57 protein-coding genes and 3 tRNA genes (2 of these 60 cut by a window edge) are annotated in these 57,211 nt (G+C 54.0%); 30 read left to right on the top strand and 30 right to left on the bottom strand.

The window, feature by feature from the left end:
• Positions 1-263: the 5' end (the start) of an RSP_2647 family RNA methyltransferase gene (locus V7775_RS09960; protein ID WP_335751732.1), read on the bottom strand. Its footprint begins 949 nt before the window's first position; only the first 263 of its 1,212 coding nucleotides appear in the window; it begins with the start codon at positions 261-263; its stop codon lies off the left edge, out of view.
• 39 nt (positions 264-302) lie between these two features.
• Positions 303-1,049 carry a DUF6778 family protein gene (locus tag V7775_RS09955; protein ID WP_335751731.1) on the bottom strand — a complete coding sequence of 249 codons (747 nt, stop codon included), beginning with the start codon at positions 1,047-1,049 and terminating at the stop codon, positions 303-305.
• 494 nt (positions 1,050-1,543) lie between these two features.
• Here V7775_RS09955 and V7775_RS09950 point away from each other — a divergent pair, with 494 nt between their 5' ends.
• Complete coding sequence (locus V7775_RS09950) at positions 1,544-2,041, top strand: hypothetical protein (protein WP_335751730.1); 498 nt, start codon at positions 1,544-1,546, stop codon at positions 2,039-2,041.
• Positions 2,042-2,152: 111 nt separating this feature from the next.
• On the opposite strand, the gene V7775_RS09945 is transcribed toward V7775_RS09950, so the two are convergent.
• Both V7775_RS09945 and V7775_RS09940 read right to left on the bottom strand, forming a co-directional pair.
• Positions 2,153-2,422, bottom strand: coding sequence for a hypothetical protein (locus V7775_RS09945; RefSeq protein ID WP_335751729.1), 270 nt, complete (start codon positions 2,420-2,422; stop codon positions 2,153-2,155).
• On the bottom strand, positions 2,422-5,223 hold the full coding sequence (locus V7775_RS09940) for a glutamine-synthetase adenylyltransferase (protein ID WP_335751728.1): 2,802 nt from the start codon (positions 5,221-5,223) through the stop codon (positions 2,422-2,424). Before V7775_RS09940 ends, V7775_RS09945 begins: the two co-directional genes overlap by 1 nt.
• A 241-nt stretch (positions 5,224-5,464) precedes the next feature.
• Here V7775_RS09940 and V7775_RS09935 point away from each other — a divergent pair, with 241 nt between their 5' ends.
• The 3 genes from V7775_RS09935 to V7775_RS09925 all read left to right on the top strand — a co-directional run bounded on the left by V7775_RS09935 (position 5,465) and on the right by V7775_RS09925 (position 7,316).
• Positions 5,465-5,887 carry a DUF2852 domain-containing protein gene (locus V7775_RS09935; RefSeq protein ID WP_335751727.1) on the top strand — a complete coding sequence of 141 codons (423 nt, stop codon included), beginning with the start codon at positions 5,465-5,467 and terminating at the stop codon, positions 5,885-5,887.
• A 77-nt stretch (positions 5,888-5,964) separates the two neighbouring features.
• Positions 5,965-6,390: an RDD family protein gene (locus tag V7775_RS09930; RefSeq protein WP_335751726.1), complete on the top strand. Its 426-nt coding sequence runs from the start codon at positions 5,965-5,967 to the stop codon at positions 6,388-6,390.
• Between the two features lie 104 nt (positions 6,391-6,494).
• Positions 6,495-7,316 (top strand): arginyltransferase, encoded by an 822-nt coding sequence (locus V7775_RS09925; protein WP_335751725.1) that lies wholly within the window; start codon positions 6,495-6,497, stop codon positions 7,314-7,316.
• A gap of 10 nt (positions 7,317-7,326) precedes the next feature.
• Here the strand turns inward: V7775_RS09925 and V7775_RS09920 are convergent, their stop codons facing one another.
• The 4 genes from V7775_RS09920 to V7775_RS09905 all read right to left on the bottom strand — a co-directional run bounded on the left by V7775_RS09920 (position 7,327) and on the right by V7775_RS09905 (position 12,160).
• Complete coding sequence (locus tag V7775_RS09920) at positions 7,327-7,545, bottom strand: DUF6500 family protein (protein ID WP_335751724.1); 219 nt, start codon at positions 7,543-7,545, stop codon at positions 7,327-7,329.
• 81 nt (positions 7,546-7,626) lie between these two features.
• Positions 7,627-9,978: a TRAP transporter large permease gene (locus tag V7775_RS09915; protein ID WP_335751723.1), complete on the bottom strand. Its 2,352-nt coding sequence runs from the start codon at positions 9,976-9,978 to the stop codon at positions 7,627-7,629.
• Entirely contained in the window at positions 9,978-10,946 is a 969-nt protein-coding gene (locus V7775_RS09910) for a TRAP transporter small permease subunit (RefSeq protein ID WP_335751722.1), read from the bottom strand. Before V7775_RS09910 ends, V7775_RS09915 begins: the two co-directional genes overlap by 1 nt.
• Positions 10,947-11,071: 125 nt before the next feature.
• Positions 11,072-12,160 (bottom strand): TRAP transporter substrate-binding protein, encoded by a 1,089-nt coding sequence (locus V7775_RS09905; RefSeq protein ID WP_335751721.1) that lies wholly within the window; start codon positions 12,158-12,160, stop codon positions 11,072-11,074.
• Between the two features lie 265 nt (positions 12,161-12,425).
• On the opposite strand from V7775_RS09905, the gene V7775_RS09900 reads away from it, so the two are divergent.
• Together V7775_RS09900 and V7775_RS09895 are read left to right on the top strand one after the other, a co-directional pair.
• Positions 12,426-13,856 (top strand): cache domain-containing protein, encoded by a 1,431-nt coding sequence (locus tag V7775_RS09900; RefSeq protein WP_335751720.1) that lies wholly within the window; start codon positions 12,426-12,428, stop codon positions 13,854-13,856.
• Positions 13,853-14,497, top strand: coding sequence for a response regulator transcription factor (locus V7775_RS09895; protein ID WP_335751719.1), 645 nt, complete (start codon positions 13,853-13,855; stop codon positions 14,495-14,497). The genes V7775_RS09900 and V7775_RS09895 overlap by 4 nt, the downstream gene beginning before the upstream one ends.
• Positions 14,498-14,962: 465 nt before the next feature.
• Here V7775_RS09895 and V7775_RS09890 read toward each other — a convergent pair whose 3' ends face one another.
• On the bottom strand, positions 14,963-15,700 hold the full coding sequence (locus V7775_RS09890) for an MgtC/SapB family protein (RefSeq protein WP_335751718.1): 738 nt from the start codon (positions 15,698-15,700) through the stop codon (positions 14,963-14,965).
• Between the two features lie 562 nt (positions 15,701-16,262).
• On the opposite strand from V7775_RS09890, the gene V7775_RS09885 reads away from it, so the two are divergent.
• The 4 genes from V7775_RS09885 to V7775_RS09870 all read left to right on the top strand — a co-directional run bounded on the left by V7775_RS09885 (position 16,263) and on the right by V7775_RS09870 (position 20,146).
• The gene (locus V7775_RS09885) at positions 16,263-18,014 is read left to right on the top strand and encodes an acetolactate synthase 3 large subunit (RefSeq protein ID WP_335751717.1); all 1,752 of its coding nucleotides are present in this window, start codon (positions 16,263-16,265) and stop codon (positions 18,012-18,014) included.
• 74 nt (positions 18,015-18,088) lie between these two features.
• A complete protein-coding gene (gene ilvN, locus V7775_RS09880) occupies positions 18,089-18,649 on the top strand; it encodes an acetolactate synthase small subunit (protein ID WP_335751716.1) in 561 nt (186 codons plus the stop codon).
• Between the two features lie 130 nt (positions 18,650-18,779).
• Positions 18,780-19,931 (top strand): aromatic ring-hydroxylating oxygenase subunit alpha, encoded by a 1,152-nt coding sequence (locus V7775_RS09875; RefSeq protein ID WP_335751715.1) that lies wholly within the window; start codon positions 18,780-18,782, stop codon positions 19,929-19,931.
• Complete coding sequence (locus V7775_RS09870) at positions 19,928-20,146, top strand: hypothetical protein (protein WP_335751714.1); 219 nt, start codon at positions 19,928-19,930, stop codon at positions 20,144-20,146. The genes V7775_RS09875 and V7775_RS09870 overlap by 4 nt, the downstream gene beginning before the upstream one ends.
• Here the strand turns inward: V7775_RS09870 and V7775_RS09865 are convergent.
• From V7775_RS09865 to V7775_RS09835, 7 genes are all read right to left on the bottom strand, one after another.
• Positions 20,143-20,919, bottom strand: coding sequence for a DUF2189 domain-containing protein (locus V7775_RS09865; RefSeq protein WP_335751713.1), 777 nt, complete (start codon positions 20,917-20,919; stop codon positions 20,143-20,145). The two genes, V7775_RS09870 and V7775_RS09865, sit on opposite strands and share 4 nt — an antisense overlap.
• A gap of 8 nt (positions 20,920-20,927) precedes the next feature.
• Positions 20,928-22,337, bottom strand: coding sequence for an amidase (locus tag V7775_RS09860; RefSeq protein WP_335751712.1), 1,410 nt, complete (start codon positions 22,335-22,337; stop codon positions 20,928-20,930).
• Positions 22,338-22,642: 305 nt separating this feature from the next.
• Positions 22,643-23,272, bottom strand: coding sequence for a hypothetical protein (locus V7775_RS09855; RefSeq protein WP_335751711.1), 630 nt, complete (start codon positions 23,270-23,272; stop codon positions 22,643-22,645).
• 334 nt (positions 23,273-23,606) lie between these two features.
• The gene (gene prfB, locus V7775_RS09850; protein ID WP_335751710.1) at positions 23,607-24,731 is read right to left on the bottom strand and encodes a peptide chain release factor 2; all 1,125 of its coding nucleotides are present in this window, start codon (positions 24,729-24,731) and stop codon (positions 23,607-23,609) included.
• A gap of 119 nt (positions 24,732-24,850) precedes the next feature.
• Positions 24,851-27,394 carry a penicillin-binding protein 1A gene (locus V7775_RS09845; protein ID WP_335751709.1) on the bottom strand — a complete coding sequence of 848 codons (2,544 nt, stop codon included), beginning with the start codon at positions 27,392-27,394 and terminating at the stop codon, positions 24,851-24,853.
• A 151-nt stretch (positions 27,395-27,545) separates the two neighbouring features.
• On the bottom strand, positions 27,546-28,760 hold the full coding sequence (locus V7775_RS09840) for an N-acetylmuramoyl-L-alanine amidase (protein ID WP_335751708.1): 1,215 nt from the start codon (positions 28,758-28,760) through the stop codon (positions 27,546-27,548).
• Between the two features lie 75 nt (positions 28,761-28,835).
• The gene (locus V7775_RS09835; protein ID WP_335751707.1) at positions 28,836-29,978 is read right to left on the bottom strand and encodes a pyridoxal phosphate-dependent aminotransferase; all 1,143 of its coding nucleotides are present in this window, start codon (positions 29,976-29,978) and stop codon (positions 28,836-28,838) included.
• Positions 29,979-30,002: 24 nt separating this feature from the next.
• Here V7775_RS09835 and V7775_RS09830 point away from each other — a divergent pair, with 24 nt between their 5' ends.
• Together V7775_RS09830 and V7775_RS09825 are read left to right on the top strand one after the other, a co-directional pair.
• Complete coding sequence (locus tag V7775_RS09830) at positions 30,003-31,334, top strand: M48 family metalloprotease (protein WP_335751706.1); 1,332 nt, start codon at positions 30,003-30,005, stop codon at positions 31,332-31,334.
• Positions 31,335-31,341: 7 nt separating this feature from the next.
• Positions 31,342-32,085, top strand: coding sequence for a DsbA family protein (locus V7775_RS09825; protein ID WP_335751705.1), 744 nt, complete (start codon positions 31,342-31,344; stop codon positions 32,083-32,085).
• A 62-nt stretch (positions 32,086-32,147) separates the two neighbouring features.
• Here V7775_RS09825 and V7775_RS09820 read toward each other — a convergent pair whose 3' ends face one another.
• Positions 32,148-33,020, bottom strand: coding sequence for a glycosyltransferase family 2 protein (locus V7775_RS09820; RefSeq protein WP_335751704.1), 873 nt, complete (start codon positions 33,018-33,020; stop codon positions 32,148-32,150).
• Positions 33,021-33,098: 78 nt separating this feature from the next.
• Between V7775_RS09820 and V7775_RS09815 the strand changes: the two genes are divergently transcribed.
• Positions 33,099-33,920: a hypothetical protein gene (locus V7775_RS09815; RefSeq protein ID WP_335751703.1), complete on the top strand. Its 822-nt coding sequence runs from the start codon at positions 33,099-33,101 to the stop codon at positions 33,918-33,920.
• 56 nt (positions 33,921-33,976) lie between these two features.
• Here the strand turns inward: V7775_RS09815 and V7775_RS09810 are convergent.
• Both V7775_RS09810 and V7775_RS09805 read right to left on the bottom strand, forming a co-directional pair.
• Positions 33,977-34,053, bottom strand: a tRNA-Asp gene (locus tag V7775_RS09810).
• 278 nt (positions 34,054-34,331) lie between these two features.
• Positions 34,332-34,613 (bottom strand): DUF1330 domain-containing protein, encoded by a 282-nt coding sequence (locus V7775_RS09805; RefSeq protein WP_335751702.1) that lies wholly within the window; start codon positions 34,611-34,613, stop codon positions 34,332-34,334.
• A 96-nt stretch (positions 34,614-34,709) separates the two neighbouring features.
• Between V7775_RS09805 and V7775_RS09800 the strand changes: the two genes are divergently transcribed.
• A complete protein-coding gene (locus tag V7775_RS09800) occupies positions 34,710-35,582 on the top strand; it encodes a LysR family transcriptional regulator (protein WP_335751701.1) in 873 nt (290 codons plus the stop codon).
• Positions 35,583-35,762: 180 nt separating this feature from the next.
• The gene (locus V7775_RS09795; RefSeq protein ID WP_335751700.1) at positions 35,763-36,347 is read left to right on the top strand and encodes a leucine-rich repeat domain-containing protein; all 585 of its coding nucleotides are present in this window, start codon (positions 35,763-35,765) and stop codon (positions 36,345-36,347) included.
• Positions 36,348-36,473: 126 nt separating this feature from the next.
• On the opposite strand, the gene V7775_RS09790 is transcribed toward V7775_RS09795, so the two are convergent.
• The 4 genes from V7775_RS09790 to V7775_RS09775 form a co-directional block, all read right to left on the bottom strand.
• Positions 36,474-36,550: transfer RNA gene (locus tag V7775_RS09790), tRNA-Asp, on the bottom strand.
• 52 nt (positions 36,551-36,602) lie between these two features.
• A tRNA-Val gene (locus V7775_RS09785) sits at positions 36,603-36,678 on the bottom strand.
• A gap of 42 nt (positions 36,679-36,720) precedes the next feature.
• Entirely contained in the window at positions 36,721-37,296 is a 576-nt protein-coding gene (locus V7775_RS09780; RefSeq protein WP_335751699.1) for a histidine phosphatase family protein, read from the bottom strand.
• A gap of 148 nt (positions 37,297-37,444) precedes the next feature.
• A complete protein-coding gene (locus V7775_RS09775) occupies positions 37,445-37,897 on the bottom strand; it encodes an HU family DNA-binding protein (RefSeq protein WP_335751698.1) in 453 nt (150 codons plus the stop codon).
• Between V7775_RS09775 and V7775_RS09770 the strand changes: the two genes are divergently transcribed.
• Positions 37,896-38,216: a hypothetical protein gene (locus V7775_RS09770; protein ID WP_335751697.1), complete on the top strand. Its 321-nt coding sequence runs from the start codon at positions 37,896-37,898 to the stop codon at positions 38,214-38,216. The genes V7775_RS09775 and V7775_RS09770 overlap by 2 nt on opposite strands.
• A 145-nt stretch (positions 38,217-38,361) precedes the next feature.
• On the opposite strand, the gene lon is transcribed toward V7775_RS09770, so the two are convergent.
• Complete coding sequence (lon, locus tag V7775_RS09765; RefSeq protein WP_335751696.1) at positions 38,362-40,776, bottom strand: endopeptidase La; 2,415 nt, start codon at positions 40,774-40,776, stop codon at positions 38,362-38,364.
• Positions 40,777-41,107: 331 nt separating this feature from the next.
• Between lon and pcaF the strand changes: the two genes are divergently transcribed.
• Genes pcaF through V7775_RS09720 form a run of 9 tightly spaced genes read left to right on the top strand, consistent with a single transcriptional unit; the run spans position 41,108 to position 49,419 of the window.
• Positions 41,108-42,316: a 3-oxoadipyl-CoA thiolase gene (gene pcaF / locus V7775_RS09760; protein WP_335751695.1), complete on the top strand. Its 1,209-nt coding sequence runs from the start codon at positions 41,108-41,110 to the stop codon at positions 42,314-42,316.
• Positions 42,317-42,348: 32 nt separating this feature from the next.
• A complete protein-coding gene (gene paaA, locus V7775_RS09755) occupies positions 42,349-43,341 on the top strand; it encodes a 1,2-phenylacetyl-CoA epoxidase subunit PaaA (RefSeq protein ID WP_335751694.1) in 993 nt (330 codons plus the stop codon).
• Positions 43,341-43,817 (top strand): DUF3291 domain-containing protein, encoded by a 477-nt coding sequence (locus tag V7775_RS09750; RefSeq protein ID WP_335751693.1) that lies wholly within the window; start codon positions 43,341-43,343, stop codon positions 43,815-43,817. The genes paaA and V7775_RS09750 overlap by 1 nt, the downstream gene beginning before the upstream one ends.
• 4 nt (positions 43,818-43,821) lie before the next feature.
• Positions 43,822-44,136 (top strand): 1,2-phenylacetyl-CoA epoxidase subunit PaaB, encoded by a 315-nt coding sequence (gene paaB / locus V7775_RS09745; RefSeq protein WP_335751692.1) that lies wholly within the window; start codon positions 43,822-43,824, stop codon positions 44,134-44,136.
• A complete protein-coding gene (gene paaC / locus V7775_RS09740) occupies positions 44,136-44,894 on the top strand; it encodes a 1,2-phenylacetyl-CoA epoxidase subunit PaaC (RefSeq protein ID WP_335751691.1) in 759 nt (252 codons plus the stop codon). The genes paaB and paaC overlap by 1 nt, the downstream gene beginning before the upstream one ends.
• Positions 44,891-45,349, top strand: coding sequence for a 1,2-phenylacetyl-CoA epoxidase subunit PaaD (paaD, locus tag V7775_RS09735; RefSeq protein WP_443070103.1), 459 nt, complete (start codon positions 44,891-44,893; stop codon positions 45,347-45,349). The genes paaC and paaD overlap by 4 nt, the downstream gene beginning before the upstream one ends.
• Positions 45,350-45,356: 7 nt before the next feature.
• On the top strand, positions 45,357-46,424 hold the full coding sequence (locus V7775_RS09730) for a 2Fe-2S iron-sulfur cluster-binding protein (RefSeq protein ID WP_335751690.1): 1,068 nt from the start codon (positions 45,357-45,359) through the stop codon (positions 46,422-46,424).
• Positions 46,425-46,434: 10 nt separating this feature from the next.
• Positions 46,435-48,468: a phenylacetic acid degradation bifunctional protein PaaZ gene (gene paaZ / locus V7775_RS09725; protein ID WP_335751689.1), complete on the top strand. Its 2,034-nt coding sequence runs from the start codon at positions 46,435-46,437 to the stop codon at positions 48,466-48,468.
• A gap of 54 nt (positions 48,469-48,522) precedes the next feature.
• A complete protein-coding gene (locus V7775_RS09720) occupies positions 48,523-49,419 on the top strand; it encodes an aldose 1-epimerase family protein (RefSeq protein ID WP_335751688.1) in 897 nt (298 codons plus the stop codon).
• Between the two features lie 21 nt (positions 49,420-49,440).
• On the opposite strand, the gene V7775_RS09715 is transcribed toward V7775_RS09720, so the two are convergent.
• From V7775_RS09715 to V7775_RS09695, 5 genes are all read right to left on the bottom strand, one after another.
• Positions 49,441-50,049, bottom strand: a complete 609-nt coding sequence (locus V7775_RS09715) for a hypothetical protein (RefSeq protein ID WP_335751687.1) — start codon at positions 50,047-50,049, stop codon at positions 49,441-49,443.
• 271 nt (positions 50,050-50,320) lie between these two features.
• Positions 50,321-50,737 carry a surface lipoprotein assembly modifier gene (locus V7775_RS09710; protein WP_335751686.1) on the bottom strand — a complete coding sequence of 139 codons (417 nt, stop codon included), beginning with the start codon at positions 50,735-50,737 and terminating at the stop codon, positions 50,321-50,323.
• A gap of 15 nt (positions 50,738-50,752) precedes the next feature.
• Complete coding sequence (locus V7775_RS09705; RefSeq protein ID WP_335751685.1) at positions 50,753-51,502, bottom strand: tetratricopeptide repeat protein; 750 nt, start codon at positions 51,500-51,502, stop codon at positions 50,753-50,755.
• A gap of 11 nt (positions 51,503-51,513) precedes the next feature.
• Positions 51,514-51,723: a hypothetical protein gene (locus V7775_RS09700; protein WP_335751684.1), complete on the bottom strand. Its 210-nt coding sequence runs from the start codon at positions 51,721-51,723 to the stop codon at positions 51,514-51,516.
• A 27-nt stretch (positions 51,724-51,750) separates the two neighbouring features.
• Entirely contained in the window at positions 51,751-52,098 is a 348-nt protein-coding gene (locus tag V7775_RS09695) for a hypothetical protein (protein WP_335751683.1), read from the bottom strand.
• Between the two features lie 763 nt (positions 52,099-52,861).
• On the opposite strand from V7775_RS09695, the gene V7775_RS09690 reads away from it, so the two are divergent.
• On the top strand, positions 52,862-53,347 hold the full coding sequence (locus V7775_RS09690; RefSeq protein ID WP_335751682.1) for an outer membrane protein: 486 nt from the start codon (positions 52,862-52,864) through the stop codon (positions 53,345-53,347).
• Positions 53,348-53,504: 157 nt separating this feature from the next.
• Here V7775_RS09690 and tgt read toward each other — a convergent pair whose 3' ends face one another.
• Complete coding sequence (gene tgt, locus V7775_RS09685; protein ID WP_335751681.1) at positions 53,505-54,632, bottom strand: tRNA guanosine(34) transglycosylase Tgt; 1,128 nt, start codon at positions 54,630-54,632, stop codon at positions 53,505-53,507.
• A 141-nt stretch (positions 54,633-54,773) separates the two neighbouring features.
• On the opposite strand from tgt, the gene V7775_RS09680 reads away from it, so the two are divergent.
• The 4 genes from V7775_RS09680 to V7775_RS09665 form a co-directional block, all read left to right on the top strand.
• Complete coding sequence (locus tag V7775_RS09680) at positions 54,774-55,640, top strand: SPFH domain-containing protein (protein WP_443070108.1); 867 nt, start codon at positions 54,774-54,776, stop codon at positions 55,638-55,640.
• Positions 55,640-55,915, top strand: a complete 276-nt coding sequence (locus tag V7775_RS09675) for a hypothetical protein (RefSeq protein ID WP_335751679.1) — start codon at positions 55,640-55,642, stop codon at positions 55,913-55,915. Before V7775_RS09680 ends, V7775_RS09675 begins: the two co-directional genes overlap by 1 nt.
• 154 nt (positions 55,916-56,069) lie before the next feature.
• The gene (locus V7775_RS09670) at positions 56,070-56,774 is read left to right on the top strand and encodes an MIP family channel protein (protein ID WP_335751678.1); all 705 of its coding nucleotides are present in this window, start codon (positions 56,070-56,072) and stop codon (positions 56,772-56,774) included.
• Between the two features lie 127 nt (positions 56,775-56,901).
• Positions 56,902-57,211 carry the 5' end (the start) of a DNA cytosine methyltransferase gene (locus tag V7775_RS09665; protein ID WP_335751763.1) on the top strand. It continues 416 nt past the right edge of the window, so only the first 310 of its 726 coding nucleotides appear in the window; the start codon lies at positions 56,902-56,904; its stop codon lies beyond the right edge, outside the window.

Genomic DNA, 57,211 nt, shown 5'->3' with positions numbered 1-57,211 from the left:
TGATCAATGGACGCTTCAAGATCGCGGTCCATCATCCGGCCAATAATTTTGGAATTGTTGTTGACCGTCACCACCCCCAAAGGCTGGCGGAGGCTGTCTTCCAGTATCGCCATGGCACCGGGCGCTAGGCCTTTGGTGCGGCGGTCTGTGACCAACTCGTTTGCATAAACCCAAGGCGCACCATGTCGAATGGTACGCGCGTTGGCCTTTGGCATAAGGCGAACGACGGGAAGCGGGGCGGATGTGGGAAAGGGCGCTGTCATAGCGCCCTTCCCTAGTCGGTTCCCATCATAAGGGAAAGCCTAGATTCTGTTCACAAGCTGGAAGAAGCCGAATGAGGCGTTCTTATATCCTGCTGGCTCGGTCATCTCTTGGCGAATTACTTCGGCCAAGTGACCGGAAATGCGTACCTTTTGCGTCAAACCGCGTGCCTCGGCGCTGATTGCCTGCTGGCCACCAAATGCGTCGAGATTGGTGTTGATTTGACGTGGTTCTGACAGCAACTCACCTGTTTGCGCATCTCGCAGGACCATTTTGAATATGATGTTGTGATCGCCGCCCACTGTGTAACGTGCTTTTTCGCTCAACGCGTGGAACCGAACAACTTCGATATCCAAGATCACGGGCACCGAACTTGAGAATGTTGAAGTACCTGCAGTCATGGCGTCATGTACGATCTTGGAAACCTGTGCATGGCGGTTGCCCATGGGGTCTTCGCGCCAAACGATATCACCTTTAGGGTAATAGCGGTTTGCCTCGGATACCTTAAGGGATGTTGGCACGCTCACGTTGACGCGGGCCACGTTGATTTGGCGCAAGATCGCGGCTGGCAGAATGGTGCGCGGCTGCTGCTTTTGCTGTGAAATCGTGCGAACGATACGTTTGGTGTTCGCTTCCTTCACCGAAGCGACATCGCTTTGCACAAAGGAAACGTTCGACTGAAAGGGTTGTGTTTCAAATGGCGCATCTCGGGAAACAATGTCAGAGCCGCCACAAGCGCTCAGAACGGCGCCAACACTCAATGCACATGCTAATTTGATCATCTTCATCTCTGTCTCCTCAAGTCTACAAGTTCAAAACTATTCACTCAGTACTGTTTGAAGGTTGATTGAGGCAGGTTTGAGACAAATTAACGCCAGACTTAGCACAAGTTTGAGGTAATTGCAGGTTGGTACCCCTCATCAAATCCACGTCGATCTGATGCAAATCCAGATATAAGAACATCACGAGCGGGCCATTGCCCCGCCGGAAACGTAAAGCGACATGTGGGCAAGATGCGAACTTCAGCATTGATCACAGTGCACATATGTCCTGTCTTTCTCAAACCGAAGCTCTGAGGCCGCGCGGGGAGATGATCAAGCATAGAAATATTTGCTATACGCCAAATGTCAGCTCTGCGGGACTCTGCAGCCATTGACATCGAAAGGTCGAAAGTCCGCTTTTACCGTTTCTGGGTAACTGATATCAAAGCTAAAATGCCGTCACATAGGAGGACCCAATGAAACTATATCTTCCCCTATTTCTTTTGTTGGCCTCCCAAGGGATGGCAGACAGCAAAGACGATCTCATCCAAGAAATGGAAAGCTCTGGAAAACACCAATTTGAAGATGAGCGCCGTGAAATCCAAATAGACGGTTGTCAAATGACAACCGTCAGGTGGCGCGAGTTTCCAGAACACGGATGGGTTCTTTGGACGTCTTTCCAGTTTGATATGGTTGATGCACAACTTGATGAAGATAAACGGTTTCCCGGCAAGAAATACGCATATGGCAAACTTGAAAATGGACCTCCCGAAGTCGGCTTCGCGTTATATGCATTCACAATGCGCGAAGGCACATTTACGAGACAAGAGAGGTCGGTATTGAGAGAGCACTCAGGTGACATGAAGCCCTCGCCACGAGGCGACGGAACCACACATTATTATCAATGGCGAAACACTATGTTGGTCTCAATGAAGGGGCCAAGGGTAGAAGAAAAAGCCATCGCGTTTACAACAAACTATGACAAATACGTACAAGAGCACTGCACATTTTCAAGCTGACAAGTTTTAATGCAGTCATTGGGTCAAAACGCAGCATCGGTAACACTGGGCTCTAAGCGGTCATCGACATTTGTAAGGGGTTCAGCCTGTGACGGCTACAAACGGTGGCAACTAGTCCCGCTTGCGGCTTCGCCATCCGCCGCGACGGCGCGGTGTAGCAATAGTGTGCAACCCCTCATTCAGGACTTCTGACATGGGGTGCGCGGGGTCTGTGCCATATGTTTCCAGCAATCTGCGCATCGCGGGATGGGTATCGCTATCAACACCAAGGCTCAGCGCCCAATCCAAAAAGATCGACCGACATTCTGATTTTGTGATCCCCTCAATGCGGTACGCTTCAAAGATCAGGCCTTTTGGGTCATCTGGTGTCACTATTTTCATCACGGGTCTCCGGTGGCATGTGCGCTTAGGGCTGCGCTGATAATCGCATCCGCGGTGCGATAGGTATGTGCCAGTTGCGCCTCCAGACCTGTTGCCGTGTCGTTTTCCGCTGATGTCCCCACGGCATGGATCAAAAAACGGCGCGTTGCGGCGCGCAATGCCTCAAGGTGTAGGGGACGCGATGATAACAGTCGCGTGGCCGATTGCAGCGCCCATAGCTGGGCGTAGGCATCGTTCAGGATTTCCTCATCCTGCGTGGTCAGGATTCCCACAGCTTGCGCCGCAGCAAGCCCTGCGGGGATGTCACGCGCCACTGTTCCACCAATCAAAGCGCCTGCTTGGGCAAACAGCTCGATATCCTGCAAACGACCCGCACCGATTTTTGCATCTAATACACCATCAGGTGTTTTGGCCGCTGCAATGCGCGCCCGCATCTCTTGGGTCTCTTTGCAAACATGCCCTGCATCGCGTTTTGTCTTTAGAACTTCTGTTCGCAAAGCCTCAACTGTCTGGGATAATTCTGTGGGTCCTGCGATCACCTCTGCGCGGGTCAGCGCAAGATGCTCCCACACCCATGCCTCATTACGTTGATAGCTGGAGAACGATTCAAGCGACGTAGCAACCGGGCCTTTGTTGCCAGAGGGGCGCAAGCGCAGATCCAACTCATAAAGACGCCCCTGCGCCATTGGGGCGCTCATTGCAGTGATCATCGCTTGGGTCAGGCGGGCATAATACTGGCGCGCATGCAGGGGGCGTGGCCCGTCTGAGGCCTCAACACCGTCCGCATCATAGATCACAATCATATCCAGATCAGATTGCGCGGTCAGCCGCCCTGCTCCTAGGGAGCCCATCCCGACAATGACCGCACCCTTACCGGGCGGTGGACCATGACGGCGCGACACCTCATTGATGACAACAGGCCACAGCGCGCGCAGCACGGCGCGGGCCAGATCGCTGTATTGCTCTGCCGCTTGCGCGCCGTTCGTCAGGCCACGCAGATGGTGCACGCCAATGCGGAAATGCCACTCGCGCGCCCATGCACGTGTACCGTCTAGCTGCGTCTCATAGTCATCCAGCTCGGTCAATCGTTGGGCCAACGCAACCGCCAGTGCATCCTCACCTGGCCAATCAGCAAAGAAATCCCCGCCGATCACCGCATCCAGCACCCCTGCGTTATGCGACAGGTGATCCGCCAACATCGGTGATACAGAAACGATTGTGACCAGCAGGTCAGCCAACTGCGGATTCGCCTTGAGCAGCGAAAACAACTGTACACCCGCAGGCAACCCCGCCAGAAAACCGTCGAACGCCAATAGTGCCTCATCGGGTTTGTCTGCTTGGGCCAATAGGGCCAGCAATTCGGGCTTGAGCTGTTCAAACAATTCCGCGCCACGACTTGAGCGGAGTGCCGGATAATTCGGCCAAGCATCCATCACGGTGGCGTCAAAGCTGTGGGTCATTTCGGGAACTGGTGCGGTATTGGCCTCCGCAAAGAACCCTTCAGTTATTTCATGCACCTCACTCAGGCGATCCGTCAGTTGGCTTTCCAATGCTGACACATCCATATCCATCAACGCAGCAATCCGCGCCATGCCTTCAGGTGTTTTGGGCAACGTATGGGTTTGCGCGTCTTGCACCATCTGCAAGCGGTGCTCGACCGTGCGGTGGAATGTATAATGATCCGTCAGCGTATCTGCGGCCTCTTGCGGAATCCAGTCTTTGGAGGCCAACACCGCAAGCCCCTCTTTTGTGCCGCGCACCCGCAATTCAGGATCACGCCCGCCCGCAATGAGCTGGCGCGTTTGGGTGAAAAATTCGATCTCGCGAATGCCACCACGGCCCAGCTTCATGTTATGGGCAGGCAGCGTAATTGGTCCACCAAGGCCTTTGTGTTCGCGAATGGCCAGCCGCATATCGTGGGCATCCTGAATGGCGGCAAAATCCAGATGCCTGCGCCACACAAACGGGCGCATGGTATTTAGAAAGGCATCCCCTACCCCGATATCACCCGCGCAAGGCCGTGCTTTGATATAGGCCGCACGCTCCCATGTGCGGCCGAGGCTTTCATAATACCGTTCAGCCGCCAGCAGACCAACACAGACAGGCGTGACCGCAGGATCAGGGCGCAGGCGCAGGTCAGTGCGAAAGACATAACCGTCATCCGTGATCTCGCTGAGGCTGGCAGCCATTGCGCGGGTTGCTTTGATTAACCCTGCGCGCGCGTCTTGAAAATCATCGGGATCATAGCGGCTTTCGTCAAACAGGCAGATCAGATCGATGTCAGAGGAATAGTTCAACTCTCCCGCGCCCATCTTACCCATGGCAAGAACGGTCATGCCGCCCCCGGTTTCCGCGTCTTCTTCAGTTAACCCCGGCAGCTTGCCGCGCCGGATTTGCGCGGCCACTGCGACGCGCAGTGCAGCCTGTGTTGCTGCCCCCGCATAATCCGTGAGCGCGCCTGTCACGTCTTCTAAGGACCACGCGCCACCCAGATCAGCCAGCGCGCTAAGCAGCGCCACGCGCCGTTTTCCCTGCCGCAATCCAGCGTTCAGCGTGCCTGCTTGCAACAGCTTGGGCGCTGCGATGATTTCAGCCAGTGCCGTTTTGGGGGCCTCAACAGCTTCAACAAGCCAATCCGCCTCTTTTGCGATAAGACGCCCCAGATACGGCGCAAGCACAGCTGTCCCCGCCAACAAGGGCCGCAACCCCGCATCAAAGCGGTCTAGAGGCAGATCATCATCTGCAGATGCATCAGCCCGAGGGCAACGAGAGAGCAGTTTTGAGAGAGAAATATCATTCATGGGCCCACAATTGCGTTTGTACGGGGGGTGGTCAATGACTTAGAGCAAGAAAATTGCACATCTCAATACATTGATCCAAAACGATAATTCAACTTAATGTAAATAACATTCACATAAACCCTTGCAAATTCACCTAGCGTAGCCAAATTGAGTGATGTGAAGGGCATTTACATTACAGTCCTTTCTCCGGTTAAGCGCCCCACACACGGTGGCAGCACACCGCCATTTTGAGGGGACTATAATGACCACGATGACCGAACCTTTCACATCCCGCACCTCGCAGCGCGATAACTTCTTTTCGCGTTCCGAACGCTGGCTTGACGAGCGCGGCAAAGGCGCTTGGATTGCCGCGATGGTACTTGGGTTCATCTTTTTCTGGCCTGTTGGCCTTGCCCTACTGGCCTATATGATCTGGAGCAAACGCATGTTTTCATCTTCTTCCCGCAGCTGTAGCCGCAAAATGCACCGTAGCATGACTATGGGGCGCCCAACTGGCAACTCGGCCTTTGACGCCTATAAGGCTGACACATTGCGCCGCCTTGAAGACGAGCAGGACAGCTTTGAAACCTTCCTTGAGCGTCTGCGCGCTGCCAAAGACAAATCCGAGTTCGACTCGTTTATGGACGAACGTGCGGCACGTAACGAAGACGCCGCCGAGGCCTAATCCCCCCGCTGCTTTACCGCAGCCCCGCGCCTTCCCACATCGGGGGGGCGCATCATTAATGAAACTTGAGGACCCCAATGACACCTGATCCAGACATGCAGCCACAATTTTATGATGCAATTCCTACCAAACGTTTGCTGGCGTGGGTTGTAGACACAATCATTATCGCGGTGCTGACGTTGGTTGCGATCCCGTTCACAGCGTTCATTGGTTTGTTCTTTTTACCATTCCTGTATCTGGTGCTAGGCTTTGCCTACCGTGTTGTAACCTTATCGCGCAGTTCTGCGACGTGGGGAATGCAACTGATGGCGATTGAGCTGCGCACCAGCAACGATGCCCGCTTTGATCCGTCGATCGCGTTTATGCACACGCTGGGTTACACGCTTTCTATTGCAATGTTTCCCGCGCAGCTGGTTTCGATGGTCTTGATGCTCAGCACGGAACGCCGTCAGGGGCTCAGCGATATGATCTTGGGGACCGTGGCCTTAAACCGCCGCGCGTAACCCTTAGCTCGCAAGATATGAGCAATTTTAAGCAAGATTGAATTTAGGGTTTGCCCCCGTCAGAGCACACGCTATCTTAGCTGTTGAATTATCCGGACATTCCTATGCGTCACTCTCTTCCTATTGCTCCGCAGTTTTATGTAACTGCCCCGCAACCCTGCCCCTATCTAGAGGGCCGGATGGAGAGAAAGCTGTTTACCGCGCTTCAGGGTGACAACGCAGCTAAGCTGAACGATAGCTTATCCGCCCAAGGGTTTCGCCGCAGCCAGAACGTGTTGTATCGTCCCTCTTGCGCAGAATGTTCCTCGTGTCTGTCTGCGCGCATTGATGTGTCGCGGTTTCAGCCCACAAAAAGCCAGAAGCGCACGATAAAGCGCAATGTAGGGCTGGTGCGGCGCGCAACATCTCCTTGGGCCACCGAAGACCAATACGACCTGTTCCGCTATTATCTGGACAGCCGCCATGCTGATGGTGGCATGGCGGATATGGATGTTTTCGAATTTGCGGCCATGATCGAGGAAACCCCGATCCGAACTCGAGTGATCGAATACACTGACGCGGAAACGTCCGAATTAATCGGCGTGTGCCTGACGGATGTGTTGGGCGACGGGCTGAGCATGGTGTATTCGTTTTACACCCCCGACAGGCCCCGTGATGGCCTGGGCAATTATATCATCCTTGACCACATTGAAATCGCACGCGGTGCGGGCCTGCCTTATGTTTATCTAGGCTATTGGGTGCCCGGCAGTCAAAAGATGGACTATAAATCCAAGTTCTCAGGCTTGGAGGTGTTTATGGGGGGCAAGTGGAACCCTATGAACGATCCCAAGGTTTTCTCGCCAGAAGCACACCCGCTGAACAGTGATCCCATAGCCGAACAGGTTGCCAATATCTCATTGCCCGATCTGGCCCCCAAGGGCAGCTAGACCACAGCGGCTATTTCCCCGATGCAATCATGTCGCGGATTTTCACAGCTTTCTCAAAATGATCTAACGCGTGGGTTTCGATCCACCATGTCGCCGCCTCCATGAGCAGCGCTGGATCATCGTTTTTATTGGCAAAAAATGCGTAAAACGACAGGCCAACCCCCTCACCCTTTTGGGCAATCTTTTTATCACAAATCGCAATCGCTTTGGTTCTAAGTGTTTGGCGCATCGAGTGTCCTGTTCTGGGAAGTAGTACAAAAGCAAAGGGCGCCCAAAGGCGCCCTTGTTCGTTAGATCACTGTAGGATCAATCAGGGGATCAAATCCGGTATGATTGTCACAATCGCTGGGAAGAACCACAGGATCGCAAGTCCACCGACCTGAATGAGCACAAACGGAACGATACCGCGATAGATGTGCCGTGTTGTCACGCTCGCCGGAGCCACACCGCGCAGATAGAACAGCGCAAAGCCAAAGGGCGGCGTGAGGAACGAGGTCTGCAAGTTTACCGCGATCATGATCGTCACCCACTTGGGATCAAACGTACCGCCGTAAATCACCGGACCAACAATCGGCACAACGATGTAGATGATCTCGAGGAAGTCGAGAACAAAGCCCAGAACAAACAGCACCACCATCACAATCAAGAAGACCGTAATCTCATTGTCAAACGATTTGAGGAACTGCTGGATGTAATGCTCTCCTCCAAAGCTGATGACCACAAGGTTCAACAACTGAGAACCAATGAGGATGGTGAACACCATCGATGTCACCTTAGCTGTTTCACGCACAACAGGTGTGAGAATGCCGTTGGTGAACAGAATCCAGCAGCTGAACAACAGCCCAAATACCGCGTAAAGGTACGCACCATAAGAGACAAAGAACGCTACCCAGTTTTCGAAACCCACATCGTCTTGGTTGATGCGCAGATCAAAGTTCACACCCACAAGGATACAGATCACAATCGCCAGTGTTGACCAGATGATCACCTTTGGTGAACGGTCCAGGTCCTTAAGCTTACGGTAGGCCGCCAGCATGATCGCACCACCTGCACCAAGTGCCGCTGCCGGCGTTGGGTTTGTGATACCACCAAGGATCGAACCAAGCACAGCAACGATTAGAACCAGCGGCGGGAATACCACCCGGATCAGCTCGTTTTTGGCACAAAGTCCAGTTGCGTAGACAACACCGTACATCACCGCAGCAAACGGAAGCGCCATCAGCACAACCATAGTTCCCGGAGACGTAGTTGGTGCGACCAATACGATATCAACCAACAGCAGCAAAACCACGCCGATACCACCAATGATCAGTGGCTTGGTATCTGAAGAAGGTGAAACACCGCGCGCAGTTGTCAAGAACAAGGTCAGCAGGATCATGATGATCGCAATCCCAGTCCCGATCGGGGCTGCATCTGCGATCTTGGCCGCTTGAGCTGCTGCGAACTCGTCATCCGTCAGCTTTTCACTTGCCGCAAGTCCGCCTGCATCCTCAATCACTTGTTGCTCTGCGACCGCAATATCCCAAAGATCCTGACCATGCAGATCAATCATCGCAGCCTTACATTGATCCCCAACATTGGTGCGCAACGAGGCACTCTCACCGATGTTTGAGAAGGTAGACGTACGGATGTCCTGACTGCCCACAAAACCCAGATTGCCCAGAACAATTGTCCCGACAATGATCAAAACTGGCGCACCAGCAAACCATGTGAAGGCTTCTGAACGTGTTACCGGCTCGGCGTTGGTGGAGCCCATTGGCACTGCTGGTGCTTTGTCAGGGTTCATCAACGCATAGCCCAGTGCATACAGCGCATAGAGCAACGCAAGCATGATACCCGGCAATAGGGCTGCTTGGAACAAGGTACCAACAGACACAACTGCCGGCTCACCCAGGTAGGTCAACGCATCGGTACACCCCAGTGAGGTCGCACGCGCCTCTTGTGCGGCGGAATAAAGATCACCCGCCAGCGTGCCGAGCAAAACAATCACAATTGAAGGCGGAATGATCTGCCCCAATGTACCAGAGGCCGCGATGACCCCTGTTGCGATTTCTGGTGAGTAGTTGTTGCGCAGCATTGTCGGCAAAGCCAGCAGGCCCATGGTCACAACAGTTGCACCCACAATACCCGTGGAAGCCGCAAGAAACGCGCCCACAACAACAACAGACACAGCCAAACCACCTGGAAGTGGGCCAAACACCCGCGCCATTGTTGTCAGCAGATCGTTTGCAATCTTGGAACGCTCCAGCGTGATGCCCATTAGAACAAACATCAGAACCGCCAGAAGCGTCTCAATGGATTGTCCCGCCAGAACACGTTCGTTCATGCGGTTCACAATAAAGGATACATTACGATCCAACGCCACGTCCCACCCTGAAGGGAAGACGGACACGCCGACTTTGGGCAAGTCAGGATATCGGAATAGCGATACCGTATCCGCCTTGATGCCCGAATTCACCAACGCGCGATACGCGTCAGATGAAGTGTCGATTGCTTGGTGGATCATCAAACCTGCGCTGTCCAAGGCCGCGATGATACCGAATGAGATGATACCCGCACCACCGATGGCAAACGCCACCGGAAAGCCGGACAGGATGCCGCCAAAGAGGCACACGAATACAATGATCAGGCCAACCTCGACCCCGTCTAGACCGAAAAACATTAGTGTGTTCCCTCATAGGCTTCTTCGCCCTCGCCAAGTGTATCCTTGTCGAGATATTTACCTTCGCTCTCCGGACCTTCGCGGAATTCGCAAAAGGAACGGTAGAACAGTGCGATCGCTTGCAGCATCACCATGATGCAGAACAGGCAAAGCAGAACTTTAAACAGGAAGTACCCGTTAAACCCGTTGGGTGAGAAACCGATGGTTTCTACATTCCACTTGAGTAGCCGTGCCTTGCGCAACAGCAGCTCCAGACGGTCAGACGCCGATGGATTTGGCGTAACCAAGTGGCGCCACAAGAAGTACCAACCGTACATCCATGTTAAGACCGCAAACGGCAACATGAAGCACAATGCGCCAAACATATCGACAATCTTCTTGGTGCGGAATTTGGCACCTGCATAAAAGAGGTCAACCCGCACGTGGCCGCCCTGCACAAATGTGTAGCTGACGCACAAACACACCACCAAGGCGTTGAAAAGCTTTAGCTCTTCGGCAAACCAGCTGATGTCAAACTGTAGCGGAATACCAAACCCGATCGAAATGTCGGGGCGGGTAAAAATCCGCTGCATAAAGATGATGATGATCTGTTGGAGAACCATGATCAGGCCCGCCCATGCAAACAGACGCCCCACCCCGTTGGCAAACCCTTCAAGGCCCCGCACAACGCCCCACATCACGGCGCGCTTGCGAATGCCGACAATCGTGAGGATCATAAGTGCCGTCGCCAGCACAAAAAACAACTCGATAGAGCCGCCATAATAGATAAAACGCATCATGGCCTGACTATCAGACCAATTCAGCCACATGGCTGGATGAAGCAGAGCTGCAAAAAAGTTGTAAAATGCCTCTAGTACGTTTCCTGAAACGAACTGGACGAAGCCGCTCTCTTGGAATTTATCAAGACAGCTGAGCTTTGCGCCCTCAGCTGCACGGAAAAACCCCGAACATACGATATCGTCTGCCATGTGTCCCCTCCCCGGGTCGCGCAATCGGTGCTTGTGGTCGCACCGCTATCGGCAGACATGCTGCCGTCTTTTCAGATAGATCAAGGGCCACGGCATTCCGCGGCCCCCAATCAATTTAGATTAGCTTACATGTTTGCGCGAACGCGCTCACGCTGCTCAACGTAGAACGCATCGGACTTGGACAGCCACTCAGCGGAAGACGTCAGAGACGTCTCAAAGCTGGCACGTGTACGTGCGAACAATTCGTCGCCCATGTTTTCGTCCATGACTTCTGCGGATGCTTTACCGAATGCATCCCATACATCGTCAGAGAACTGCATGGTTTTAACACCCTGCTGCTGCAAACGCTTCAGCGCCGCGCCGTTGTTGGCCAGTGTTTCGGCCAGCTGAACGTGCGTTGTCGCCATTGTTGCGTATTCGATGATCTTCTGGTGCGCTGGTGACAGCTCGTTGAAGACGTCAAGGTTACACGCACATGCAAGACCGGAGCCTGGCTCGTGGAAGCCCGCTGTGTAGTAGACTTTTGCAACTTCTTGGAAGCCGGCGCGTTCGTCCGCAAATGGACCAACCCACTCAAGGCCGTCCAGCGCGCCGGATGACAATGCTTGGTACAGTTCGCCACCTGGGATGTTCTGAACAGATGCACCCAGTTTACCCAGTACTTTGCCGCCAAGACCAGGCATACGGAATTTCAAACCGTTAAAGTCTGCTGCTGAACCGATTTCATTGCGGAACCAACCGCCAGACTGTGAACCAGAGTTACCTGCAAGGAAGGACTTCAGGTTGAAGATCTCGCCCAGTTCGTTGTGCAGTTCATGGCCTCCACCGTGGAGGTACCAGTTTGTCAGCTCTTGTGCTGTGCCACCAAATGGAACGGCTGTGTAATAGGCGTACGCGGGGTGCTGGTTGATGAAATAGTAATCAGCAGAGTGGTACATGTCGGCCTGACCGGAAGATACGGCGTCGAATACTTCGAACGCGCCAACCAGCTCACCGGGGGCTTTTTTGTCGATTGTCAGAGTGCCGTCAGACATCTCGTTAACCATGTTGTTCAGGTACGTGGCAGCATCGTCCAGCACGGCAAAACCGCGTGGCCATGATGTAACCATTGTTAGGGTCTTTTTACCTTGGGCATAAACAGGTGCAGCAAGCGTAGTGGCGGCAGCAGCTGTCCCACCAAGGGCAGATGTCTTCAAAAATGAACGACGATCCATAAGGGTATCCTCCCGGATTTATTGCGCCCGCGCGTTAGATAGATTCCGCACAGGTCGTTTCAAGTGCGTTGAGACTAGCGAGGCGCCAGAAATTTGAAATACCTACTACTGCGTAGAAGCACTCAAACCACAGATTTATATGATGAAATTTTATGCATCTACCCAATGTTAGCGCCCAAACACCCCTTTAGCAGGGATTTCTTGTTGTGATGTCTTGCTGCGCTTTGCCTTTGCTCACCGCGCAGATTCGGCGTATCGAATCGAAATGACCCGCTTTTCACGCTTTCATATCCCTTACGGTCAAAAGCTCACGCTGCTGGCCTCGGTTCCCCTAATCGTTGCGGTTGCAGCGATTGCATTAGTTGTGGCAGCACAGTCACGCGCATTGGCCGAACGCGAAATCAACGCGCTTGAAATGCAACTGATCGAAGCCAAGAAGGCCGAACTGCACAACTATGTCACCCAAGCGCGCAACGGGTTTTATTTCATCTACGGCAACGCCGCTCCCAATGATGCAGAAGCGAAGGAACGTGTGTCGCAAATCCTCTCCGCTATGATCTACGGCGAAGATGGGCAGTTCTTTGTTTATGACTATGACGGTACCGCTATTGTCTCGCCGCGTGAGACGGATCGCATTGGCGGGAACTTTCGCAATGAAACGGACATGGACGGTGTCCCCGTTGTGGATCGCCTGATCGAAATCGCGCGCGACGGTGCGGGGTATCACACATTTACATGGCCCAAACCCTCCACAGGGAAACCCGCAAAAAAGATCGTCTATGTTACCTCATTTCCATCTTGGCAGTGGGCTGTTGGGACAGGCGTATACATTGATGACGTTTTGGTCACCGTTGCAAATTCCCGCGCGGAGGTCGAAGCCCGCGTTCAGCGCACATTCCAGTATATCAGTGCCATCGCGCTGATTGCCCTGTTTATTGTGTTTGCCAGCGGTATGGGGCTGAACCTGCGCGAACGCAGACTAGCAGATGCCAAACTGAAAAAACTGACCCAACGCGTATTTGATGCCCAAGAAGAAGAACGCGGACGCGTGGCGCGCGAACTGCATGACGGGATCAGTCAGATTTTAGTGGGTGTGCGCTATGCGCTGGATAACGCGCGCCGCAAATTGGACCGCGGTGATCCTGCTGCCGGTGCCCCTCTTGCCAAAGGGATCACAACCTTAGGCGAAGCGATTTCAGAGGTCCGCCGTATCAGCCGCGATTTGCGTCCCGGTGTTCTGGATGATCTAGGCCTTGGCCCTGCCCTGCGCGCCCTTGCTGAGGATTTCGGCAAACGCACGGGTATTGAGGTGGCCTATTCAACAGTTGTTTTTCGCAACCGTCTGGATAGTGACGCCAAAACCGCGCTTTACCGCATCGCCCAAGAGGCCCTCACTAATATTGAGCGCCACGCAGGCGCAACCCACGTAAGCATTGATCTGCGTGGTCACAAACGCGGCGCGACCCTGCGCATCTCTGACAACGGCTGCGGATCTATTCCAAACAATCGCAATCAGGGCTTGGGTTTACGCAACATGCAAGAGCGTATGGATCAATTGGGCGGGTTGCTGTACATACGCACTGCCCAAGGCAAAGGCCTAGAAATCGAAGCCATTGCCCCCCTCACCCATATGTTGCCGCCAAATCCGGCGAACCGCGACAGATCAAAGAACGACCCAAGGAAGCCACCCGCATGACCCAAGCTTTGCGCATTGCCATTGTAGATGATCACCCCATGGTCGCCGAAGGTATCCAGAGCATTCTGGAAAGCTATGATGACGTTGAGGTTGTCGGCACCCTAACAAGTGGGCGCGCGGTAATTGACCAGCTGGAAATACTGAACCCTGACGTGATCCTGATGGACCTTAACATGCCAGATTTGGGCGGGTTATCGGCCACTGAAATCATTCTGGAAATGCGCCCTGGCACACGGATTGTAATCCTGTCGATGCACGACAGCCCCGAATACATATCTTCGGCGCTTAATCACGGTGCAATGGGGTATCTGCTCAAAGATGTTCCAACAGATGAGATCAAATTGGCGATTGATACGGTGATGTGTGGCAAGCGGTATCTTTGTACGGGCGCACAAGGCTCCCTCACCCCAAAAGGTGGTGGTGTGCGCGAAACCCTCACAGGGCGCGAGCAGACGATCCTGTTGCAACTGGCCCAAGGCCAATCCAACAAAGAAGTAGCACAGACTCTAGATATCTCTGTGCGCACAGTAGAAACCCACCGCAAAAACATCAAACGCAAGCTTGGGATTTCCAGCACCGCTGGCCTGACGCGTTACGCGCTGGAGCACGGCGTTTTGCAGGGAACCGGCGCGCAGGTCTGAATGAAGGACAGCTGACTGTTTAAGGGTTTCGTTTTGCCAATTTCTGTGGATGTCTCTCAAACTATGACAATCCTGTATGTCGCGTAGGAACGAAGTAGATGAATGATCACAGCTTCAAGAAACTAATAAAGTTCCAGATACTCAATTTCGTCATGTCATGTTTGGTCTACATGATATTTCCTAGGGACATGTTTGGGTTTGCTGTTATTTATGTCATCTTCAGCATCAAATTGATCGCTCTTCTTTATCTTAATGATTATCCGGAGAAAAAGGATAAGTTTAGTATCACGTTTTTTTCCCTAGCTTGCATTGAAATCATTTTGCTATTCTGGACAGGCTCATTTTCAATTTACACGTTCGCTTTTTCCCAGTTCTAAAGCGACTTTTTCAGTATTAAAGCGAACGGCCGAAAGGTCGGCACAGCCGACATTTGGCAATCGTTGACTACTGTGAGTTCATTGCGGCCTATCTGCTACTAACGTCACTGTCATCGACAACAGCCCATCCTGCACGCAGGAGCCCTGGACTGAGGGCCATTGTTGAAATGATCTGCTCAACCTGCGCTGTGTCCTCATCTGTCCCGTTTAGGTGTGCTATGATTTCCACAACTTTCCTGTCTGAACGGCTGGTGATCTCGCTCAACCCAAACGTTTGATCTGTCAGGCAGTCGACCAAAGCGGCGCGCACTTCTTTTTCATCTTCATGCGTGCACTCAAACGTCAGATCAAAGAACACCTCAGACACAACCAGTTTACCCTTCTTTGCTGCAGCCGCTTTTAGACGTCGAACAAGGGGCCGAAGACCCAGATTCGAAAACACAATCAACGCTGTCAGAACAACTGCATAAAGAAGATGCCCTGACCCCGAAATCAATCCAACCGCAGAAGAGCACCACAGCGTCGCTGCAGTGTTCAGCCCCTGAACATTGAGACCGTCACGGAAGATAATCCCAGCTCCCAAAAAGCCAATCCCAGAAACCACCTGCGCCGCAACGCGTGTCGGGTTGATATCATCGGGAAATAGCGCTGCAAAAGTTACAAACCCCGCCGCGCCTAATGAAACAAGGGCATTTGTGCGCAGGCCCGCCATTCTGCCGCGAAACTGACGCTCGGATCCGATGATGGCCCCCAGCGACAAGGCAACAGCCATATTAACGGCTGCAAACAGCAGTTGAAAATTGAAATCTGAAAGTAGTTGGTCCACGCGTAATGCCTCCTTGGAAAGGTGTGAATCAAATCAGCCCATTGTCACAAGGCCGAAACACCAGCACCCCAATTGACATTTTGTTTACGCTATCATCCGCTTTGGTAAAGCGGTGTATTGCACCTTTATCGGATTTTTATGCCCAAAGACGCCATTAAGTGCACCCAAAAGGGACCTGCTGCGTTCAAAGGGCGACATTATCAATACAGGTCATCTGACAAATTCGATGCGTAAACATCCTCAAATCGACAATCCGGATCAAAAAAGGCGCGGCCCCTTATCACAAATTAGGCAAATGACCTCAACCAAGAAATAAAAGAACAAAAAAGATGTGCTCAGCGACACTTTTTCATGACATTGATGGTTGACGCCCCTCAAAACCCCTCATAATGTCCCCAGACGTATAAAGGAGCCTTTGGGCATGAACGATCTAGTCGTCATTGTGGAACACACGCGCATGGGCCGGTAACGGTAAGACCATATTCGATCCCATGCGCCCCCGACATAATCGGGGGCTTTTTTATGCCAAACACAAGTTTTTAACGCCGTACGGAGCAAGACCATGACACGCCAAATGACCGGAGCCAAAATGATCGTCCAAGCCCTGATTGATCAGGGTGTCGATACCGTATTCGGGTATCCAGGCGGCGCTGTCCTACCGATTTACGATGAGATTTTTCAGCAAAACAGCATCAAGCATGTTCTTGCGCGCCACGAACAAGGCGCCGTTCACGCGGCCGAAGGCTATGCACGCTCAACCGGCAAACCCGGTGTTGCGCTGGTGACTTCTGGTCCGGGTGCGACAAACGCGGTGACGGGATTGACCGACGCGTTGATGGACAGCATCCCGATTGTTGTTTTGACGGGTCAGGTTCCGACATTTATGATTGGATCGGATGCGTTTCAGGAGGCTGATACTGTTGGCATCACCCGTCCCTGCACCAAACACAACTGGTTGGTAAAAGAGACGGACACATTGGCCAAAACGCTTCATGAAGCGTTCCACATCGCGACCAGCGGCCGTCCGGGTCCGGTTTTAGTCGACATCCCCAAAGATGTTCAATTTGCCAATGGGGCCTACACGACAAAAACCGTATCTAAATCGCACTACCAACCCCAACTTAAGGGTGACATTGCAGCCATCACCGAACTGGTTGAGGCATTAGAGAAAGCCGAAAGGCCCGTTTTCTATACAGGCGGCGGCGTTATCAACTCTGGTCCGGCCGCGTCTCAGTTGCTGCGTGAACTGGTAGAAGCCACTGGCTTCCCAATCACCTCCACGTTGATGGGGCTTGGTTGCTATCCGGCATCGGGCGATAAATGGCTCGGCATGTTGGGCATGCACGGCCTCTATGAGGCCAACATGGCGATGCATGACTGTGATCTGATGATCAACGTCGGTGCGCGTTTTGATGACCGCATCACTGGCGTGATCGAGAAGTTCAGCCCAAATTCCACAAAAGCACACATCGACATCGATGCCAGTTCTATCAACAAGATCATCCGCGTTGATATCCCGATCTTGGGCGATGTTGGCCATGTCCTTGAGGACCTTTTGAAGATTTGGAAATCACGCGGTCGCAAGACAAATTCGGCGGCTGTTTCTAAATGGTGGAAACAGATCGAAGAATGGCGCGCCGTTGATTGCCTCAAGTACGAGCAGAAGGGTTCGATCATCAAGCCACAGTATGCGCTGTCGCGCCTTGAGGCCCTGACCAAAGAACACAACCGCTACATCACAACCGAAGTTGGCCAGCACCAGATGTGGGCCGCGCAGTACCTCAACTTTGAAGACCCAAACCGCTGGATGACCTCCGGTGGCCTTGGCACCATGGGCTATGGTTTTCCGGCGTCCATTGGCGTTCAGATGGCCCACCCCGAAGCACTGGTGATCAACGTCGCTGGAGAAGCCTCGTGGTTGATGAACATGCAAGAATTGGGCACGGCGATGCAGTATAAGCTGCCTGTCAAACAGTTCATCCTCAACAATGAACGCCTTGGCATGGTGCGCCAGTGGCAGGAATTGCTGCACGGTGAGCGCTATTCTTCAAGCTGGTCAGAATCCCTGCCCGACTTTGTAAAATTGGCCGAGGCCTTTGGCGCAAAAGGCATCCTGTGTTCCGATCCTGCGGATTTGGACGAAGCGATCATGGAAATGATCAATTACGATGGCCCTGTGTTGTTTGATTGCCTTGTTGAGAAGCACGAAAACTGCTTCCCGATGATCCCGTCAGGCAAAGCGCATAACGAGATGATCATGGGTGAGGTCGATACCTCAACCGCCATTGATGAAAAAGGAAAGCAGCTGGTCTAAATCGTTTTCAACCCAAGAAAATGACAGGGGCTACTCAATGCTCCGCCTTCCAGCTCACCTAAAAGGACAAAAATATGTCACCGCTAAAAATCGAAAAAGGCTCTACCAGCCATTCCGCCTATAACCTGCGCCCCAATTTTTCGGACGTCGAAGAACGCCACACGCTTGCCCTTCTGGTCGAGAACGAACCGGGTGTTCTGGCGCGTGTGATTGGTCTGTTTGCCGGGCGTGGTTATAACATCGACAGCCTTACCGTTGCCGAAGTCGACCACACTGGCCACCTGAGCCGCATCACAATCGTCACACGCGGCACTCCGCAGGTGATTGAACAGATAAAGGCACAGACGGGTCGCATCATCTCGGTACGTGAGGTCCATGACCTTACCGTTGAAGGCGCCTGTGTTGAGCGTGAACTGGCGATGTTCAAAGTTGCAGGCACTGGCGACAAACGCGTTGAAGCCCTGCGCCTTGCCGATATCTTTCGCGCAAATGTGGTAGACAGCACGCTGACCAGCTTTGTGTTTGAGATCACCGGAGCGCCAGAAAAGATCGACGCGTTTGCAGACCTGATGCGCCCTCTGGGCCTTGTTGACGTGGCCCGCACCGGCGTTGCGGCCTTGTCACGCGGCGAATAAATTGCGGCGGCCCGATCAGGGCCGCCAATCGTCCTTTTCCAGTAATGTCGCCCATGGGCAAACTGGGTCGGTACCAGCGCTGTAGCTGGCGCCTTGCCGTGGCATTCTCCTTGTAACAAAGGAGAGCATCATGGACCGATCAGACCTAAGCCGCGTGCGCCGCCCCCTTGAGGTCGCCAATGGCTTGCCAAACGCCCATTACATTGATCCGACCGTGTTCACCGAAGAACGACAGGCTGTCTTATTTGACAATTGGGCGGGCCTTGGCGTGGGCGATGACGTGCCCGAGATCGGCGATGCGGTCCCCCTCACCTTCCTTGGTATGCCATTGCTGATGGTCCGTGACCGTGCGGGCAAAGTGCGTGTGTTCCAAAACATATGCCGCCACCGCGGCATGATTTTAGTCGACACGCCGCGCAAGATTGAAGGCGCAATCCGCTGCCCCTATCATTCGTGGTGCTACAGCACCGAAGGCAAACTGGTCAGCACACCTCATGTTGGTGGCCCCGGTCAAAACACCCATGAAGGGATTGATCGCGCGCTGCTGGGCCTCATTGAGGTACGCAGCCATATTTGGATGGATGTTGTCTGGATCAATGTCTCTGGCACCGCACAGCCTTTTGAAGAGGTCAACGCAGACCTTATTGCCCGCTGGGCCGAGTTCGACAAACCCTTGCATCATGGCGGCGCGGACAGTCGCTTCCAATTGGCCGTGAACTGCAATTGGAAACTGGCGGTTGAGAATTACTGCGAAAGCTACCACTTGCCTTGGATACATCCGGGGCTAAACAGTTATTCACGGCTGGAAGATCACTACCACATCGAAAACGCTGGCCACTTCTCGGGGCAAGGCACGTTGGTGTATCGCCAGCTCAAAGGTGAGGACGGCAAGAGCTTTCCTGACTTTGAGGACCTCAGCGATAAATGGGACACCTCAGCTGAGTATATCACCGCCTACCCCAACGTTTTGTTGGGCGTGCACCGTGATCATACGTTTGCGATCATTCTGGTTCCCGAGGGGCCTGAGCGCACAATTGAACACGTGCATCTCTATTATTCCGATCCAAAAACCAACTCAGAGCTGCGCGCGCGCAATACCGAACAGTGGAAAGACGTCTTTGAAGAGGACATCTTTGTGGTGGAAGGCATGCAGCGGGGGCGCCATGCGGTGGGCTTTGATGGCGGTCGTTTTTCACCTGCGATGGATGGGCCAACGCATATGTTCCACCACTGGGTTGCTAGCCAGTTGGAGCGCCACCGCACGCCCCTTGCTGCGGAATGAAGGGGCTGAACGAGCAGATGCTTGAGGCGCACGCGGAGGATGACCGCGATGCGCTGATCGGCCTTTATGCGCAAGCCGCCGGTGAAGCGGCTGACATCGATACCAAGTGTTTTTTCCTGACCCATGCGTATGTATTTGCGTTAGAGGCCGCAGACCCACGTACTAGAGATTTGCGCAAGCAGCTGGTGTCGCATGGTCGCGAACCAGCCGATTAATCGACCCGCATCATTGCGTAGACATGCCATGAGGCATGGCCAAGCCATGGCAATACGATCAGTAATCCTAGGAACGCTGGCACCATCGCAAGGATCAGGGTTGCGGCGATCAGTACCGCCCAGCCCAGCATCACCAAAGGGTTCGCCGCGACAATGCCAACGCTGGTGATCAATGCGGTCACGTAATCCACCTCGCGGTCGAGCAGCATGGGCAGTCCGATCACGCATATCGCGTATAGCAACAACGCAAACGCGCCCCCAACAACCGAACCTAACACAAGCATCATCAGGCCATTTGCACTTAGGAAGACGTCCAAGGACGACATGATATTGGTCATCGGTTTCAGCCCTAGGAACAGTGCAAAAATCATGTGTCCCAGAAAGAACCAGAACAGCAACATGAACATCATTAGCGCACAAAGCGGTGGCAGCTGACGCCCGCGCTCTGCCCATAGCACCTGCGCAACACGGCGCACTGTGGGGATTTCACCCAACCCGCGCAGACGCGACACTTCATACGTCCCAAGGGCTGCAAAGGGCGCAACCAGTGGAAACCCGAACACACCCAGCACCAGCCAGAAAGTATGCCCTGCCCACATGGTTAGCAGGCTCATCCCCCATCCGGCTGCCAACGACAGCCCCGCAGCGATCAGCCCAAATGCTGGGGCCGCGCGAAAATCATCCCACCCCGCCGCAAGTGCTGCCCGCAATAGAGTGAGCGTTGGCGGTGTCAGCTTTGGTGCACCGTGTTCGCGTATGCCTGAATAGCCCATCGTTTTTCCTAGATCTTTGGTGGTCGTTCTTGTGGCCAGTGGGTTGCGCCGTGCCATTGTTGAGCCAGTTGAAGTAATGCGGCGTCACTGCCGCGCGGCCCAATTAGCTGAATACCCGCAGGCAAGCCATTGGCCCCAAAACCAACAGGAACATTGACCACAGGAAGCCCGATCAATCCTGCAGGAACAACAACCTGCATCCAGCGGTGATAAGTGTCCATTGCATGGCCCGCGATGGTTTCAGGATAGGTCCAATCAACATCAAATGGCCATAACTGGGCTGAGGGAAGAACCAAAACATCATGGCTTTCAAACAGGCGCGTTGTCCGGCGGAACCAATCCGAGCGTACATTACTGGCGTGCAGTACATCTTTTGCACTCATCTGCAGCCCGCGCTCAATCTCCCAAAGGGCGGCAGGTTTTAGATAGGCACGACGTGCCTCATCCGCGTAATCGGCCTGCAACCCGCCTGCCACAGCAAAGGATCGCAGATCGATCCAAGATTGCCACATCGCGTCCGCATCAAAGGGCGCTTTTAATGTCTCGGTGCGGTGACCCAAATCGGCAAATTTGCCCATCGCCGCTTGGGATATCTCATCAATGCCATCCTCATACGGGAATGCACCATCCCAATCGCCAAGCCAACCAATGCGTAGCTTTTTGGGCGCCTCATCAATTTTGGTGAATGTCGCCGGGCTATTGCTGCTGAATGGCACGCGCGGATCGCTTCCCGTCATGATATCCAAGAGCGCTGCAAGGTCGGCAGGGCTGCGTGCCATCGGGCCAGAAGTGGCCAATTGGTGCATAAACATATCGCCCACGGGATCAGCAGGCACACTGCCCCAAGTGGGGCGCATGCCGTAGACATTGTTCCAGCCTGCAGGATTACGCAGGCTGCCCATCATATCTGATCCATCAGCAATGCTGAGCATCCCTGTAGCCAATGCTGCCGCAGCGCCGCCAGACGATCCACCAGCAGAACGGGTAATATCATAGGGGTTGCGCGTGGCGCCGTGCACCGGATTGAACGTATGCGAGCCAAGGCCGAACTCTGGAGTGTTGGTTTTGCCAATAACGATCGCCCCAGCCGCGCGCAGGCGTGAGACCATCAGATCGTCGGTCTCGGCCACTTCGCCAGCAAAAAGGGGTGAGCCGCGCGATGTCGGAAAGCCCGCAGCGTTGGCCAGATCTTTGATTGCGATGGGCATGCCATGCAGCCAGCCACTGCGCGGCGCATTATCAGCCTCCCGCGCCTTTGCCAGCAGGCGGTCGCCATCTGCCAGATTGACAATCCCGTTTACAGTGGGGTTCACGGCCTCGATACGGGCCAATGTGGCTTCCATCAACTCGGTGGCTGAAAGCTCACCTTTCTCAAGCGCGGCAGATTGGGCACACGCATCCATATTCAAAATATCCATACCGGACTATGCCCGCGCTATCGGTCAAGACGCAACACGTAAGCACGAAAGACTTTTGGGCCCCTTTTCCCAGACATCACAAATACCAAAAATCCAAAATTGACAACAAGCATTGATCTACAGAGCGGATGATACATCCTCATTTAATCTACCCAGCGAAAGTCTGCTTCGAGCCCAAAGTAACGGATGCTGCGGCAGTCATGAACGGCAGCAATGCGCAGGAAGCTGCTTTTACAGAACCATGGGTTCAGTTGCAGAGTGCTTATAAGGGCATTGCAACCAGCGAACCGTTCCTCAACACATTATTAGGTCACTATTCTGGGCAACTCAGCATCGATATCATAGATGAATTTTTGCAACTTCTGCAGCCTTTGCCTGAAGTGCATTTCGCCGACCACCAGCACGTAGATCTCTGCTTCCGAGCCTTCAAACATGGGCTCAACCCAAGCGGCAAACCCTGCATCACGATCTATTTTTTTGGAAAGATTGTCCTCTTCGCCGACGCCACCAGAGTGGACTAATCTATTTCGCAGAAGCCTTAGTCGATGAAGGTCTAACCAGTCTTCATTCCATTGATCAGTTTTACACAACCCAAATACTTGCTGAAGGACGAATTGCGAACGATGCAATGGAATCGGCCTTTCATTCTCACCCAACCCGAAATATTTTTTGATATCAGAATTCGTCGTCAATTCATGAGGGGTCAGGCCAATGATCGCAGCCTCGGCTATCGAATAAGCAGAACAAAGCAATGCGGCGCGCAACTGGCGACCCAACAGCTTGTTTTCTTGCTCCAAGCGACGCCGGTCGTGATGGCCTTGAGGTTTCCGCTCCGAAGCCTGAGCAGCCTCGAATGCAATCTGATTGACGTTTTCGATCCTACCCAGCGACACCATTAACGCCTGAAACTCGGCTCCATTGCGAAAATCATTCATTTTTTCGGCGCTCCCAAACATGCAAGTACAAGTGATAGCCACACGCTCAGAAGACAACAACTTAGGGTTGCGAACGTGTCTGCTTTTGTCTGGAAACGGTCCTTGCAGGCGCAAGTCACTAACGGCAACTTCGTCCGCATAGCGGACCTTTAATGTCCAAATGCTCGGCATCTATTTTGACGCGAGTTGACCCAATGTTACAGTTTGGGCCTATACGAAATTCCCAAAACCGTAGCTATTTCAACCCAAATCCAAACACCCAAATACAAACCAGCGGTAAGAATTCAGAGCGTTATAGACCCTTTGTCTGATCCTAATCGTATATATAATAACCTTAGTCGCCCTGTGCTTCGGCCCGACTTTTGCCTGAAACGGCCAGCGCCAGTGTCGCGCCCATAAGGCCATCCAGATCACCGTCCAGCACACCTTTGGTGTCGGAGGTTTCATAGTTGGTGCGCAGGTCTTTGACCATTTGGTAGGGCTGCAGCACATAGCTGCGGATTTGGTTGCCCCAGCCCGCATCGCCTGCGTTTTCGTGGACTTCGTTCACCAAGGCAGACCGCTTATCCAGCTCCATTTGGTACAGGCGCGATTTCAGCGCCTTCATGGCGATGTCACGGTTCTGGTGTTGGGATTTTTCTGAGCTGGTCACCACAATGCCGGTGGGGTGGTGGGTGATCCGCACGGCAGAGTCAGTGGTGTTCACGTGCTGACCGCCCGCACCAGAGGAACGGTACGTATCGATACGGATATCCGACTGGTTCACTTCGATTTCGATGTTGTCATCCACCACGGGATACACCTTTACCGAAGTGAAAGACGTGTGGCGTTTGGCGGCGCTGTCAAAGGGCGAAATACGCACCAAACGGTGCACGCCACTTTCGGATTTCAACCAACCGTAAGCATTATGTCCGCTGATCTTGTAGGAGGCGGATTTGATCCCCGCCTCTTCTCCCGCGCTTTCAGCCTGAAGCTCGACGTTATAACCCTTCTTCTCGGCCCAGCGAACATACATCCGCGCCAGCATGCTGGCCCAGTCACAGCTTTCTGTGCCGCCCGCACCAGAGTTGATTTCGAGGAAGGTATCATTGGCGTCTGCCTCACCGTCCAGCAGCGCCTCTAGTTCTTTCTGAGCAGCAGTAATTTCCAGCTTGGCCAAAGCAGCTTCTGCTTCATCGACAACTTCTGCGTCGTCTTCCATCTCACCCAATTCGATGAGGTCAATGTTGTCCTGCAGGTCGGTCTTGATCCCGTCATAGGTTGCCATCGCATCAACCAGCCCCTGACGGGCACGCATCAGCTTTTGGGCCGCTTCTGGATCATCCCACAGGGTTGGGTCCTCAACGCGCGCATTGAATTCTTCCAGCCGATAAGGTGCCGTCTCCACATTGAGGCGTTGGCCCAAAAGATCCAATGATTTGCCGATTTTATCGACGGTATTTTGTACTTCTGCGCGCATGATCTGTCCCGAAATAAGAGAGCGGCCCTGCGTTAGCAAAGGGCCGCCCATGTGATAGACCAGCGTGTGATCCGCTACAAGCCGTCAGAGGGGTTTTGCCCGCTCTTGGTGCGTTCGCCTTAGTACAACCCACCAGAGCTAAGCGTGCCAAAGCCAGCCTTTGGCCCAACAACGGCCTTCTTACCTGTTGATGTGGTGACTTCTTTAGCTTTTGAGCCGCCAGCACCTTCGATCAATGGCAGGTCAGCGCCCATGGCAAAACCACCGTCAAAGGTAATGCCAAAGTTGATGAACTCACCCTCACGGAAGCATTCTGACACCACGTTAGAGCCGGATGCATTTGCGCTAAGGCGCGCGCCAGTAAAGCGGTCGATATTGATAAATTCACAGCCTTCAGGCGCACGGAACTTGCCGCCGCCATATTTCTTGACGGCCTTGGACATAAAGCGCTGGAACACAGGGCCACACATGCCACCACCAGAAGCACCACGCCCCAGACTGCGCGGTTGGTCATATCCGATATAACACCCAGCAACGATGTTTGAGGTAAATCCTACAAACCAGACGTCTTTTGCATCGTTGGTTGTGCCGGTCTTGCCTGCTGTTGGAACGCTTAGGTTTACCGATTTGCGGGCTGTACCGCGATCGACCACACCCTTCATCATCGACGTGAGCTGATAGGCCGTAACCGGATCCATCACCCGCTCGCGGTTTGAAACGACACGTGGGCCCTGCCCTGCGGCCAATGTTGACAGCTTGCAATCGTCACACACGCGCCTGTCGTGTTTGTAAACGGTACGGCCATAACGGTCTTGCACACGGTCAACCAATGTCGGCTCGACGCGTTCACCGCCGTTTGCAAACATCGCATAGGCGGCTACCATTTGGTACAATGTGGTTTCTTGGGACCCTAATGCGTTCGCCAACACAGGTGACAGGTTTTCATACACGCCAAATCGTTCAGCGTAATCACCCACGATGTTCATTCCAACTTCCTGCGCCAAACGAATGGTCATCAAGTTGCGCGATTGTTCGATCCCTGTCCGCAATGGTGTCGGGCCATAATATCTGTTGGAGGAGTTCTTTGGCCGCCACACACCCTGCGGCGTGTTAATTTCAATCGGGGCGTCCACAATGATGGTCGCCGGCGTATAGCCACTGTCGAGCGCTGCCGCGAAAACAAAGGGTTTAAAGCTGGAGCCGGGCTGGCGTTTGGCTTGCGTCGCGCGGTTAAACACGCTGGCCTGATAGCTAAAGCCACCCTGCATCGCGATAACACGGCCTGTGTTCACGTCCATCGCAACAAAACCGCCCTGCACCTCTGGCACCTGACGCAATGTCCAGCGAATGAACGATCCATCGGCATCGGCGACCATACGGCGCACCAGTACAACTTCACCAACTTCAACCAGTTTGCCTTTGGCACCTAGTTTGCCGTTGGACAGACTTTTACGCGCCCAAGACATGTCTTTTGGCGGAACCCAGTTACCACCTTCGGCAGTGTCGATTTTCTCGATGCCCAGACGTGCGCCCTGTTCACTTACTTCCAGCACAACGGCAGGGTACCACTGGGTTTCCAACGTGATGTCGCGTGGGACACGTTGGTTGCTAAGGGCTTCACGCCATGTTGCCTCGTCCACCAAGGCCTCAGGCGGGAGTGTCTTACCCGTGCCACGCCACACGCCACGGCTGCGGTCGTATTGTTCCAGCTGGCGACGCAGCGCATCCGCTGCAATGGGTTGCATCTCATTGTCGATGGTCGCGCGTACTGTCAGTCCCCCGGTAAAGAATTCGCCTTCCCCAAAGTTTTCTGAGAGTTGGCGGCGGATTTCATCGGAAAAGTAATCACGCGGCGGCATATCAGCCCTAAAGCTTTCGAAATCACCATTCTGTACCGAACGCAGCGGCATATCGCGTTCTTGCGCATATGCAGCCTCGGTAATGTAGCCGTTCTCTTTCATCTCACGCAGCACAAAATTGCGGCGCGACAACAGTCGCTCCTTGCGGCGTACCGGATGGAAATCAGACGGAGCTTTGGGCAGGCTGGCCAACATCGCAGCCTCATGCGGTGCCAGCTCACTGAGAGTTTTGTTAAAGTAAGTTTGGCTTGCAGCGGCAACACCGTAAGAGTTCTGCCCCAGGAAGATCTCGTTCATGTAAAGTTCGAGGATCTTTTCCTTGCTCAATGCTTCTTCAACACGGGCTGCTAGGATGATCTCTTTGATCTTACGTTCTGCGCGGCGATCCCCTGACAGCAAAAAGTTCTTCATCACCTGCTGAGTGATCGTCGAGGCCCCGCGCACGTCTTTACCGCGTGAGCGCACCGCATCCACAGCCGCCGCACCAATACCGCGCAGGTCATAGCCGTCGTGTTCGTAGAAATTTTTATCTTCTGCCGAGATGAACGCCTGCTTCACAAGGTCGGGAATCGTATCCGCAGGCGCAAACAGGCGGCGTTCTTTGGCGAATTCGTCAATCAAGCGCCCTTGGCCAGAATAAATCCGGCTTATCGTTGGCGGCGTGTAGGAGGCCAAGGATTCGTGGCTGGGCAAATCGCGCCCGTACATCCAGAAAATCGCCCCAATGGTCAGGGCCACCATGCCAATAGACATGGTTAGGGTGGTAAAAATACCCCCAAAGAAGGAAAGGATCATCCGAAACACGCGCGACAGCTCCTTAAAATGGCTGCTTAAGTTGCCTCCTCTATACGCGAGGTTACGGGAATGGTCAAAAGGCAAGCATGGGGAATTCCAGCGAAACGCCGCCCAATATCTGGGTTATAAAATCAATCCGGCAGCCAGTTTGAGCAGTCGGTTATTGACGTACAAGTGCGGCCCTTGCAGCATCCTCATCCCGCCAAATCAAAACCGATTGCGTGATCCCTTGTGCCATTCCCTGCCGCCAGACCGGATCCCTTAGATTGTCCAAGTCACGTTCAGAACTTAAAAAGCCCAGTTCGACCAGTACAGACGGGATATCTGCGGATTTGAGAACCGAAAAACCTGCCTCGCGCAGCGGGCGCCGGTTCATCGGGCCGCCTGCCTCTTTCATGCCTTGTGCCAGCGCCTTGGCAAGAGCGGCAGAGCGCGGACCCGTCTCAAGGCGCACAAAATCCAGCAAGATTTCCGCAACCTGATCATCAGACCCTGACAGGTCAGTACCCGTAAGAATCGCTGAGCGATCATGGCGCGCCACCAATTGCATTGTCGCGGCGTCCGCGGCCTCCTCAGACAGGGTGTACACTGTTGCGCCCTTTGCCCCGCCCTGACGCAAGATGTCCGCATGCAACGAGATAAAAATATCCGCCCTATTTTGGTGCGCAATGGAAACGCGCGTCTCCAAAGCGACAAAAGTATCTTCATCGCGGGTCAACACAACATTCACCCCCGCACGCCTCAACTCATCCGCTAATGTACGCGCAAAACTCAGGATCAGTTGTTTTTCGGTAACCCCATCCCGTTCTGCACCCGGGTCCACACCGCCGTGACCGGGATCAAGAACTACAGTGAAACCTTGGTCTGGTTTTGGTTCGGGTTCAGGTGCTGTTAAGAACGCGGGTGTCCAATTTGGATCCTCAGGCGCCCTCGAAGCTGTTGCATATTCTTCGGGACTGGCCGTTTTCAGCGTAATTTCCAATCTGGCGCGGCCTGTGTTTGGATCAACAGGCATCCCAATCTCACTGGGCAGCATCGGCCCGGAGAGATCAGCCACCAATCGCGACCAGCCGGGTTGAAACGCGCCAAAGCGCACGGCCTCGATGCGGCCCGCCTCGGGCAGCAGGTCTGAGGATGTCACACCCGAAAAATCAACTTCACGAAAATCAACAACCAGACGCGCCGGATTATCCAAGGTAAAAACACGAAACGGCACACCTTGGCTGAGATAAAGCGACAAATCCGTGCGCCCCCACCAGCCGTCTTGAATGGTGCTGGCAACAGGGTCGACCCGCGCAAGTGCGCTCAACTCCTGAGCCATCACCTGAGGTGCCATGCACAATGCACAGATAACGCTAAGTAAAATTCGTTTCATCACTGCTCCGTCCCTTTTTCTTACAGGGCGTTTTGTCTGGAACCTATCACCCTTAGCAATCAGCGGTCCAGCAGTTCAGCGCGCCTGCATGAATGTCGTCAAGCGTGCCAGACCCTCGCGGATGTCTTGCGTGCTGCGCGCATAAGAAAACCGCAGCGTTGTATGCCCGCGCACAGGGTCAAAATCGAGGCCCGGCGTTACCGCAACTCCCGCTTTTTCCAAAATCTCTGCAGCCAACACCCGGCTGTCACTGGTGATCTCGCTTACATCCGCATAAACGTAAAACGCCCCGTCAGGTGGCGCAATCCTGTCAAACCCCGCCTTGGGCAACCCGTCCAGCATCAAGGCACGGTTGGCGCGGTAGACATCCATATTGGCCTGCAACTCATCTTCGCAATCCATCGCTGCAAGGGCAGCCACCTGCGAGGCGTGCGGCGCACAAATGAACATATTCTGCGCGATCCGCTCAACCACACGCACTTGATCCTCGGGGACCACCATCCAGCCCACACGCCAGCCCGTCATTGAAAAATACTTGGAAAAGCTATTGATCACATAGGTTTCGTTGGTGATCTCAAGGGCGGTCACGGCCTTTTTCTCATATTCGACGCCGTGATAAATCTCGTCCGAGATAAAGGACGCGCCCGTTTCATGGCACGCACCAATCAGCGCGGACATCGCCGGCTTATCCAACATTGTGCCTGTGGGGTTGGCTGGGGATGCCACCAACAAGCCGCGCAAATCCATGTTTGCAAAATCACTTGGGACGGGCTGATAGCGGTTTTCCGCAGCGCTTGGCAGATCAACAGGTTGCATCCCCAATGCGCCCAAAATCTGACGGTAACTAGGATACCCCGGCGCGCCAATGCCAACGCGGTCGCCGCTGTCAAACAACGCCGTGAACGCAAGGATAAACCCGCCAGAGGACCCAGAGGTGATCACCACACGGTTTGGATCAAGGTCAACATTGTACCATTCACCGTACATCCGTGCGACACGTTCACGCAGCGCTGGCAGCCCAAGGGCCACAGTATACCCAAGCGGTCCGGCGTCCATCGCAGCGGTTAACGCCCGCGCTGCCCCCTTTGGCGCACCTGTTCCGGGCTGCCCCACTTCCATGTGGATGATGTGACGCCCTTCACCTTCAGCGCGCGCTGCGGCCTGCATGACGTCCATCACAATAAAGGGATCGACTTCGGATCGGCTTGAATTCCGCATGGCTGCGCTCCTACACTGATTTTCATGAGCTTTCACCTGATCCGCCTTGTCCCGTCAATAGCAGCGATGTTGATCCTTGCACTGCTTGCCTTGCCTGCTCAGGCCGCCAGCCTGCTAAGGGATGCGGATATGGAGCACGCCCTAAAGCAAATCGCGGCTCCTGTGCTGCGCGCAGCAGGGTTAAACCCAAACCGTGTAAAAATTCTGGTGGTCAATGAAAACACGCTGAATGCGTTTGTCGTCGGCAATGATGCGATTTTTATTCACTACGGCCTGATCACTAAAATGAACAACGCCGCCATGTTGCAGGGAATCATCGCACATGAAGCGGCACATATCGCCAATGGGCATATCGTGCGGCGATTGGGCAATCTGTCAAACTCACGTACAATCGCCGGGCTTGGCCTTGCCTTGGCTGCAGCAGCCGCTGCGGCGGGGAACAGTGAGGCCGCAGGCGGAATTGCCATCGGCGCATCCGGCTCTGCACAGCGTGCCTTTTTGAGCCATACCCGCGCCGAAGAAGCATCAGCTGATCAATCAGGTGTGCGCTATATGAAATCTGCGGGTGCCTCCCCTCAGGGGCTGCTGGATGCTTTGAACATCTTTGTTGGCCAAGAAACACTCAGCGTTGGTCGCCAAGATCCCTACACACGCTCCCACCCGCTAAGCCGCGACCGCGTGCGCGCCCTTGCGGGATTTGTTGCCAGCTACGGCGACCTTCCGGCCGATCCGACGGCGGAGTATTGGTTTGCCCGCCTACAGGGTAAGATCACCGCCTATAACCGCGCGCCCAGCTGGACCTTGCGCCGGCTGAAATCCGAAGGCTACGGCGATGTACGCTACTTGCGTGAGGCCATTGCGCTGCACAAGAACTCAAAAACCAAAAAGGCGCTGAGGGCCATCGACGGCGCAATCGCTGCGCGCCCCAATGACCCGTATTTCCGGGATCAAAAAGGCCAGATCCTTTTGGAAACCCGCAACTTTGCGGCCGCTGCAAACACTTATGCCAGCGCGGTCCAGCGTGCGCCCAATGACCCGCTTGTTTTGTCAGGATATGGCCGCGCTTTGCTGGCAAATGGTCAGGTAAAAAAAGCCCTTGGCGCGTTGGAAAAATCCCGCCGCCAGGATTTTCGCGATGGCTCGATGTTGCGCGATCTTGCAACGGCCTATGCCAAAACCGGTCAAACAGGAATGGCCGCCCTTATCACCGCCGAGCGCTATGCGCTGGTGGGACGGCTGAAAGACGCCGGAATTCATGCGCGTCGCGCGTCTGGTCTGCTCGGCAAGGGTTCTGGCCCTTGGCAGCGGGCACAAGATGTGTTGATTGCGTCTCAACGTGCTGGAAAACGAAAGTGAACCTACTATGAAACGTCTACTCGCCACCACAGCCCTACTGGGCACACTTGCTACGGGCGCTTTTGCTGCTGATCTGAAAGAAATGAGTGCCGAAGAACGTGCGTTATTTCGCGCCGAAGTCCGCTCCTATCTGTTCGAAAATCCAGAAGTGATAATGCAGGCTGTTGAAATCCTGCAAAATCGCGAAGCCGAACAGCAAGTTCAGGCAGACATTGATCTGGTTTCCCAAAATGCCGACGCCATTTTTGATGACGGCTATTCATGGGTTGGCGGCAACCCTGACGGCGATATCGTTTTGGTTGAGTTCCTTGATTACCGCTGTGGCTATTGCAAGCGCGCACACGACGAAGTTGCCGAGCTGCTCAAGAGCGACGGTAACATCAAACTAATCGTCAAAGAGCTGCCGATCCTTGGTGACGGCTCTGTGCTGGCCTCACGTTTTGCTGTGGCGGTAAAACAAGTGTCAGGTGGGGACAGCTACAAATCAGTCGCCGACGCATTAATGAGCTTTAACGGCGACATCACCATGCCAACCCTGCGCCGCTTGGGCAGCACATTTGGCTTGGACATGGAGGCCGTAGAAGCCCGTATGGACAGCGATGAAGTTACTGCAGAAATCGCGCAAACACGCGCATTGGCGGGTGCATTGGCGATCAATGGCACGCCGACATTTGTGATGCATGACGAATTGTTACGCGGATATCTTCCGTTGGAGCAAATGCAGGCGCTGGTTGCGAACAAGCGCGGATAACTCTGCCAAACTGCCGCAGCGCTGAATGTGCTGCGGCAAACCCTCCGGATCGACCGCAGGCCCTAGATTACGCCGACAAAACGCTCTGGCAATTGATACTGGGTGTCAAAGGCGGGGCGGTTGAATTCATAAAACCCCGTCTCGCCGCGCGGCTTGAAGGAACGTTGCATGCGTTTGCGCATGAACCCCAGATCAAAACCCTCTTCCAGCTTCAGCTGCTCAAAGCTCTCAAACATCGCACGGTCTTCGCCGCGCGCTTCTGAGAACCAATGACGTCCAATTGACGTGCCCTTAATGTCATCACCTATTTCTTGGGTCACCGCATTGCGACGGTCCATTGCACCTGAGTATTGCGCAAAATCGCAGAACTTGAGGTGGAACAGGTACAGGTCATCGGGCGTATGTAGTTTGGGGTATTGCGAAAAATGTCCGCCACGCGAAATCTTGGCCGCTGCCGAGACAACGCAGGGTTTTGAATAATGCGGCGCAGGACGCACATAACGGCGCGGCCCGATAATGTGTTCGCCCACAGCTTCGGGTTCCAGATCAACGCGGTGGATCACCTCAAGACCCAGAGGCGTCAGGATGCGCTTTTCCGGTGTATCCTCAAGGTATTGCAGCAGGTTCTTGCCAGTATCGGGATCAACCACCACCAGCTCGTCCACATCTCCAACAATCACGTGGCGATAATATTTACGCAATCCGCCGACCAGATTGTTCAATAACCCCCAGCGTTTCACATCAAAATTCTTATGCGGGTCCCCCGGAATGCCAATGATATTGCACCCCGCAGCCAGTTCCGCCACTTCGCTCCCGTAGCCATGATTGATCACATAGCAATTTTGACGTCCAAACAGATCGCCATAATGCTTTAGCCAAGCCGTGAGAAAAAATGCGTCATCGCGCACCATTGTGACTGCGGCAACTGTCTGCATGCCTCTTCCTTCTTTTCTTTCCCCGCCGAATTGAGCACACTGCGGGTTGCAAGCGCAGTAAGCCGTGGGAGACACAAAATGACAATGGGCCCCAAGACGATATTGTCCCCCGACCCTGCAGGTTTTCCGGAATTTAAACGTGCTTTGACCGATGATATGGCCAAAACGGGTTGGCACTTTCATATTGCGGGTAACGGCCCGTTTGATCGCTTTCAGGTTTTGGGCGAACGGGGCTGTGGCACAAACGTCATTCGCAAGACTGTGCAAGACGCATTGCAGATCAAACGCACCGAGGCGTTGGGGTGGAAACACGGCGTTCCAAACATGATCGCCCTGCCTCCGACGTTTCTGACGATCTGCGCGGTACGCGCTCCGCAAAAATGGGCGCACTCGTTGTATAAACGTCCGTGGCATGCGGCACCCTCGGTGCAATCCTTGGGATTCGCTGAGTTCCTGCGCACGCCGTGGCAGTCTTATGTGGACAAGCTGAGCCATTTTGATGGAATCGCCCCGCGCCTTCAGCCGCTTGGCGAAGAACTACAATGGGACCGCCACCCCATCACTGGCGCGCAGTATGAAAACATCTTTGCCATGCGGACCCTGAAACAGCGCGCCTTGCTGAGCTTACCTACTCGCGGCGCATCCGTTGTCTATGTCTCGCTGGACGCGTTCAACGCCGCGCCAGAGGCGTTTCTGGCTGATCTCTCGGCTGCATTCGGGCTTGGCTATACTACGCAAGGCTACGCGCCTGTTGAGCGCCGTATGGGCAACCGCTGGACCGCCGCCGTAGAAGACCGCACCCCTGCGCCTGAAACATGGGCACAAGATGACATCACATGGATGCACAGCCAGCTTGATCCAGAAATCGAAACAGCCCTTGGTTTCACCCCCACCCCATAATCCTATAGGATAAATGCAAAAAAGGCCTCCCGAAGGAGACCTTTTCAAAGCAGCAGTGGCGCGGTTGACGGGGCTCGAACCCGCGACCCCCGGCGTGACAGGCCGGTACTCTAACCAGCTGAGCTACAACCGCGCGCTGCGTCTCTTTGGCCTAAACCTCAGAGCGTTCGTGCGGAATATGCCAACCCCCATGAACCGTCAAGCACTTATCTGCGGGTTGTGAAATTTCTTTCCGATGAAGGGCATCCATAGGGGAGTGCGCCCTCGCAACCACATCATTCCAATATAAGGTATTTCCGGCCAATATTGCCAAGCAGTGCTGCACAGAAGGTTATCCGTTATTGGGACAATGCTGTCACTCACAGCAAGGTTGCGAGTGACAGCATTGTTCTATTTCGGCACAAATCCCACTTAACCCAAAAGTAGAATATCAGAACCACCGGCACTGCGTCGTAATGCGTGTACATCCGCAAGCTCGGGATCATTTGACCAAGCTACCGCCGCCTCTTTGTTGGGAAAGCTAAGCAATGCTGCGACATTCGGCACGTCAGGCGTACCGTCTAGGACGGTAAATTCCCGCGCAGCGCTTTCTACTTTGCCGCCATGTTTGGCAAGCGCAGCACCCGCGACATCGCGGTATTCGGCAAGTGCTTTGGGGTTGGTCACAGTGATTTTTGCATAGGCGTATATCATAACATGTCTCCGTTGAATGATGATGAAGACACCATACCGCATCCCCCACATGTAAAAACGCGTGCATATGCATGTATGACATGCAAAAACGCATGCATGAGTATTGCATGGGATGACTTGCGCACAGTTATGATGTTGGTTCGCCATCGTTCCTTGGCTGGTGCTGCCGAAGCTTTGGGTGTGAATTACACAACCGTCGCCCGTAGGATTCGTCGCGCCGAAGACACATTGAACAAATTGCTGTTTGAGCGATTGCCCGATGGCTACCGACCGACGGAAGCTGCACTTGTGCTTGCAAAGCATGCCGATCAGATGGAAACAACCGAGCACAGTATGATGCGCCAGCTACAGGGCGCTGAAACCGAACTTTCGGGCACGCTGACAATAACAGCGCCACAGCTGCTTATTGCTAATTTCTTGTCACCAGTCATCGACCAGTTTACGAAAACGCACCCCCGCATCGAACTGCGCATCCTTGCAACAAATGACCTGTTAGATTTGACGCGTCGTGAAGCGGACCTCGCCATTCGTATTAGCAGAAATCCCGGTGATACATTGACGGGCTTAAGGTTGTTGAAGCAGGAAAACGCCAGTTTTGCCAACCAAGCTATTGCTGATCGCATCTCCAACGATCCAAATGCGATGATCGACTGGATAGTCTATGACGCTTATCCAACCGTACCCATGGGAATTGGTTCAGAGTTCCCCAACAACAATGTGCGGTTTCGCTTTGACGATATGGTTGCGATGGTTGGTGCAGCTCAGGCAGGGTTGGGTGTGGTCCGTATGCCGATGTTTCTAGGGCGTACCTCTGTGGGATTGGTGCAAGTCCCTGTTTTACCACCGCGACCTTACGCCGATATTTGGGTTGTGGGGCACCCTGATGTCTGGCCTTCGCAAAAGCTACAAGCCTTCCGCAACATTCTAAAAAGCTACTGCAAATTACACCGCCATCAGTTCATAGCCTGAGATACCTCCGGGTTGTGAGATTTCTTTGCCTGAGGCAAAGTGCGCGCAGAGGCGAAATGGCATGGTGATGACGGCAGATGAGGCCTACGCCGAAGCGGAGCGGCGGATTTAAATCGCTAAGATTGAAGGCGCAATATACCTCGACCTGAGCGATCTGGCGACCCTAACAGACCTGAACCGATGCAGGGGCTCTCCGCATTGCAGGACCTCGCTCTCAACCACACACAAATCGCGGATATCACTCCGCTGCAGGGGCTCTCCAAATTACGGGAACTCACTCTCTCTGGGACACAAGTTGAAGATTTGCGCCTGATTGCAGACCATCCATTTGAATTTGAAGCCTCAGTGTTCGTTCAGGGGTTAAAATTTGGCAACACCCCCGCCGCCGGATCCTCGGCAGAACTGACCGAACTTTCCAAAATCGAAGGCGACCGCGAACGCACCGACAAAACCCTCACCTATCTGCGGAACTTACCGCCCGACCCTGAGCCATTGCCATGGGAGACCGCATCTGCTCCCAAAACCGACAATCTCACTCGCATTGCAATTGCTGGCGGCCAAATCGATGTGGCCCATGAACCGTTGGATGCCAGCGATCTTACCGATTTAATCAAGGCGCGGCTTTATGAACGGCTATCCGTGGGAACAGCAACCGTTCTATGGACTACCGAAACCATCGCGGCTCTCGAATTTATTCAGGTCAACAAAGAAGTCATTTTGACGATCGCAACAAGTTGGGGCGCAGGGGTAAATCTGGGCAGCTGACCTGATTGCACGTTCCGGTGAAGCGCTTCGAAAATATCGAGCCAAAACATTGACTGCATATACTCACATTCCAAAAAAGAGCTCTTTGGTGTGTGGAAGAATTATTTATATAATCTAAAGGAGAAGTGGCGCGGTTGACGGGGCTCGAACCCGCGACCCCCGGCGTGACAGGCCGGTACTCTAACCAGCTGAGCTACAACCGCGCAGTGCTGCCCTTTGGTGGGGGCAATATGTCTCCCCTCCCGAGGGAGAGAATGGTGGGTCGTGAGAGGCTCGAACTCCCGACATCTTCGGTGTAAACGAAGCGCTCTACCAACTGAGCTAACGACCCGATAAGGCGTGATTTAGACTAACACTTCGGGTATGGCAAGCCTCATTCGAGACGTTTTTGCGATCCTTTTTTCAGGTGGAACACAACGCCCTGCCCGCCGCCTATTTCGGCAACGCCTGCGCGCCCTGCTCCGGTAACGATTGCGCGGATCATACGCGAGGTAATTCCGTGAGTTACCAGCACTGCGGGCCCTTTGAGACTACTCAGAAACTCTGTGCAGCGCGTTTCTAGCCAGTCAAATCCTTCGCCACCTGGGGCGCGCTCATACAGCTCTAGTGCGCCATCGGGACCCTCAAAAAACTCATCATTTTCAGTAAGTTCACTGCGCACACGCCCTGCCCATTCGCCCACACCAATCTCGCGCAGGCGCGCATCCGTATGCAGATGAGTGACATGGCGCGCCAAGGCAATCGCTGCCGTTTCAAAGGCACGGCCTTGGGGGCTGCTGAGGATATCAAATCCGGCTAGATCAACTGATTTCAGGATTTCGGCCTGACGTTGTGCTTGCTTTATGCCCTCTGGGGTTAGAGGCGAATTTAATGCGCCTTGCATACGCCCTTGGGCATTCCACTCGGTCTCACCATGGCGCAGCACATAAAGCTCTGGGTAATTTGTCACGAAGCGTCTTTCAGAATTGAACGGGTGCCAAAAAACGACTCACGTACAAATGGGAATCGCTCATGGCTAAGTCTATAGAAACTTAAGGGAAACGCCGCCCTGATGTGCGCGCCCCGTCACAGGGAGCACACATCAAGGCCGGGTAGGATTATTCGTCAGCGGTTGCTGGGGTATCGGTCGCTGGTGCGGCATTCAACTGGGATGATTTCTGGCGCAATTTAAGAACCAATGCGCGGCCATCGTGCAATTCCTTGCCGCGCTGGACCTTGATTTTGCCCAATGGCGGCAAATTCATCTCGCGTTGTTCGGCAAAGGCATCGCCCAGAACACCCAACATCGCCTCAACGACAGGTTTGACATCTTTTTTCTTCATACCCGACCGCTCTACAATCAATTCGAACAGTTCTTTTTTGCGCAGCTCGTTGCTCACAACCACCGGAGAAAGCGTCTCAACAACTGATGGTTCAGCGGTTGTTGCTTTTGGTGTGTTGGAGGTGTCGATTTCTGTCATCGCGTCTACGGTTGGTGTTTTAACCGTTGTCTTGCTGCCGGAAGACTTTGACGCGGGGGCTTTTGCCGTAGGTTTTGATGATATCGCCATGGGATTTCCTGCTCTTTCGCTCAATGGTTTACTTTTTCTTTTAAACCTACACGGATATCGTGAAAATATCCAGCCGAGCTTGACCATAACAACATTTAGCGTGACAAATGAGCGTCAACACAAATTGGGGGATAAAATGAAATCAATTATGACACTCGTGGCCTTTGCCGCATTTACAACAACAGCCTCGGCAGGCTCTTTGAGCGATCCAGTTATTGAAGCGCCCATCATCATCGAAGAAGCGTCCAGCTCTAGCAGCGGAACGATGTCGGTTGCCTTGCTAGCATTGCTAATGGCACTGCCTGTTTTGACTGACTAGGCACAAACACGCTCACAAATTCCGATGCCCGTACCACTGCCATGGTGCGGGCATTTTCACATCAAAGCTATGGGTCCATAAAAAACGCCCCGCAGTTTCCTACGGGGCGCGTGCGTATCTTTGGCTACTTCCTCAGGTTGAGCAGTTAATGTGCTGTCGCAACGTCAACTTTACCTGCACGTGCAGCTAGCAGTGCCGCTGCTGCAGCCGCTTCTTCTGCCGCTTCGTCCCAATCAACCGCAACAGGTTGCGACACCAGCGCGTGCTTGAGTACTTCGGACACGTGGCTCACGGGAATGATTGTCAGCCCCTCTTTTACGTTGTCAGGAATATCCGGCAGGTCTTTTTCGTTTTCCTGCGGGATCAATACTGTTTTAATGCCACCACGCAGGGCAGCCAGTAGTTTTTCCTTCAAACCACCAATGGGCATCGCATTCCCACGCAAGGACACTTCGCCCGTCATGGCTATGTCTTTGCGCACAGGGATCTTGGTAAGTACAGACACGATGGACGTCACCATCGCCAGACCAGCGCTTGGGCCGTCTTTTGGCGTTGCGCCATCAGGCACGTGTACGTGAATGTCGATCGTATCAAACACTGGTGGTTTCACACCGATCTTTGGGCTGATCGAACGCACATACGAACTCGCTGCATCGATGCTTTCTTTCATCACATCGCCCAGCTTACCTGTGGTTTTCATCCGGCCTTTGCCTGGTAGGCGCAGCGCTTCGATGTGCAACAGCTCCCCCCCGACAGAGGTATAGGCAAGGCCTGTGACCACACCGATCTGATCATCCTGCTCAGCCAACCCATAGCGGTGCTTTTTCACACCAAGGAAGTCATCAAGGTTGTCGCCCGTCACAGTAATGCTTTCGGCCTCTTTGCGAATGATCTTAGTCAGCGCTTTACGCGCGACTTTTGCAATCTCACGCTCAAGGTTCCGAACGCCTGCCTCACGGGTGTAGTACCGGATCATGCCCGTCAGCGCAGAATCCTCGATTGAGAATTCCTTGGCCTTCAAGCCGTGGTTCTTGATCTGCTTTTCAACCAAATGCTGCTTGGCGATCTCGCGTTTTTCGTCTTCGGTGTAGCCAGACAGCGGAATGATCTCCATCCGGTCCAGCAGTGGGCCCGGCATGTTATAGCTGTTGGATGTGGTCAGGAACATCACGTTGCTCAGGTCATATTCGACCTCAAGGTAGTGATCCACAAATGTGGAGTTCTGTTCCGGATCAAGCACTTCAAGCATGGCAGAGGCTGGATCACCCCGGAAATCCTGACCCATCTTGTCGATTTCATCGAGCAAGATCAGCGGATTTGTGGTTTTCGCCTTTTTCAGCGCCTGAATGATCTTACCGGGCATGGAGCCAATATAGGTACGACGGTGACCACGGATTTCGGATTCGTCACGTACACCCCCAAGGGAGATACGGATAAATTCACGACCCGTTGCTTTGGCCACAGATTTACCAAGCGATGTTTTACCCACACCAGGAGGACCAACCAAACACATGATCGGGCCTTTCATCTTGGATGAGCGTTGCTGCACCGCGAGGTACTCAACGATGCGCTCTTTCACCTTCTCAAGGCCGTAGTGATCTGCATCCAGAACCGCTTCGGCTTTGCCGAGGTCTTTCTTCACACGTGATTTAACACCCCATGGAATGGACAGCATCCAATCTAGGTAGTTGCGCACAACTGTAGCTTCGGCTGACATCGGGCTCATGTTCTTGAGCTTTTTGATCTCAGCGTCGGCCTTTTCTTTGGCCTCTTTGCTCAGCTTAGTGGCGGCAACACGCTCTTCCAGCTCGACAACTTCGTTTTTGCCATCTTCGCCGTCACCCAGCTCGCTTTGAATGGCCTTCATCTGCTCATTCAAATAATATTCGCGCTGGGTTTTCTCCATCTGCGTTTTCACGCGGGTTTTGATCTTTTTCTCAACCTTCAGCACAGACATCTCGCCCTGCATCAAGCCATAGATTTTTTCCAGACGGTCAGACACGCTGAGCGTTTCAAGAAGATCCTGCTTTTGCTCGACCTCAATCCCGAGGTGGCCTGCAACCAAATCCGCAAGGCGCGCGGGATCAGATGCTTCGCCAACGGCGGTCATTGCTTCTTCGGGGACGTTTTTCTTTACCTTGGCGTAGCGTTCAAATTCTTCGCCAACCGTGCGCAACAACGCTTCGGTTGTATCGGCGTCACCTGGTACCTCGGTGAGGTATTCAGCGCGGGCTTCAAAGAAGCTATCATTCTCAAGGTATTCGGTGATCTGCACACGCGCCTGCCCTTCGACCAACACCTTTACGGTGCCATCGGGAAGCTTCAGCAGTTGCAGGACATTGGCCAAAACACCTGTTGAGAAGATGCCAGTGGCGTCAGGGTCATCAACACCGGGGTCGATCTGGCTAGACAACAGAATCTGTTTGTCATCGGCCATTACCTCTTCGAGGGCGCGAACGGATTTGTCGCGACCAACAAAAAGCGGCACAATCATATGGGGGAATACAACGATATCGCGCAGCGGAAGTACGGGATAGCTAGCGTTCAGAGGCTCTTGCATGCTCTTTTCCTTATCTTGGCAAAGCGGCGCCAGTCCCTCTTTGAGGCAACAATTCGGCCGCTTCCTGTATGGGTAGGATACGTGGGCACCCTGCCCGCCTGTTTCAATGGTGGGCCAATTTTTTCAGCCCGTTTTTCCTAACATCGCTCGAAGACGATCCCTGAGCAACTGCCGATTGGCTTGTCTTTGAGAGAAATTAGCATGGCGGCAACACATTTCAAGTATTGCGTTACTGTTTTGCATTTCGAAATAACTATTTCGTAACATATTTCTTGATCGGCCTCCATTTTCACGTTAACCTGCCTACAGGAATTCTATTGGGAGAACACGAATGGCCGAAGCCTTTATCTGTGACGCGGTACGCACACCCATCGGGCGCTATGGCGGCGGACTATCCTCTGTTCGCACAGATGACCTAGCAGCGGCACCTTTGGCGGCCCTGATGGCGCGCAATCCAGATGTCGATTGGACACGCATTGATGATGTCGTCATGGGCTGCGCCAACCAAGCGGGTGAAGACAACCGTAACGTGGCGCGTATGGCGGCACTGCTTGCTGGCTTGCCTGTCGATGTACCGGGCATCACATTAAACCGCCTGTGCGCCTCTGGCCTTGATGCCGTTGGCCAAGCCGCCCGCGCCATTCGCGCAGGGGATATGGACCTAGCCATCGCAGGCGGTGTCGAAAGCATGAGCCGCGCACCATTCGTCATGCCAAAAGCCGAAACCGCGTTTGGTCGTGCGAATGCAGTTTATGACACAACCATCGGCTGGCGCTTTGTGAACAAAAAGATGGAATCAGCCTACGGCGTCGATTCCATGCCGCAAACTGCGGACAATGTAGCGGATGACCACGGCGTAAGCCGCGCGGATCAAGATGCATTTGCCCTACGCTCGCAAGAACGCTGGGCCGCAGCAGATGCCGCAGGCGTATTTGCACAGGAAATCATCCCCGTGACGATCCCCCAGCGCAAAGGTGATCCAAAGGTCGTCTCACGCGACGAACACCCCCGCCCCCAAACCGACGCCGCCGCATTGGCAAAACTGCGCGGCATCAATGGTGCGGATAAAACAGTAACTGCGGGCAATGCCTCAGGTGTAAATGACGGTGCAGCCGCAATGTTGATCGCTTCCAAGGCCGCCGCAGCGGAACACGGCCTCAAACCAATTGCGCGCGTTGTTGCAATGTCAGCGGCAGGTGTTGCACCGCGTGTGATGGGCATTGGCCCTATTCCCGCGGCTGAAAAGGTACTTGCCCGTGCAGGCCTGACCATCGACCAGATGGATGTGATTGAACTGAACGAGGCGTTCGCCTCGCAAGGGATCGCAACGCTGCGCGCGCTGGGTGTGGCGGATGATGCACCTCACGTAAACGCAAATGGCGGCGCAATTGCCATTGGTCACCCGCTGGGCATGTCCGGTGCGCGGCTGGTGCTGACGGCGGCCTATCAGCTGCAACGCACAGGCGGTCGTTATGCCCTGTGCACCATGTGTGTGGGCGTCGGCCAAGGTGTCGCCCTTATTCTTGAACGCGCAAGCTAACCAACACCCCCTACTTGAAAGGATCTGAGACCATGTACGCACAGATGATCAAATCCACGGGCCAAGGCGTGAAATCCTTGGACGAGATGGAGCCGCAAGAACGCGCCTTTCAAGAGCGCATCGACGCCGGAGGCAAGATCGAGCCAAAGGACTGGATGCCAGAGGGGTATCGCAAAAACCTGATCCGCCAGATCGGACAGCACGCCCACTCCGAAATCGTCGGCCAGCTGCCCGAAGGCAACTGGATCAGCCGCGCGCCCACGTTGGAGCGCAAGGCGATCCTGCTGGCAAAAGTGCAAGATGAGGCGGGTCATGGCCTGTACCTCTATTGTGCTGCGGAAACGCTGGGCATCACCCGTGACGAGATGTTTGAAGCGCTGAATGAGGGACGGATGAAATACTCCTCCATCTTCAACTACCCCACGCTGACATGGGCCGATATGGGTGCTGTTGGCTGGCTGGTTGACGGTGCTGCGATCATGAACCAAGTACCGCTTCAGCGCACCTCATACGGCCCCTACGCCCGCGCTATGGTACGGATTTGTAAGGAAGAATCTTTCCACCAGCGCCAAGGCTTCGACATCATGATGAAGATGTGCAACGGCTCTGAGGCGCAAAAGAAGATGGCCCAAGATGCGTTAAACCGCTTTTGGTATCCGTCCCTGATGATGTTCGGCCCGTCTGACAAAGACAGCGTGCACTCCGCGCAATCCATGGCGTGGAAAATCAAAATGGACACCAACGATGAGCTGCGCCAGAAATTTGTCGACCAAACCGCGCCGCAGGCAAAATACCTTGGCCTCACCGTGCCCGATGACACATTGGCATGGAACGAGGAAAAAGGTGGCTATGACTTTGCCGAACCTGACTGGGATGAGTTCTTTGACGTGCTGTCTGGAAATGGCCCGTGCAACCACGACCGCCTAAGCACCCGCAAACAAGCGTGGGATGACGGCGCATGGGTGCGTGAAGGCATGCTAGCCCACTCCGTCAAAAAACGCGCAGCCAAACTGGCGGCAGAATAATGCATCTGGCTGAGATCAACATCGCCCGCCTCACCCACGCAATTGACCATCCTGCTGTCGCCGAATTCGCCGACAATCTGGACCGCGTGAACGGCATTGCCGAACGCATGGACGGGTTCATCTGGCGCTATGTCGATGCCAGCGGCAATGCCACAGACACGCAAATCGGCGATGATCCCAATGTAATTATCAATGTCTCTGTGTGGCGCGATGTTGCCGCCCTTGAGGGGTTCGTTTGGGGCACGCTGCACAAACAATTCTACGCCAAGCGCGATCAGTGGTTCACGGCAATGGACAGCATGGCATTTGCTATGTGGTGGGTCGAAGACGGCCACCGCCCTACCATCGCCGAGGCCACAGCGCGCCTTGCACATTTCAACACACACGGTGCCACTGAACATGCGTTCGGCTGGGACCATTTGGCAGTTGCCACACAGTGGCGCACTGCGCGCTGTGCCCCACTTGCTGCGGAGTAATTCAATGACCCAACCAAAACGCACAGAACCTAAACGTACTGGCGAATGGCCCCTTTTTGAGGTGTTTATTCGCGGCAAACACGGCCTAAGCCACCGCCACGTCGGATCGCTGCATGCGCCTGACGCTGAAATGGCGATCAAAAATGCGCGCGATGTCTACACGCGCCGCAACGAGGGTGTCTCGATCTGGGTGGTTGAGGCTGAATCCATTCATGCCTCCGCCCCCGGTGACAAAGAAGCGCTGTATGATCCTGCAAATGACAAGGTATACCGCCACCCTACCTTCTTTGATGTGCCAGACGAAGTGGGCCATATGTGATGACCCAAGACGCGTTATTTCAAACCCTGCTGCGGCTGGGGGACAATACACTTGTGCTTGGTCACCGTGTTTCTGAATGGTGCGGCAAGGCGCCTGTGCTGGAAGAAGACATTGCACTGGCCAACACCGCATTGGACATGATCGGTCAGACGCAGATGTGGCTGGGTTACGCCGCTGAAGTTGAGAATAAAGGCCGCAGCGCCGATGACCTCGCGTTCTTGCGCGATGTTTGGGATTTCCGAAATATCCTGATGGTTGAACGCCCTAACCTCGATTTTGGCCACACCATGATGCGCCAGTTCTTGTTTGATGCCTACCACCGTGCGCTGCTGGCCGGTCTCAGTAGTTCCAGTGATCCCCGCATCGCCGAGATCGCGGCCAAGGCCGTGAAGGAAGCCACCTACCACTTTGAGCGTTCCGCCGAGACGGTGATCTCCCTTGGGGATGGAACCGAAATCAGCCACACCAAGATGCAAGACGCGCTGAACCTGTTGTGGCCCTACGTCGGTGAGATGTTTGAAAGTGACGCAGTTGATGCGCAAATGGTTGGCGCGGGCGTCATCCCTGATCCCGCTGGTCTGCGTGAAGCGTGGGAAAGCACTGTGCGCGCCACTATGACCGAGGCAACGCTGATCATCCCTGAGGACAATTTCGCCCATAAAGGCGGCCGCACAGGTGCGCGCCACACCGAACACCTTGGCCATATGCTGACACAGATGCAGTGGCTGCAACGCGCCTACCCGGGTTCAAACTGGTGAAACCTGATATTCAGACCATATGGGGCTGGTTAGACGAGGTGCCTGATCCGGAAATCCCTGTGATTTCGGTGGTGGATCTGGGCATCATCCGCGATGTCACGTGGCACGGCGAAACCCTAGAGGTCGCGATCACGCCGACCTATTCTGGCTGCCCTGCCACCAGCATAATCAATCTGGATGTGGAAACCGCCCTGCGGGATCATGGGCTGACCGACATCCGCCTCAAGACGCAGCTGTCGCCGCCGTGGACCACCGATTGGCTCAGCGCCAAAGGTGCCACCAAGCTGGAGGATTACGGGATCGCCCCGCCCTCACCCGCTGGTGGCCCCGCCCAATGCCCCCGCTGCAAATCTGCGGACGTTCAAAAAGTAAGCCAATTCGGCTCAACCCCTTGCAAGGCCCATTGGCGCTGTCTCAGCTGTCTTGAGCCTTTCGACTATTTCAAATGTATCTGAGGTAACAATGGCGCGTTTCCATCCCCTAACCGTCACCGACATCCATAAAACCATCCGCGATGCGGTTGTGGTTAGCCTTGCGGCACCTGACGGCGATGATTTTGATTTCATTCAAGGCCAATATCTGACCTTTCGCCGCGATTTTGACGGCGAAGAACTGCGGCGCAGCTATTCCATCTGTGCGGGCCTTGACGATGGCACGCTACAGGTCGGTATCAAACGGGTCGATGGTGGCGCATTTTCAACATGGGCAAATGAGACGCTCAAGGTTGGGGATACGCTGGACGCCATGCCGCCGCTTGGTCGCTTTCATACAGCGTTAGAGGCCGATGCCCATCGCCACTATCTGGGCTTTGCGGGTGGATCAGGCATCACGCCAGTCCTGTCCATCCTACGCTCGGTGCTGACGCGGGAGCCAAACTCACGCTTTACGCTGGTCTATGCCAACCGCGCGGTGAACACGATCATGTTCCGCGCCGAACTCGAAGACCTCAAGAACACTTATATGGGCCGCGTGAATGTGATCCATGTTCTGGAAGCTGACGCGCAGGATATCGATCTGTTCACAGGCCGCGTGGACGAGGACAAATGCGCAAAACTATTCAGCAGTTGGATTGATATTGCCTCGGTGGACACTGCCTTCATTTGCGGCCCCGAGCCTATGATGCTGGGAATTGCCGCCTCCTTGCGCGCCCATGGTCTCACGGATGAGCAAATCAAATTCGAGCTGTTTGCCGCCTCCCAACAGGGACGCGCCAAGCAGCGTAAAGTTAGCAAAGATGCTGCTGCCGCCCATGCGACCACTGAAGCTACGGTTATAATGGACGGTGCCGCGCGCAGTTTCACCATGCCGCGTGATCAAAGCCTGCTAGAGGCCGCGCTCGATAATTCGGTTGATGCGCCGTTTGCCTGCAAGGCGGGTGTCTGTTCGACCTGTCGTGCAAAAGTGACCGAAGGCGAGGTCGAGATGCTCACCAATCACGCGCTAGAGGATTACGAGGTTGCCGCTGGGTTTGTGCTATCGTGCCAATGCTATGCCCTCAGCGATACCGTTAAATTTGACTATGACCAATAAAGGCCAGCCCATGATGATGATCCCTTCTTTCGCTGCTGGTCAATGGGTTGCCCCTGACAGCGGTGCGCGCGCCATTCCATCCGCAATCACTGGTGATGTGATCGCCCAAGCAGGCAATGATACGTTGGACGTGGCGGGCATGCATGCCTATGCCCGCGAGGTTGGCGGCCCTGCCCTGCGCGCCCTCACGTTTCATGACCGTGCGCGGATGCTCAAGGCGCTGGCGCTGCACCTCACCGAGCATAAGCAAAAGCTGTATGATCTATCATTCGAGACAGGTGCCACCCAAGCTGACCACGCCTTTGACATTGATGGTGGCATCGGGACAATGTTTGTCTTCGCTTCCAAGGGGCGGCGCGAGATGCCGGATGCCCAGATTTATCTGGATGGAGAGCTAGAACAGCTAGGCCGCACTGGCACCTTCCAAGGGCAGCACGTTTGTGTGCCACTTCAAGGGGTTGGCATTCATATCAACGCCTATAACTTCCCCGTTTGGGGGATGCTTGAGAAATTTGCGCCAACTTTCCTTGCGGGTGTGCCCAGCATCGTCAAACCCGCCACTGCGACCTGTTATGTGACCCATCTGTGTGTTCAGCTGATGCTGGACAGTGGCATCCTGCCTGAGGGTTCATTGCAGCTGATTTCTGGTGGTGTGGGTGATCTGTTGCTGCACACAGACGCACAAGATGTGATCAGCTTCACGGGTTCTGCCAAAACGGCACTGTCCCTGCGATCAATCCCGCACCTGCTGGCGAACTCGGTCCGCTTTGTGGCGGAACAAGACAGCCTCAACGCGTCGGTTCTGGGCCTTGATGCCGCCCCCGGCACGGTTGAGTTTGATCTGTTCGTCAAAGAGGTCCACCGCGAAATGACCACCAAGGCGGGCCAGAAATGCACCGCCATCCGCCGCATCATGGCCCCTGCCGCGCATGTCGAGGCGGTGATTGAGGCGCTATCGGCGCGTCTTGCCAAAACCACCATCGGTGATCCACGTGATCCCGCCACGCGCATGGGCGCATTGGTCAGCACCAGCCAGCGCGCGGATGTCCTTGAGAAAGCAGCGCTGATCGGGTCTGAGGCCGAGCGTGTGTTTGGCGACCCCGATGATTTCACCGTGCAAGGTGCCGACCGTGAAAAGGGCGCGTTCCTGCCGCCGATGTTGTTTCACTGCGCTAATCCAGACAACGCTAACCACCTGCATGACACCGAGGCCTTTGGCCCTGTCAGCACCATCATGCCTTACCGCGACGCGGATCACGCCATTGCTCTGCTGAACCGCGGCAAAGGCTCGCTTGTGGCATCTGTCATCACGCGCGACGGTGATCTGGCGCGCAAGATGGTTATGGGATCGGCTGCGTGGCACGGTCGGTTGTATTTCAACAACGCCGACAGCATGGCCGAGGCAACAGGCCACGGCGCGCCAATGCCCCACATGGTCCACGGCGGACCGGGCCGTGCTGGCGGTGGTGAAGAACTGGGCGGCGTGCGCGGTGTGATGCACTACATGCAGCGCACAGGCGTTCAAGGCAGCCCCGACATCCTGACAGCTATTGGTGAGCAATGGGTCCCCGGTGCAAAAGAGCACACAGGCGGGCCGCACCCGTTCACCCGCAGCTTCAACCAGCTACAACTTGGCGAAACCCTGTATACAGCGCCGCGCAAGGTCACGCTGCAAGACATTGAAACCTTTGCCCACTTCACGGGTGATACGTTCTATGGCCACATGGATGAGGAAGCCGCCAAGGCAAATCCATTCTTCCCCGGCCGTGTCGCGCATGGCTATCTGCTGCTCAGCTTTGCGGCGGGTATGTTTGTACAGCCAGACCCCGGCCCCGTGCTGGCCAACACCGGCCTTGCGAACCTGAATTTCATGAAGCCTGTCTCGCCTGATGATGAGATAAAGGTCCGCCTGACCGTCAAGAAAAAGACACCGCGCACCGAGGAATACGGCCAAGTGCGTTGGCACGTGTCGGTGACAAATCAGGATGATGAGCCAGTTGCAGAATACGAACTGTTGACGATGAACACCTATGAGCCGACATAGGTTTGGTGAAAGCCATTTAGCGGGTCAAATACCCGCAACCTGTTAGGAAAGCCCATGACGTCAACCCATACAGTCCTGCGCAGTGACGCGCTAAGCCTTGCTGTCGCCCCTATGGGCGCGGAAATGCAATATCTGCGCACGGCGGCTGGGGATGATCTTTTGTGGCACGGCGATGCCGCGTATTGGACGGGGCGCGCGCCTGTGTTGTTTCCAATTGTCGGGCGCGCCGTGGATGACATTGTTGCGGTGGGCGATCACACCAGCCCCATGCCCCAGCACGGCTTTGCGCGGCGCAGCGTATTTACCCTTGAAGAGCAGACAGAAACGATGTGCCGTCATGTGCTGAGCGATAGTGTTCAGAGCCGCGCAGTCTATCCCTTTAAATTCTCACTGAGGCTCACCCACCGTTTGGACGGGGCCACGCTACACGTCACTGCTGTTGTAACCAATGACGATACGCAACCCATGCCATTCGGTTTTGGGTTCCATCCAGCGTTTAGCTGGCCCCTGCCAAACGCACAGGAGGCCGCACACCACGTCACGCTGTCAAATAGGGGAACCCCTGACATGCGCGCGCTGAATGATGGGTTGCTACGCCCTGAACCTGGTAAGGGGCCATTCATTGGTGGCAATCTGGAACTGGCCGAAGAGATGTTCAACCACGGCGCATTGGTGTTCCCAAACGGATCAGATGCCCTGCGCTATGGTCCCAAATCCGGCCCCTCACTAGCGTTTGAATTCCACAACCTCCCTGATCTGGCATTGTGGCACCCTACAGGCGCGCCGTTCCTATGCATCGAGCCATGGCACGGCACTGCATCATATATAGGCGACGGCCCGCAGATTTCTGGGCGTCCAAATAGCATTATCCTCCCGCCCCAAGGCAGCGTAGAATTTGGCTATTCGGTAACTATCAATAATAAAGGTTCGGCTGATCAGCTCACTGATTAGCCGCGAATCTGTATGACGCGCTCAATGGGGTAGACGATCGTTAACTGGAGATTCAAAAAATATTAGCTCTAGGCACCTTACTGCTGAAGGTCTGTATCCATGGTCTTTTTCAATTTGGTCAGCTACAAAAATCAACATGTCTTGCTGTGCTTTCAGATTTTCGTGGATAAACATAAAGTAAGAAATATAGACATCTTTTCTATTGAGTTGTCCTGCCCAATTAAACCCGAAGTGTTTAGCTATACGACTATCCCAAATCGGGAATAGTTCTGGGTTAAGAAAGTAAAGGAGCTTACTCAGACCAACCCAAGAGTTATTTATAGGTGAAACTGCATCAATTTTTGAAAGAAATTCTTTTCCGGCTTCTGCGTCATTCAAGCCTTTGACAACTTCGACCGGAAATTCAACACCAAAATTCTCAAACTTCCAATTTTTCAGGATCGTTGGCATCCACCCATAAACTGCGCATGATAAACTCAGCAACCCGTCGTTTTGTGGATCATCATCAACTCGGCTCGCGAGCCTCATCAATGCTCTATGTGAAGGGAAATAACTGTGGGACTCCAGATGCAGCCTTGCCGTATCATTTGAAAGTTCATCTAGAAATCGAAGAGCGTTATCAATATCCATACAACAATTCCCGCACCTCGCACTTCACTAACCAGCTCCACACTTTTTTATCCCATTTGTCACAACAGCGACTATTCGAATAGAGAATTACCATTCCTTTAGCTAGCATACAAACGATATTGGAAAGGTGCGTACCCTAAAATTTTCGATTTTCGCCCAATTAGAAAACGGCAGTTATCTCCGCGCACCGATACTCATGACCCTGTGAGCGGATAATGTAAAAATCGCTCTGCCCACTAATGAACGTGCATACTATGATGACTTAGCGCGATCAAAACCTGCGGCTCAGCGACACGCCGCAGGCTCTTGTATCGGCCTCAAACAGCGCAACGTTGGATTTTGTAGCGCCCAGCGTACACGTCAGCTTTGGCACAATGCCACCAACGCTGAATTGGCTGTTGAAAACTGTAACGGATATGTCGGCGAAACTATCCTCTCGCGAAAAATCCAGATCACGGTCAAAGTGACGTAAGCCCGCAACCGCCTGTGTAGACAGCTCATACCCGCCCCTAAATGCCGTGTTTACCTGCAAGGTCGCCGCCAAGCTGGAATAGCTGTGAAAGTCGATGTTTGCATTTACGCGCGCGACCTGAAAGTCAAACCGATATGCAAAAGCTGGCGTTGGCGTGAGCGTATAGCCAACGTCTAAAAGGGTCTGTAACGCCTCCTTGCCATCATTATCTTCCACATTCAGAACCGAAAACTACAAAAACCCATTGATGAGCTTTCCCGGGGCAGTCTCTTTGCCGCCGAAAAAGGTCACACCTGCACGGCTGTAGTTGCCTCGTTCACGCCGACGATCGGTTCGGAAAACGCGCGCGCCGATGTCACTTTGCTGATTTACTTGCGAAAAACTTAGGCCTAACTCGGTTTCGGTTTCAGGCTCATTGAGTGTGGAATAAAGGTGACGCTGCGCGCGCCAGTCAAACACAACGCGTCCCTTTGCTCCGATATTGCCCCTAACGTATCCACGCAGGCCTATCCGTCTTTGCCAGCCTGATATTCGGCGACTTTCGGGCGTGATATCCCCTCCATCACTACCAAGTGTAGTATTATCGGTGCCATGGTTGAGGTTGCTCGTGGGGGTCGCACCAAAGATCACACTGATCCCTACGGGCCGTTCATCAATAATACGGCGCAAGACAGCAGAATAGAGACCACGCAATTGTGGATCTGTGCTGCGCTCTCTTAGGATTTCAAACTGGTATTGTGCCGCAGCCATTTGACCATCGAGGATCAGCACATACCCCAATTCTTCGCGCACACCTGTGTCTTTGGGATGCGCGAAGAATTGGCGTAGAATATCTACCGCCGCGTCATACTCACCCGCCACGCGCAAGACACGGGCCTGACCCATCGTATTTGGATCAAGCCCTGTCTGGGCGGTGACATGTGTGCTCAGGCTGAGCAAAAGCACAATGGCGCACAGCAGATGTGAACTTGCAGTACGCACGTGGTCTGGCCTCAATTAGCGACACCAACCAACCCGCCTGCAAGGGCTGTATTGTCATCGGTGCCATCAAATGTAGCAATCACACCTGTGCTGCCGATCTTACCGCTCAGGTCCGTTGTGACGGTCCCCGTCAATCTCGTAGTGCCAAATATACTGGTCGGCAAATTGTAATTTACAACTGCATCACCGCTAACGGTTTGCCCGTTTGTGCGCCCGTCCACCTCAAGATCAGAGCTGCTTCCTGTTAGTCAACCAGTGTCGAAATCGGCGGTCAGGGTTGTTTGACCATCGAAACGGCGTGTCGCGCGCGTACCGGAGATGAATGAACTACTGCGCGAAACCTTACCCACAACATGGTAGTTATAGCGAGTATCGTAAGTCACCGTGCCCTCGCTTACTGGCGCGCCTACTGTGGCCCCATCGGTGATGCCTGCAACAGCAACAATCTGGCCGCGATTCTGATCAGCACCGGAGGCATAAGCCACCAGCCCAACAAGCGGACAGCTAACTGAGCCTCCTTCTTTTCCTTCGAGCGAAACATTCACTTCACCGTTCGAAACTGACGTTATTCTGCTGGCAGTTTTGCTGTCTGCCACACCGCCACCGCCGCCACATCCGGCGATGGGAAAATGCGGCCAAGCCGGAAATGGAAAGGATAAAAAATCGGCTCATCGTTTTTGGTAAAAACACGGTTTGGCTTCGCTCAGAAGTTTAACTTTTTCGCGAACAACCGAACACGAAATAGATACGTCAATGAATCAGTACGTAGAATTTTCCGTCATGCAAGGTTTCAAAATTCGGGAACTTTATTCAATTGAATTGACAATAAGAGCATCAAACACCGCTCGGAACGAAGCAAATTATGTATCCCTTTCTGCGCACCAACCATATCCACCGGCGAATACTTATCAGGTACGCTCCCATTACAATGCACTCGCATCTCAGCTTAAAATATTGATGCGTTACGCGCTATCGATTAAGAATCAAAGACTTACGATTACCAATCGAACGTATGGTATTCCGCTCTCTTACGTGCTCCGGCTTTCGGGAACTCACGATCTAATCGGATCAATGTCTCATTGCATGCCTGTTGATCCCAATACCTCGCGAACAACACCCCACAATTGGTCACATTGCGCATCAGAACTTAAGTGGTTCAGCGCCCAAAATGCTACACAACCCAATTTCCCTTTCATGTGCGAGAGGCGCCATTGAGCAAGTTTTCGTTCTGTGAACGCCTATCTGAAGTAGCGTGAGCCTCCCGACTGTGGTTTAGGAAAATCGAATGAAGTTTATTATTGCCAGTCTTGTTGCAGGGCTGCATTTGCGGGTACCATTACCCCTCCCCCGCCTGATCCAGTGCTGACGCAAACATTCGATGACCTTAGCTGGACTGGCGGCTATATCGGGCTTCAGCTGGGGAGCCGTGATAACACTGCATCCGACGGGAGTACATCAGAGGAAATCAACATCGACAGCGTTGGTTTGCACACGGGATATCTGTACGATCTGGGGACGTTTGTTGTTGGGGGAGAACTGTCATTTGACCGTGTTTCTTCGGATGAAGCCGATGATGATGATACGGATATGATCCGTCTGCGTGGTCGGGTTGGGTATGATCTCGGGAAATTTATGCCCTACGTCACCTTGGGCGCTGCTCACGTTTCGGACGACGACGTTTCTAAGAATGGCATCTCTTATGGTATTGGCGCTGAGTATCGCGTGACCAAAAAATTCAATCTAGGATTGGAATCTTCAAGAACAACATTCACTGATGTTGATAACACTGATGGGCTGGGTTTTGACGTTGACTTGATCCAAATCCGTGGTTCTTACCGCTTCTAATCAGCCAGATATGACCAAGAAAATGACCATAGGGAGATTTACAACTTCCTATGGTTTTATATGTACTTCTGCGCTCCAAACATGAACCGTTTCACCTGTTAGGTGTCTGAATGCTTTCATAGACACGGCACACCAGCCAAAAGCCCCACAAACACACCTAGAGCGGATCAATGTCGCCTTGTGCGCGGGTGCTGTGAAAATCGTTTTGCCATGCTGTGAATGTGCCCGCCGCAATGGCTTCGCGCATGCCCGCCATGATGTCCTGATAATAGCGCAGGTTGTGCCATGTCAGCAGCATAGAGGAGATCATCTCCTGAGAGCGGAACACATGGTGCAGATAGGCGCGGGAATAGTTTTGGCAGGCTGGGCAGCCGCAATCCTCGTCCAGCGGGCGCGGATCATCGGCGTGACGTGCGTTTTTGATGTTCAACACACCTTTACGGGTAAACACCTGCCCTGTGCGCCCTGAGCGCGACGGCAGAACGCAGTCCATCATATCAACACCGCGTGCGACCGCACCAACAATATCATCGGGCTTGCCCACGCCCATCAGGTAACGCGGTTTGTCCTGCGGCAATTGCTCGGGCGCGTAATCAAGACAGTCAAACATCGCCGCCTGCCCCTCACCCACGGCCAAACCGCCAATAGCGTAGCCGTCAAAATCAATCTCGCGCAGCGCTTCGGCAGATTGCTGGCGCAGGTCTTTTTCTAGCCCGCCCTGTTGAATACCAAACAGCGCATGACCCGGACGATCACCAAAAGCCTCCTTGGAGCGTTTGGCCCACCGCATGGACATCTCCATGCTGGAGGCAATCCGGTCGCGATCAGCTGGCAATGCAGGGCATTCGTCAAAACACATCACGATGTCACTACCCAGCAACTTTTGGATCTCCATCGAGCGTTCAGGTGTGATTTCGTGTTTGGATCCGTCGATGTGGCTTTTGAAGGTCACGCCGCGTTCGGTCAGTTTGCGCAGATTGGCCAGTGACATCACCTGAAACCCACCAGAATCCGTCAAGATAGGGCGGTCCCAGTTCATAAACTTATGTAGCCCACCCAAACGGTCGATCCGTTCAGCTGTGGGGCGCAGCATCAGGTGGTAGGTGTTGCCCAACAAAATATCCGCACCCGTCTCACGCACGGACGATGGCATCATCGCCTTTACCGTCGCCGCTGTGCCCACAGGCATAAATGCAGGTGTGCGAATTTCACCGCGCGGTGTGTTGATGCGCCCTGTGCGGGCACGTCCGTCTGTTGCTTCAATCTGATAGGAAATCTTGGGCATTTTCGGCTCCTCACGCGGTTACTGCGCTGGCCTACCGCAGGAAGCCCGATCTTGCAATCAGGGCGTTTTGGCCCCACATAAAGGGTATAAATTTTAATCTTGAGGAATAACGCGTTGAACATTGAAGAGCAGTTACTGGGTATGTTGCAAGAAAATCTGGGCTGGCTGTTGCTGGCTGTTGTGCTGGTGGTGGTTGTCCTTAAGGCCGTCAAAATTGTCCCTCAGTCAGAACAACACGTGGTTGAACGTTTTGGACGCCTGCGCGTCGTGCTTGGACCTGGGATCAACATGATCGTGCCGTTCTTTGATAAGATCGCGCATAAAATCTCTATTCTGGAACGCCAGTTGCCCATCGCCTCTCAGGACGCGATCACACGTGATAACGTGTTGGTGCAGGTCGATACATCCGTGTTCTACCGCATTATTGAGCCAGAAAAGACAGTGTACCGAATTCGCAATGTAGACAGTGCAATTGCCACCACAGTCGCAGGTATTGTGCGTGCTGAAATCGGTAAAATGGATCTGGACGAAGTGCAGGCCAACCGCTCGTCCCTCATTTCGACCATCAAGAACTTCGTTGAAGATGCTGTTGATAATTGGGGCATCGAAGTGACCCGCGCCGAAATTCTGGACGTGAACCTTGATGCGGCGACCCGCGCCGCAATGATGCAGCAGTTGAACGCTGAACGTGCGCGCCGTGCCCAAGTAACCGAGGCCGAAGGTTCCAAACGTGCGGTTGAGCTGGCCGCTGACGCCGAGCTATACGCATCCGAGCAAACAGCCAAAGCCCGCCGCGTGCTGGCAGACGCCGAAGCTTACGCCACACAAACCGTTGCACTTGCCATCAATGAAAATGGTCTGGAGGCTGCGCAATACCAGATTGCCCTCAAACAGGTTGAAGCCTTAGGCACCATGAGCACTGGCGCGGGAAACCAGACAATTGTGGTTCCTTCCGAGGCACTTGCCGCCTTTGGAGATGCGTTCAAACTGCTTAAAGGTCGCAGCTAATGGATAATCTGTTGCATGTCTGGTGGGTTTGGCTGTGTGCCGCTTTGGCGCTGGCCCTGATTGAATTGATTGCACCTGCCTCTGTCTTTCTGGGCTTTGCACTGGGTGCCTTGGGGATGACAGCAGTTGTCGCCTTGGGCCTATTCACAAACACATCGGTGCTTTTGGCGCTCTTTGCGGGCTTGTCGTTGCTCGCGTGGATTGCGCTTAAGGTCGCGTTCAAGAGCCAGTCCAGCAGTGCGCGCATTGTTACACGCGACATCAACGAAGACTAATCTCGTAGCTTCAATACCGCCTTCCCCTTTGGATTCCTTCTAAAGGGGAAGGTTTGCACGGTTTATCCCCTAACCCGCGCAGCGCAATTGCATCACAGTGCAAGCGCGGAGAGTGTTCCGCATGATTATGTTGAACAACTCTGGGAGAATTTACATGCGCAAATATATTGCGGAAGCGATCGGGACATTTGTCCTCGTATTCTTTGGCGTCGGCTCTGCCGTGCTTGCCGGGGCGGGCATGGGCCTCTCCGATCCGATTAACATCACAGGCATCGCACTTGCGTTTGGTATTTCTGTTGTGGCGATGGCCTATTCCATCGGTCAGATTTCTGGCGCGCACCTGAACCCTGCTGTGTCCATGGGAGCATTGGTTGCTGGCCGCATCAGCGTGACCGACTTTATCGGATATTCCATTTTTCAAACCATCGGTGCGATTATCGCTGCTGGCGCGATCTTTACGCTCGCGACCAATTCTGCGGGCGGTTACGATGTTGCTGCTAGTGGCATGGGCCAGAACGGTTGGGGCGCGGGCTACGGCGGTGAGTTCTTTATGATCTCCGCGTTCATCTTTGAAGTGATCGCAACGGCAGTATTTCTTGTGGTGATACTTGGCGTGACATCCGGCAATGGCAGCCCCTTGATGGCTGGTCTTGTGATTGGCCTGACACTGACAATGATCCACCTTGTTGGCATCACGATCACAGGTACATCTGTGAACCCTGCCCGCTCTGTGGGTCCTGCCTTGTTTGTTGGCGGCACAGCATTGTCACAGCTTTGGGTGTTTATTGTTGCTCCGCTGATCGGTGGCGCCATTGGTGGCCTGCTGCACCGCTCAGGCATTACCGGCTCTGACGACTAAAAACGCTCCGCTCTCTCGCATTTCAGTGATGCGAGAGAGCATTTTTTCAAGTGTCATTTTTTCAAGTGTCGTGAGCACTAGTTATTGCAGTAGCCGGAAGACCCCGTAAGAATACGGAAGAAGCGGGATATGGGACGATCTCAAATCCTTTGACGGCAAGCCATGGCGCGGCCGCATTCATATCATCACTGCCGGATATCCCTGCCAGCCCTTCACCTTGTCTGGCAAACGCAAAGGTGAGCACGATCCAAGACATCTCTGGCCAGACGTCGCAAGAATTGTGTCCGAAGTTCAACCCGAATGGCTCTTCTTTGAAAACGTGCCAGGGCATCTCACCCTTGGCCTCCAAGACGTCACCCGAGACCTTCAGGGAATGGGCTACAGGGTTGCAGCGCGCGTCGTATCAGCGGCGGAAGTTGGCGGGTCTCACGTACGCG

The sequence above is a fragment of the Sulfitobacter sp. genome, assembly GCF_036960155.1.
Lineage (GTDB): Bacteria > Pseudomonadota > Alphaproteobacteria > Rhodobacterales > Rhodobacteraceae > Sulfitobacter.
Note: the sequence above shows the minus strand (reverse complement) of the source record. Positions and strands in the feature narration are given on the sequence as shown.

What these genes read in the sequence shown, in the direction of transcription:
- V7775_RS09955 (WP_335751731.1), bottom strand. Translation starts at nt 1,049, where the DNA reads ATGAAGATGATCAAATTAGCATGTGCATTGAGTGTTGGCGCCGTTCTG.
- V7775_RS09950 (WP_335751730.1), top strand. Translation starts at nt 1,544, where the DNA reads ATGGCAGACAGCAAAGACGATCTCATCCAAGAAATGGAAAGCTCTGGA.
- V7775_RS09945 (WP_335751729.1), bottom strand. Translation starts at nt 2,422, where the DNA reads ATGAAAATAGTGACACCAGATGACCCAAAAGGCCTGATCTTTGAAGCG.
- V7775_RS09940 (WP_335751728.1), bottom strand. Translation starts at nt 5,223, where the DNA reads ATGAATGATATTTCTCTCTCAAAACTGCTCTCTCGTTGCCCTCGGGCT.
- V7775_RS09935 (WP_335751727.1), top strand. Translation starts at nt 5,465, where the DNA reads ATGACCACGATGACCGAACCTTTCACATCCCGCACCTCGCAGCGCGAT.
- V7775_RS09930 (WP_335751726.1), top strand. Translation starts at nt 5,965, where the DNA reads ATGACACCTGATCCAGACATGCAGCCACAATTTTATGATGCAATTCCT.
- V7775_RS09925 (WP_335751725.1), top strand. Translation starts at nt 6,495, where the DNA reads ATGCGTCACTCTCTTCCTATTGCTCCGCAGTTTTATGTAACTGCCCCG.
- V7775_RS09920 (WP_335751724.1), bottom strand. Translation starts at nt 7,545, where the DNA reads ATGCGCCAAACACTTAGAACCAAAGCGATTGCGATTTGTGATAAAAAG.
- V7775_RS09915 (WP_335751723.1), bottom strand. Translation starts at nt 9,978, where the DNA reads ATGTTTTTCGGTCTAGACGGGGTCGAGGTTGGCCTGATCATTGTATTC.
- V7775_RS09910 (WP_335751722.1), bottom strand. Translation starts at nt 10,946, where the DNA reads ATGGCAGACGATATCGTATGTTCGGGGTTTTTCCGTGCAGCTGAGGGC.
- V7775_RS09905 (WP_335751721.1), bottom strand. Translation starts at nt 12,160, where the DNA reads ATGGATCGTCGTTCATTTTTGAAGACATCTGCCCTTGGTGGGACAGCT.
- V7775_RS09900 (WP_335751720.1), top strand. Translation starts at nt 12,426, where the DNA reads ATGACCCGCTTTTCACGCTTTCATATCCCTTACGGTCAAAAGCTCACG.
- V7775_RS09895 (WP_335751719.1), top strand. Translation starts at nt 13,853, where the DNA reads ATGACCCAAGCTTTGCGCATTGCCATTGTAGATGATCACCCCATGGTC.
- V7775_RS09885 (WP_335751717.1), top strand. Translation starts at nt 16,263, where the DNA reads ATGACACGCCAAATGACCGGAGCCAAAATGATCGTCCAAGCCCTGATT.
- ilvN (WP_335751716.1), top strand. Translation starts at nt 18,089, where the DNA reads ATGTCACCGCTAAAAATCGAAAAAGGCTCTACCAGCCATTCCGCCTAT.
- V7775_RS09875 (WP_335751715.1), top strand. Translation starts at nt 18,780, where the DNA reads ATGGACCGATCAGACCTAAGCCGCGTGCGCCGCCCCCTTGAGGTCGCC.
- V7775_RS09870 (WP_335751714.1), top strand. Translation starts at nt 19,928, where the DNA reads ATGAAGGGGCTGAACGAGCAGATGCTTGAGGCGCACGCGGAGGATGAC.
- V7775_RS09865 (WP_335751713.1), bottom strand. Translation starts at nt 20,919, where the DNA reads ATGGGCTATTCAGGCATACGCGAACACGGTGCACCAAAGCTGACACCG.
- V7775_RS09860 (WP_335751712.1), bottom strand. Translation starts at nt 22,337, where the DNA reads ATGGATATTTTGAATATGGATGCGTGTGCCCAATCTGCCGCGCTTGAG.
- V7775_RS09855 (WP_335751711.1), bottom strand. Translation starts at nt 23,272, where the DNA reads ATGAATGATTTTCGCAATGGAGCCGAGTTTCAGGCGTTAATGGTGTCG.
- prfB (WP_335751710.1), bottom strand. Translation starts at nt 24,731, where the DNA reads ATGCGCGCAGAAGTACAAAATACCGTCGATAAAATCGGCAAATCATTG.
- V7775_RS09840 (WP_335751708.1), bottom strand. Translation starts at nt 28,760, where the DNA reads ATGAAACGAATTTTACTTAGCGTTATCTGTGCATTGTGCATGGCACCT.
- V7775_RS09835 (WP_335751707.1), bottom strand. Translation starts at nt 29,978, where the DNA reads ATGCGGAATTCAAGCCGATCCGAAGTCGATCCCTTTATTGTGATGGAC.
- V7775_RS09830 (WP_335751706.1), top strand. Translation starts at nt 30,003, where the DNA reads ATGAGCTTTCACCTGATCCGCCTTGTCCCGTCAATAGCAGCGATGTTG.
- V7775_RS09825 (WP_335751705.1), top strand. Translation starts at nt 31,342, where the DNA reads ATGAAACGTCTACTCGCCACCACAGCCCTACTGGGCACACTTGCTACG.
- V7775_RS09820 (WP_335751704.1), bottom strand. Translation starts at nt 33,020, where the DNA reads ATGCAGACAGTTGCCGCAGTCACAATGGTGCGCGATGACGCATTTTTT.
- V7775_RS09815 (WP_335751703.1), top strand. Translation starts at nt 33,099, where the DNA reads ATGACAATGGGCCCCAAGACGATATTGTCCCCCGACCCTGCAGGTTTT.
- V7775_RS09805 (WP_335751702.1), bottom strand. Translation starts at nt 34,613, where the DNA reads ATGATATACGCCTATGCAAAAATCACTGTGACCAACCCCAAAGCACTT.
- V7775_RS09800 (WP_335751701.1), top strand. Translation starts at nt 34,710, where the DNA reads ATGAGTATTGCATGGGATGACTTGCGCACAGTTATGATGTTGGTTCGC.
- V7775_RS09795 (WP_335751700.1), top strand. Translation starts at nt 35,763, where the DNA reads ATGCAGGGGCTCTCCGCATTGCAGGACCTCGCTCTCAACCACACACAA.
- V7775_RS09770 (WP_335751697.1), top strand. Translation starts at nt 37,896, where the DNA reads ATGGGATTTCCTGCTCTTTCGCTCAATGGTTTACTTTTTCTTTTAAAC.
- V7775_RS09775 (WP_335751698.1), bottom strand. Translation starts at nt 37,897, where the DNA reads ATGGCGATATCATCAAAACCTACGGCAAAAGCCCCCGCGTCAAAGTCT.
- lon (WP_335751696.1), bottom strand. Translation starts at nt 40,776, where the DNA reads ATGCAAGAGCCTCTGAACGCTAGCTATCCCGTACTTCCGCTGCGCGAT.
- pcaF (WP_335751695.1), top strand. Translation starts at nt 41,108, where the DNA reads ATGGCCGAAGCCTTTATCTGTGACGCGGTACGCACACCCATCGGGCGC.
- paaA (WP_335751694.1), top strand. Translation starts at nt 42,349, where the DNA reads ATGTACGCACAGATGATCAAATCCACGGGCCAAGGCGTGAAATCCTTG.
- V7775_RS09750 (WP_335751693.1), top strand. Translation starts at nt 43,341, where the DNA reads ATGCATCTGGCTGAGATCAACATCGCCCGCCTCACCCACGCAATTGAC.
- paaB (WP_335751692.1), top strand. Translation starts at nt 43,822, where the DNA reads ATGACCCAACCAAAACGCACAGAACCTAAACGTACTGGCGAATGGCCC.
- paaC (WP_335751691.1), top strand. Translation starts at nt 44,136, where the DNA reads ATGACCCAAGACGCGTTATTTCAAACCCTGCTGCGGCTGGGGGACAAT.
- V7775_RS09730 (WP_335751690.1), top strand. Translation starts at nt 45,357, where the DNA reads ATGGCGCGTTTCCATCCCCTAACCGTCACCGACATCCATAAAACCATC.
- paaZ (WP_335751689.1), top strand. Translation starts at nt 46,435, where the DNA reads ATGATGATGATCCCTTCTTTCGCTGCTGGTCAATGGGTTGCCCCTGAC.
- V7775_RS09720 (WP_335751688.1), top strand. Translation starts at nt 48,523, where the DNA reads ATGACGTCAACCCATACAGTCCTGCGCAGTGACGCGCTAAGCCTTGCT.
- V7775_RS09715 (WP_335751687.1), bottom strand. Translation starts at nt 50,049, where the DNA reads ATGGATATTGATAACGCTCTTCGATTTCTAGATGAACTTTCAAATGAT.
- tgt (WP_335751681.1), bottom strand. Translation starts at nt 54,632, where the DNA reads ATGCCCAAGATTTCCTATCAGATTGAAGCAACAGACGGACGTGCCCGC.
- V7775_RS09680 (WP_443070108.1), top strand. Translation starts at nt 54,774, where the DNA reads ATGTTGCAAGAAAATCTGGGCTGGCTGTTGCTGGCTGTTGTGCTGGTG.
- V7775_RS09675 (WP_335751679.1), top strand. Translation starts at nt 55,640, where the DNA reads ATGGATAATCTGTTGCATGTCTGGTGGGTTTGGCTGTGTGCCGCTTTG.
- V7775_RS09670 (WP_335751678.1), top strand. Translation starts at nt 56,070, where the DNA reads ATGCGCAAATATATTGCGGAAGCGATCGGGACATTTGTCCTCGTATTC.